45 protein-coding genes and 1 pseudogene (2 of these 46 running past the window's edge) are annotated in these 57671 nt (G+C 48.3%); 29 read left to right on the plus strand and 17 right to left on the minus strand.

The genetic code is table 11. From position 1 onward, the window contains the following. The 9 genes from EZMO1_RS05765 to glgX (EZMO1_RS05805) all read left to right on the plus strand — a co-directional run. On the plus strand, positions 1 to 2002 hold the 3' portion of the coding sequence (locus EZMO1_RS05765) for a hypothetical protein (protein ID WP_034874818.1). 314 nt of this gene lie to the left of the window's left edge; the window shows 2002 of its 2316 coding nt (coding positions 315–2316); the start codon falls outside the window, past its left edge; its stop codon occupies positions 2000 to 2002. Positions 2003 to 2376: 374 nt separating this feature from the next. Further along, positions 2377 to 4845, plus strand: coding sequence for a glycogen/starch/alpha-glucan phosphorylase (locus EZMO1_RS05770; RefSeq protein ID WP_034874815.1), 2469 nt, complete (start codon positions 2377 to 2379; stop codon positions 4843 to 4845). A gap of 94 nt (positions 4846 to 4939) precedes the next feature. Then, complete coding sequence (gene glgB / locus EZMO1_RS05775; RefSeq protein ID WP_034874813.1) at positions 4940 to 7180, plus strand: 1,4-alpha-glucan branching protein GlgB; 2241 nt, start codon at positions 4940 to 4942, stop codon at positions 7178 to 7180. Positions 7181 to 7241: 61 nt separating this feature from the next. Further along, positions 7242 to 9449, plus strand: coding sequence for a glycogen debranching protein GlgX (glgX, locus tag EZMO1_RS05780; protein WP_082211916.1), 2208 nt, complete (start codon positions 7242 to 7244; stop codon positions 9447 to 9449). A gap of 333 nt (positions 9450 to 9782) precedes the next feature. Continuing rightward, on the plus strand, positions 9783 to 11420 hold the full coding sequence (pgm, locus tag EZMO1_RS05785; protein ID WP_034874811.1) for a phosphoglucomutase (alpha-D-glucose-1,6-bisphosphate-dependent): 1638 nt from the start codon (positions 9783 to 9785) through the stop codon (positions 11418 to 11420). 313 nt (positions 11421 to 11733) lie between these two features. After that, positions 11734 to 12957, plus strand: a complete 1224-nt coding sequence (gene glgC / locus EZMO1_RS05790; RefSeq protein ID WP_034874809.1) for a glucose-1-phosphate adenylyltransferase — start codon at positions 11734 to 11736, stop codon at positions 12955 to 12957. Continuing rightward, positions 12923 to 14419, plus strand: coding sequence for a glycogen synthase GlgA (gene glgA, locus EZMO1_RS05795; RefSeq protein WP_222842198.1), 1497 nt, complete (start codon positions 12923 to 12925; stop codon positions 14417 to 14419). The genes glgC and glgA overlap by 35 nt, the downstream gene beginning before the upstream one ends. 94 nt (positions 14420 to 14513) lie before the next feature. After that, positions 14514 to 16712, plus strand: coding sequence for a 1,4-alpha-glucan branching protein GlgB (gene glgB, locus EZMO1_RS05800; RefSeq protein ID WP_051789784.1), 2199 nt, complete (start codon positions 14514 to 14516; stop codon positions 16710 to 16712). 218 nt (positions 16713 to 16930) lie between these two features. Next, positions 16931 to 19114 (plus strand): glycogen debranching protein GlgX, encoded by a 2184-nt coding sequence (gene glgX / locus EZMO1_RS05805; protein WP_051789782.1) that lies wholly within the window; start codon positions 16931 to 16933, stop codon positions 19112 to 19114. A 44-nt stretch (positions 19115 to 19158) separates the two neighbouring features. Here glgX (EZMO1_RS05805) and EZMO1_RS05810 read toward each other — a convergent pair whose 3' ends face one another. From EZMO1_RS05810 to EZMO1_RS05825, 4 genes are all read right to left on the minus strand, one after another. Next, complete coding sequence (locus tag EZMO1_RS05810; protein WP_034874806.1) at positions 19159 to 19806, minus strand: DUF2726 domain-containing protein; 648 nt, start codon at positions 19804 to 19806, stop codon at positions 19159 to 19161. A 301-nt stretch (positions 19807 to 20107) separates the two neighbouring features. After that, on the minus strand, positions 20108 to 20416 hold the full coding sequence (locus EZMO1_RS27750; protein ID WP_275934929.1) for a cold shock domain-containing protein: 309 nt from the start codon (positions 20414 to 20416) through the stop codon (positions 20108 to 20110). Between the two features lie 370 nt (positions 20417 to 20786). Beyond that, entirely contained in the window at positions 20787 to 21785 is a 999-nt protein-coding gene (locus EZMO1_RS05820) for a sulfurtransferase (protein WP_082211910.1), read from the minus strand. After that, positions 21707 to 22840, minus strand: a complete 1134-nt coding sequence (locus tag EZMO1_RS05825) for an FAD-dependent oxidoreductase (protein ID WP_034875601.1) — start codon at positions 22838 to 22840, stop codon at positions 21707 to 21709. Before EZMO1_RS05825 ends, EZMO1_RS05820 begins: the two co-directional genes overlap by 79 nt. Positions 22841 to 22936: 96 nt before the next feature. On the opposite strand from EZMO1_RS05825, the gene EZMO1_RS05830 reads away from it, so the two are divergent. The 3 genes and pseudogenes from EZMO1_RS05830 to EZMO1_RS27240 form a co-directional block, all read left to right on the plus strand. Then, positions 22937 to 24241: an amino acid permease gene (locus EZMO1_RS05830; RefSeq protein WP_160174039.1), complete on the plus strand. Its 1305-nt coding sequence runs from the start codon at positions 22937 to 22939 to the stop codon at positions 24239 to 24241. Between the two features lie 215 nt (positions 24242 to 24456). Then, a complete protein-coding gene (locus tag EZMO1_RS27235) occupies positions 24457 to 24990 on the plus strand; it encodes an IS1/IS1595 family N-terminal zinc-binding domain-containing protein (RefSeq protein ID WP_236632012.1) in 534 nt (177 codons plus the stop codon). Then, positions 24929 to 25345: pseudogene (locus EZMO1_RS27240) on the plus strand (IS1595 family transposase); the annotation flags it as partial. The gene EZMO1_RS27235 and the pseudogene EZMO1_RS27240, both read left to right, overlap by 62 nt. Positions 25346 to 25393: 48 nt before the next feature. Here EZMO1_RS27240 and EZMO1_RS05845 read toward each other — a convergent pair. The 4 genes from EZMO1_RS05845 to EZMO1_RS05860 form a co-directional block, all read right to left on the minus strand. After that, on the minus strand, positions 25394 to 26965 hold the full coding sequence (locus EZMO1_RS05845) for a SpoVR family protein (RefSeq protein ID WP_051789776.1): 1572 nt from the start codon (positions 26963 to 26965) through the stop codon (positions 25394 to 25396). Then, a complete protein-coding gene (locus tag EZMO1_RS05850; RefSeq protein ID WP_034874805.1) occupies positions 26958 to 28241 on the minus strand; it encodes a YeaH/YhbH family protein in 1284 nt (427 codons plus the stop codon). Before EZMO1_RS05850 ends, EZMO1_RS05845 begins: the two co-directional genes overlap by 8 nt. Before the next feature lie 174 nt (positions 28242 to 28415). Next, on the minus strand, positions 28416 to 30338 hold the full coding sequence (locus EZMO1_RS05855) for a PrkA family serine protein kinase (protein WP_034874803.1): 1923 nt from the start codon (positions 30336 to 30338) through the stop codon (positions 28416 to 28418). A gap of 272 nt (positions 30339 to 30610) precedes the next feature. Continuing rightward, on the minus strand, positions 30611 to 31456 hold the full coding sequence (locus tag EZMO1_RS05860; RefSeq protein WP_034874801.1) for a lysophospholipid acyltransferase family protein: 846 nt from the start codon (positions 31454 to 31456) through the stop codon (positions 30611 to 30613). Positions 31457 to 31760: 304 nt separating this feature from the next. On the opposite strand from EZMO1_RS05860, the gene EZMO1_RS05865 reads away from it, so the two are divergent. The 4 genes from EZMO1_RS05865 to tnpA all read left to right on the plus strand — a co-directional run bounded on the left by EZMO1_RS05865 (position 31761) and on the right by tnpA (position 35110). Beyond that, entirely contained in the window at positions 31761 to 32546 is a 786-nt protein-coding gene (locus EZMO1_RS05865; protein ID WP_034874799.1) for a sulfite exporter TauE/SafE family protein, read from the plus strand. A 98-nt stretch (positions 32547 to 32644) separates the two neighbouring features. Next, positions 32645 to 33505 carry a prolipoprotein diacylglyceryl transferase gene (lgt, locus tag EZMO1_RS05870; RefSeq protein WP_051789775.1) on the plus strand — a complete coding sequence of 287 codons (861 nt, stop codon included), beginning with the start codon at positions 32645 to 32647 and terminating at the stop codon, positions 33503 to 33505. After that, positions 33502 to 34335 carry a thymidylate synthase gene (locus EZMO1_RS05875; protein WP_034874797.1) on the plus strand — a complete coding sequence of 278 codons (834 nt, stop codon included), beginning with the start codon at positions 33502 to 33504 and terminating at the stop codon, positions 34333 to 34335. The genes lgt and EZMO1_RS05875 overlap by 4 nt, the downstream gene beginning before the upstream one ends. Positions 34336 to 34681: 346 nt before the next feature. Continuing rightward, entirely contained in the window at positions 34682 to 35110 is a 429-nt protein-coding gene (gene tnpA / locus EZMO1_RS05880) for an IS200/IS605 family transposase (RefSeq protein WP_034875589.1), read from the plus strand. Positions 35111 to 35195: 85 nt separating this feature from the next. Here tnpA and EZMO1_RS05885 read toward each other — a convergent pair whose 3' ends face one another. After that, positions 35196 to 36170: a transposase gene (locus EZMO1_RS05885; RefSeq protein WP_082211904.1), complete on the minus strand. Its 975-nt coding sequence runs from the start codon at positions 36168 to 36170 to the stop codon at positions 35196 to 35198. A gap of 72 nt (positions 36171 to 36242) precedes the next feature. On the opposite strand from EZMO1_RS05885, the gene istA reads away from it, so the two are divergent. Next, positions 36243 to 37775 (plus strand): IS21 family transposase, encoded by a 1533-nt coding sequence (istA, locus tag EZMO1_RS05890; RefSeq protein WP_145912490.1) that lies wholly within the window; start codon positions 36243 to 36245, stop codon positions 37773 to 37775. Positions 37776 to 37785: 10 nt separating this feature from the next. Further along, positions 37786 to 38541 carry an IS21-like element helper ATPase IstB gene (istB, locus tag EZMO1_RS05895; protein ID WP_034875356.1) on the plus strand — a complete coding sequence of 252 codons (756 nt, stop codon included), beginning with the start codon at positions 37786 to 37788 and terminating at the stop codon, positions 38539 to 38541. Positions 38542 to 38544: 3 nt separating this feature from the next. On the opposite strand, the gene EZMO1_RS05900 is transcribed toward istB, so the two are convergent. Next, on the minus strand, positions 38545 to 39489 hold the full coding sequence (locus EZMO1_RS05900; RefSeq protein WP_051789772.1) for a transposase: 945 nt from the start codon (positions 39487 to 39489) through the stop codon (positions 38545 to 38547). A gap of 450 nt (positions 39490 to 39939) precedes the next feature. Between EZMO1_RS05900 and EZMO1_RS05905 the strand changes: the two genes are divergently transcribed. Beyond that, the gene (locus EZMO1_RS05905) at positions 39940 to 40299 is read left to right on the plus strand and encodes a hypothetical protein (RefSeq protein WP_034874795.1); all 360 of its coding nucleotides are present in this window, start codon (positions 39940 to 39942) and stop codon (positions 40297 to 40299) included. A gap of 685 nt (positions 40300 to 40984) precedes the next feature. Here EZMO1_RS05905 and EZMO1_RS05910 read toward each other — a convergent pair. Beyond that, a complete protein-coding gene (locus tag EZMO1_RS05910) occupies positions 40985 to 42124 on the minus strand; it encodes a M20 family metallopeptidase (RefSeq protein ID WP_034874793.1) in 1140 nt (379 codons plus the stop codon). Between the two features lie 285 nt (positions 42125 to 42409). Continuing rightward, entirely contained in the window at positions 42410 to 43255 is an 846-nt protein-coding gene (locus EZMO1_RS05915; RefSeq protein ID WP_051789770.1) for a formylglycine-generating enzyme family protein, read from the minus strand. A 365-nt stretch (positions 43256 to 43620) separates the two neighbouring features. Between EZMO1_RS05915 and EZMO1_RS05920 the strand changes: the two genes are divergently transcribed. Continuing rightward, a complete protein-coding gene (locus EZMO1_RS05920; RefSeq protein ID WP_034874791.1) occupies positions 43621 to 44388 on the plus strand; it encodes an alpha/beta fold hydrolase in 768 nt (255 codons plus the stop codon). Positions 44389 to 44465: 77 nt separating this feature from the next. On the opposite strand, the gene EZMO1_RS05925 is transcribed toward EZMO1_RS05920, so the two are convergent. The 3 genes from EZMO1_RS05925 to EZMO1_RS05935 all read right to left on the minus strand — a co-directional run bounded on the left by EZMO1_RS05925 (position 44466) and on the right by EZMO1_RS05935 (position 46145). Continuing rightward, on the minus strand, positions 44466 to 44681 hold the full coding sequence (locus EZMO1_RS05925) for a hypothetical protein (RefSeq protein WP_034874789.1): 216 nt from the start codon (positions 44679 to 44681) through the stop codon (positions 44466 to 44468). A 147-nt stretch (positions 44682 to 44828) separates the two neighbouring features. Further along, the gene (gene cpdA / locus EZMO1_RS05930) at positions 44829 to 45611 is read right to left on the minus strand and encodes a 3',5'-cyclic-AMP phosphodiesterase (protein WP_034874787.1); all 783 of its coding nucleotides are present in this window, start codon (positions 45609 to 45611) and stop codon (positions 44829 to 44831) included. Positions 45612 to 45695: 84 nt separating this feature from the next. Continuing rightward, on the minus strand, positions 45696 to 46145 hold the full coding sequence (locus EZMO1_RS05935; protein ID WP_034874785.1) for a DUF1249 domain-containing protein: 450 nt from the start codon (positions 46143 to 46145) through the stop codon (positions 45696 to 45698). 334 nt (positions 46146 to 46479) lie between these two features. Between EZMO1_RS05935 and EZMO1_RS25335 the strand changes: the two genes are divergently transcribed. The 9 genes from EZMO1_RS25335 to EZMO1_RS05980 all read left to right on the plus strand — a co-directional run bounded on the left by EZMO1_RS25335 (position 46480) and on the right by EZMO1_RS05980 (position 56451). Further along, entirely contained in the window at positions 46480 to 47271 is a 792-nt protein-coding gene (locus EZMO1_RS25335) for an IS5 family transposase (RefSeq protein ID WP_082211901.1), read from the plus strand. A gap of 338 nt (positions 47272 to 47609) precedes the next feature. Beyond that, positions 47610 to 49022, plus strand: coding sequence for a TolC family outer membrane protein (locus EZMO1_RS05945; protein ID WP_051789768.1), 1413 nt, complete (start codon positions 47610 to 47612; stop codon positions 49020 to 49022). A 228-nt stretch (positions 49023 to 49250) separates the two neighbouring features. Continuing rightward, positions 49251 to 50453, plus strand: coding sequence for an enoyl-ACP reductase FabV (gene fabV / locus EZMO1_RS05950; RefSeq protein WP_034874783.1), 1203 nt, complete (start codon positions 49251 to 49253; stop codon positions 50451 to 50453). 217 nt (positions 50454 to 50670) lie between these two features. Beyond that, positions 50671 to 50823, plus strand: coding sequence for a hypothetical protein (locus EZMO1_RS26560; RefSeq protein ID WP_187300050.1), 153 nt, complete (start codon positions 50671 to 50673; stop codon positions 50821 to 50823). Positions 50824 to 50881: 58 nt separating this feature from the next. Further along, positions 50882 to 51639, plus strand: a protein-coding gene (locus EZMO1_RS28005; protein WP_420809906.1) for an IS1 family transposase whose coding sequence is annotated in 2 segments (ribosomal slippage) — positions 50882 to 51149 and positions 51149 to 51639 — 759 coding nt in all. Because the reading frame shifts where the segments join, the coding sequence is not laid out codon by codon here. Between the two features lie 134 nt (positions 51640 to 51773). Further along, on the plus strand, positions 51774 to 52115 hold the full coding sequence (locus EZMO1_RS05965) for a hypothetical protein (protein WP_145912491.1): 342 nt from the start codon (positions 51774 to 51776) through the stop codon (positions 52113 to 52115). After that, the gene (locus tag EZMO1_RS05970; protein WP_061509288.1) at positions 52112 to 52969 is read left to right on the plus strand and encodes a hypothetical protein; all 858 of its coding nucleotides are present in this window, start codon (positions 52112 to 52114) and stop codon (positions 52967 to 52969) included. Before EZMO1_RS05965 ends, EZMO1_RS05970 begins: the two co-directional genes overlap by 4 nt. Positions 52970 to 53156: 187 nt before the next feature. Then, a complete protein-coding gene (locus EZMO1_RS05975; protein WP_051789767.1) occupies positions 53157 to 55430 on the plus strand; it encodes a hypothetical protein in 2274 nt (757 codons plus the stop codon). A 136-nt stretch (positions 55431 to 55566) separates the two neighbouring features. Continuing rightward, a complete protein-coding gene (locus tag EZMO1_RS05980) occupies positions 55567 to 56451 on the plus strand; it encodes a hypothetical protein (protein ID WP_034874776.1) in 885 nt (294 codons plus the stop codon). A 77-nt stretch (positions 56452 to 56528) separates the two neighbouring features. Here the strand turns inward: EZMO1_RS05980 and EZMO1_RS05985 are convergent, their stop codons facing one another. Next, positions 56529 to 57242: an electron transport complex subunit E gene (locus tag EZMO1_RS05985; protein WP_034874774.1), complete on the minus strand. Its 714-nt coding sequence runs from the start codon at positions 57240 to 57242 to the stop codon at positions 56529 to 56531. Then, positions 57232 to 57671, minus strand: the 3' portion of a protein-coding gene (gene rsxG, locus EZMO1_RS05990; RefSeq protein ID WP_082212019.1) for an electron transport complex subunit RsxG. Its footprint extends 307 nt past the window's final position; 440 of the gene's 747 nt are visible here — the last part of the coding sequence; its start codon lies beyond the right edge, outside the window — the gene reads right to left on this strand; the stop codon is at positions 57232 to 57234. Before rsxG ends, EZMO1_RS05985 begins: the two co-directional genes overlap by 11 nt.

Below are 57671 nucleotides of genomic sequence, written 5' to 3' on the forward strand. Positions count from 1 at the left end.
TTTTATTACCACGGCGATCAGGCTTAAAAATCAGGCATTAATGGCAGATCTGGTGAATATTGATACAAAGGAAGAATGGAAAAACACACACCCGTCATATAGTCAGCTGGTGGAACAGGCAGATTTTAGCCGATCATTTATGGTTTCGTTGTCTCATGAAACACCGGGTCATGTTATTGCAGGCTCCTGGTATTTGCAAACAGAAACCCAAAAAGGGAAAGTCATACTGGTGCCTGTTGTTTATCCAGGTAAACGCCAGAATGCCTGGATTTATTTAAACAACAATAGCCATATGTCGGATGTTATTCTAGTTAACAATGCCAGTACATTTGATTTTACAGGTATTGTTTCTGATTATTCATACAATACAATAGGAGAAACGGGTTTTTTTAATAGCCATAAGAATGTTCTTGATTCGATTGTGCATTTTTCAGGTGGTGGGGAAAAAGGAAATAAACGGGAAAGTCATTCTGGCAGTAATCGGCCAGTTAATCAGCCACTAACTCTGCGGGGTTCATTCAGGGGGTGTATTGGAATTGGGGGCGCAGGTGGAAACGGGCAAGATGATGATGAGAAAAACTGGAAACCTCACGGTCATTTAAGTCCTCTGTTTGGAGTGATTCCAGTAACCGTTCCCGGACTGGATCATCTGGGAATAATATTAAAAGCCTTGCTGGCTTATCTTTTTATACCGGATGAAACTCCAGTGGAGTTCATTGATCGTCTATTAAGCATTTTTTATTACTTGCAACAGTCGGTTGCCCCAGAAGATCGGGACCTGTTTTTCAATAATTTTCTGTTGCAACTGGGTTCTGGTATTAACCAGGATTTGTCAGGCTACCTGAATCCCGAGAGTTTGAGGTCTTTTTTATATGAACATGATCATTTAGTACGAGTTGGCTTTCTTCAGCAAGATGTTTATCAACTAAAAAAAAAGTTGGAAGTTTTTTTAGGAAGGCTCGTCTGGCCAGAAAATGAGGCTGAAAGCCAGCGGCTACTTGTGGACACACAAATGCTTGTAGAGACATCACAAGCATCTTCGATTGAGGCGCTCGGTAAAATTAAGAAGACAATTGTTGATAATCAGGAGCTCAAGCTTAAGCATGCGGAGCTTGAACGAAAAAAGACCATAAATAATAAGCTTGAAGCAATGGGGCTGAAAATAACAATGACAGATAACGAAATCATAATGTTAAAGCTGATAAGACATTCTTTTTTAAAGACGCCGGATGTTAAATTTTTTACAGGAATTAACAAGACTATTGTAGAAATTCTTGCAAATGCTCTTGGCAATGAAAAAATTGATGAGCTTGCAGGTCAACTAGGTTCGGGATTTAGTTATCAATCGGAAAGCCTGTACAGAAGGCTGGAACTTTTAATTATTATTTTTTTTAGAGATGGCGGAACAAGACAGGCGTTAGTACAGGCTTTGGTTCGTGTTCTGGGCGGACTTTCGAATGACATCATTGAACGGTTAAAAGAGGCCGTTGTTGAGGAGCCGGCGGTCGATGTCGACAAAGTACTCGGCACCATGGTTTTTTCTTTATCAGTCAACCCCGGTCAGCCAGTTGCTAACGTTCATTCGGAACTTCAGGCAGACCGTCAGGATCACCATCAGGTTCAACCTTGCCGAAGAGAGTTGATTGCTGGGATTGAGTCGTTTCTCCGTGAGAATCAAGCTGAAGGTGATCAGGGCTCATTGAATCGCAAGGCTATTGATCAGTTAACACAATTATTAACTGCCACGCAGATTCAGGAATTGTACACAGGACTGAGATCCCAAGTTCCCTGTTTACCAGACATCCAATCCGGTCAGGTAAATCTGCACGATGTCATTCAATGGTTTTTTGAGTCGTTTCTGGAAAGTGAAGTCTATGCAATGCTGGCAAAAACGCTGTATCAGATTTTTGAGCAAACAATGAGTCCTGAAAAGATTGCAGACCTGCTTGAACGGCGCTTAAGCGGCTTTTCCTACGCTTCCGGCAGTGGTAGTCATCACTGAAGTGACTTCTTTTTCAGTACGGTAGAAATTTCTGCAATCGTTTACAAGTGTGAATTTGGGGGATTGTCTGACAATTGTTCTGTTTGCCGGAGTAGTTGCATTTAGCTTGATCCCGATCACTGTCATGGAGGGTAGGGCTATCAATATACCGGTTTTGATAGTTATACTCTGTCGTATAGTTGCAATGAAGCCCATATGAAGCCCATATGAAGCCCATATAGAGTGTAGATGGAATCGTTTACAACCAATAAAAACTTTAAACACAGGCTTACACAAAGAATAATTTGTAACAAATGCGGAATGACCGGAAATCAGAAGTATACTAAATCTCAGGTCATGCCATCACGTTTTTGATTAACAGAGAGTGGGATAACATGAGCGCAAACAAGACTGAGCAGTATGCAGCTACAACACTTGATGCCGATCGACTGGCACAGAGCATCAAGCGCCACTTGCAGCAGTCTCTGGGTGTTGATCTGGAGGAGGCGGGACCGGCCGAATACTGGGAGGCATTAAGCCTGGTGGTTCGTGAGCTGGGTCTGGACTTAATTCGTAAAACTCGACACAAAGAGCGTGATGAAAAAGCACGTCGGGTTTATTACCTGTCTTTGGAGTTCCTCGTAGGCCGTTTGCTGGGGAACAACCTACACAACCTGGGTATTTATAAACAGGCTGAAGAAGCCATGGCTAACCTGGGTGTCAATCTGACTGATGTCCTGGAGCACGAAACCGATCCGGCTCTGGGTAATGGTGGTCTAGGTCGTCTGGCCGCCTGTTTTATGGATTCGCTGGCGACACTGGACCTGCCTGCCTTCGGTTACGGCATCAATTACCGTTTCGGACTATTCAAGCAGGACTTCGCCGGTGGCAAGCAGGTGGAAAGCCCGGATGGCTGGAGAGAAGAGTCCTGCCCATGGGGTATTGAACGTCCCAAGCGCAAACAGCTGATCAAACTGTATGGACGTGTTTCCGAAAGAGCAGGCAAGGCTGTCTGGGAAGACACTCAGGAAATTCTGGGTATGCCATGGGACGTACCGGTGACCGGATATGGTACCGATACAGTCAATACCCTTCGTCTGTGGGAGAGTCGGGCTGCGGAAGGTTTTGACCTGTCCAGTTTTGACGAAGGCCGTTATCAGGAGTCCCGTTCCGGCGAGATTCAGGCTGAAAACGTTAGTCAGGTGTTGTATCCGAACGACAATCACCCTGCGGGTAAAGAGTTACGACTGATTCAGCAGTACTTCTTTGTCGCCTGTTCCATTGCCGACCTGATTGCCCGTTACAAGCGTGAAAACGGCGACAACTGGGATGATTTTGCTGAAAAGGTAGCCATTCAGCTGAACGACACCCATCCTGCGATTGCAGTGCCGGAACTGATGCGAATTCTGATGGACGAGGAAGACATTGTATTCAGCAAAGCATTGTCTATCTGTCGAGAAGTTTTCTCCTATACCAACCACACATTGCTGCCGGAAGCGCTGGAAAAATGGCCTCAGAACCTGATTACCAAGGTGCTGCCACGCCATATGCAGATCATCCACATGATCAACTACCACTTCCTGCACACTGAAGTGGAAGCTCAATGGCCGGGTGACAATAATATGAAACGTCGTCTGTCCATTATTGAAGAGCCTGAGCGTCCTGGTGGTCAGCAGATGGTTCGCATGGCGTATCTGTCTGTTGTAGGAAGCCATAAGGTGAATGGTGTTGCAGCCCTGCACTCCGGTTTGGTTAAAACCACACTGTTCCCCGAGTTTAATGAAATGTGGCCGGACAAACTGGTGAATGTCACCAATGGTGTGACGCCTCGCCGCTGGCTGGACTACTGTAACCCGGAACTGGCCAAGCTGATTGACGATACCATTGGCAACGATGGCAAGGTGGACTGGCGCAGAAACCTGTCTCAGCTGGACGCCATCAACGCTTATGCTGATGATCCTGCATTCCAGAAAAAGTTTGCAGCCATCAAGCACGACAACAAGATCCGTTTTGCGGCAGTGGTCAAAGAGCTGTGCAACATCGACATCAGCCCGGATGCCATCTTCGATGTGCAAATCAAGCGTCTGCACGAGTACAAGCGTCAGCAGCTGAACCTGTTGCATATTATGGCGCTGTATCGTCGCCTGCTGGATAACCCGGATCTGGATGTACCGCAGCGTGTGTTTATTTTCGGTGCTAAAGCGGCTCCCGGCTATAAAGTGGCGAAAACCATCATTCATGCCATCAATCGTGTTGCCGAGCGTGTAAACAACGATCGTCGTATTAAAGACAAGTTGAAAGTGGTCTTCCTGCCTAACTACCGTATCACTCTGGCTGAGAAAATCATTCCGGCTGCCGATGTGTCCGAGCAGATTTCCACCGCCGGTTTTGAGGCTTCCGGCACCGGTAACATGAAGTTTGCCCTGAACGGCGCGCTGACAGTGGGTACTCTGGATGGTGCTAACGTTGAAATTGCCGAAGAGGTAGGCGACGACAACATCTTTATTTACGGTCTTACTGTTGATGAAGTGGCTGAGCTGCGTCATCGTGGTTACAACCCGAAAGATGTTTACAACAGCAATGCCGAGCTGAAAGCGGTCATTGACTGGCTGGCTTCCGGTGACCTGTGTCCTGAAGAGCCTGATGCGTTCCGTCCTCTGGTGGATTCACTGCTCGGAGGTGATTACTTCCTGACGCTGGTGGATTATCAGGCCTACAGCGACGCGCACGACAAGATTGTTGCGACCTGGAAGAAACCAGAGCTGTGGTGGAAGAAGGCGATTATCAATACCGCTTCCATGGGTAAATTCTCTTCTGACCGTTCCATCATGGATTACGCTAAAACCATCTGGAACATGGCGTAAGAACGGCGATTGATTTAAGTTCCTTTCCAAGGTTTGTATGGTTTAACGACCATGCAAACCTTTTCCTTATCTCTTGTTCTCTTCTGCTTCTGTCATGACAAATTCTATCGAGTCTCTTCTGGACGACCTCAGGGATGGATGTTGTGCCCGACCTTTTGATGTTCTGGGTGTTCATGATGTTGATTACGCTCCTTCCGGAGTTGACCCGTCACGCAAAGAAAAAATTGTCAGGGTTTGGCGTCCGGATGCCCTGTCGGTTCATCTGGTTGACCTTGAAACGGGTCAGATGCCGGGTGAAATGGTGCAGGTGACCAGTGGTGTGTTTGAGCGGGTACTGGATGCCGGCAGTTCATTACACGTATATCGTCTGGAAATTCAAACTAAAGATCACCAGTCGTTTACTTACGTTGATCCCTGGCAGTTTGGTGCGCATGTATTCAGTCAGGTGTTTGTGGAGCCCTATCGTTCTTACCGCTATATGGGTGCCAGACTGGTCAGCATTACTGCAGTTGCCGGTCAGGATGTGCAGGGCGCTATGTTCCGGGTTTATGCTCCTCATGCCCGCAGCGTTGCCCTGGTAGGCAGTTTTAATGGTTGGGATGCCCGGTTACATCCGATGCAGGCATCGGATGATGGCATCTGGAGATTGTTTATTCCCCATGTCTGTGCTGGAGACCTGTATAAATTCGAGTTAAGGGATTTGGAGGGTACTTTGCTGCCCCATAAGTCCGATCCCTATGGATTCTATGCAGAGCAGCCACCGGGAAATGCGTCCATCGTCTACGATCAGGATCGCTATCGCTGGCAGGACAGTAACTGGCTGCATCAGGGGCAGCTGCAACAACCTGTTAGTGTTTATGAAGTCCATTTGGGCTCATGGCGAAGAGAGGGGCGAAGAGAGAAACAGCTCAACGGTGAAGATCGCTGGCTGACTTATCAGGAGTTGGCGAATGAACTGATTCCTTATGTTGTGGAGCAGGGATTCACACATATAGAGCTTCTTCCGCCTATGGAACACCCGTTCAGTGGCTCCTGGGGCTACCAGCCAGTGGGTTTGTATGCGCCAACCAGCCGTTTCGGTTCGCCCGATGATTTCAAGGCGTTTGTTGATCGCTGTCACCAGAACGGGCTAGGTGTGATTCTCGACTGGGTGCCTGCCCATTTTCCTTCTGATCCACACGGCCTTGGTCGTTTTGATGGAACGCCATTGTATGAATACGCTGATCCGAAGCGTGGTTGGCATCCTGACTGGCAGACTCATATATATGACTATGGAAAGCCAGCGGTGCGCGACTTCCTGATCAGTAATGCCCTTTTCTGGCTGGATTGTTTTCATATCGATGGTCTTCGGGTTGATGCCGTGGCATCCATGTTGTACCTGGACTATTCCCGGGCTGAAGGGGAGTGGGAACCCAATATTCATGGTGGCAATGAACACCTCGAAGCCGTTGATTTTCTTAAACGACTCAATGAAACCGTTTATGGTCATTACCCTGATGCCATCACCATTGCTGAAGAATCGACCAGCTGGCCGGGCGTTTCAAAGCCGACGTACGAGAACGGTCTGGGGTTTGGTTATAAGTGGAATATGGGATGGATGCATGATTCGCTGGAGTATATGAAGCATGAGCCCCAGTATCGGCGCTACCATCATGGTGAGTTGATGTTCAGCATGGAGTACCACTATTCCGAGCATTTTATTCTGGCGCTTTCGCACGATGAAGTCGTACACGGTAAGGGCACTCTGTTGGGAAAAATGCCGGGTGACGACTGGCGTCGTTTTGCTAACCTGCGGGCCTACTATGGCTTTATGTTTGCCCATCCCGGAAAAAAACTGCTGTTTATGGGGGCAGAAATTGGCAGCCTGACAGAGTGGAATCATGATGATCAGCTGGACTGGACGCTGTTGGACGACGACAGCGAGCGTGGAATCTTCAGTCGGGGGGTGCATAAACTGGTCAGGGATCTGAATCAGCTGTATCGCAGTCATCCTGCCCTGTATCAGTCGGATTATGACAGCTGGGGTTTTAGCTGGGTGGTTGGTGATGATACCGAACAGAGTGTTTATGCTTTTCTCCGGCGAGGAGGCAGTCAGCCACCGGTTCTGGTGGTCTGTAACTTTACCCCCGAGGTTCGCTATGGCTACCGTGTAGGAGTACCGACTGTTGGCAAATGGTATGAATTGCTTAATACCGATGCGGCTGCTTATGGTGGTAGTGGCGTGATAAATGCCGACTGTTTAAACACAGAATTTGTCGAGGCTCATGGTTATGAGCAGTCGCTGGTGTTAACGTTGCCCCCTCTGGGGACGGTTTTCCTGATTCCTGATGATTGACTGGCAGACTATTTTCGGACAGTCGTCCTGACGACGGTCTGCACATGCTTTTTTGTAAATAATGACTGAACAAACCAAATTTCTACCAAGTGCAGCCGCCGATGAATCGGCGGTATGTTATGAGACAGGTCCCGGGCGTCCTGAGTTGCAGGGAGCGACTTTGATGTTACAGGGTGAGCATAGTCTGATGCCTGCTTCAGCCGGGCGGGCGGATGGTGCGAACTTTTCTGTTTATGCCCCGCAGGCGCAACGGTTGGAACTGTGCCTGTTTGACGGGAACGATAAAGAAACCCGGTTGCCAATGGAGCCTTCGGCCATGGGCGTATGGCATTTGTTTGTCAGCGGTGTCAGAGCCGGGCAGTGTTATGGTTTCAGGGCTGACGGGCAGTGGCATCCGGACCTTAGCCCTCGCTTTAACAATCGTAAACTGCTGCTTGATCCATATAGCCGTGAAGTGAAGGGAGAGGTCAGCTGGCATCCTGCGCTGTTCGATTATTCGATTTCCAAATCAACCGGCGCCTGGAACATCAGTGAAATTGACAGTGCCGGTGTTATGCCGCGCAGTGTGGTCAGGGAACGGGAGTTTGACTGGCAGGAGGTCAGGAAACCGGGTACCTCCCGAACCGACAGCATTATTTATGAGCTGCATGTCAAAGGCTTTTCCATCCAGAATGAAGCGGTTCCCGAGGAGCTGCGGGGCACGTATCTGGGTCTGAGTCATCCGGCGTCTATTGCTTATCTGAAACAGCTGGGCGTTACTGCTGTTGAGTTACTGCCGGTGACCTCCCGTGTCAGTGAAGAGCGCCTGGATAATATGGGACTCAGCAATTACTGGGGCTATAACCCGTTATGCCTGATGGCTCCGGAACCATCGCTGGCGATTGATGATCCGGTGACCGAAATGAAAACCATGGTCAGGGAGCTGCACCGTGCTGGTATTGAAGTGATCATGGATGTGGTGTTTAACCATACCTGTGAAAGCGGACATGGTGGTCCTAGCCTGAGTTTGCGTGGTCTTAGTGAACGGGATTATTACCTGATTGATGAGACAATAGACGTTCGTGGTCATAAGAAAATTGACAGCACGAATTACACGGGCTGTGGCAATACCATGAACTTTGATAGCCCTCAGACCCTGAAACTGACCATGGATGCCCTGCGTTGTTGGGTTGAAGAATATCACATCGATGGTTTTCGGTTTGATCTGGCACCCACCATGGCGCGTCAGGGTCGTGTATTCCGTAAAGACAGTGCCTTCTTTCAGGCTATCTATCAGGATCCGCTACTGTCACAGTGCAAGATGATTGCCGAGCCCTGGGATATTGGCCCCGAAGGTTACCGGCTGGCAGGCTTTCCCCGGGAATGGCAGGAGTGGAATGACCGTTATCGTGATGGTATTCGCTCGTTCTGGCGTGGTGACAACCATCGTGTTGCAGACATTGGCTGGCGAATGGTGGGTTCGGTGGATATTTTCGGTAGTCACCGACCCATTGGCAGCATTAATTACATCTGTAGCCACGACGGGTTCACACTGAATGATCTGGTCTCGTATGAACACCGGCATAACCTTGCCAACGGTGAGCATAACCGGGATGGCGATGCCCACAATTATTCCTGTAATTACGGTGTTGAAGGGCAGACGACGCATACGCCTATTCTTGAAAGGCGACAGCGGGCAAAGCGCAATATGCTGGCAACATTGATGCTATCCAGAGGCACGCCCATGCTGATGGCTGGCGATGAATTTGGCAATACACAGGATGGAAACAACAATGCGTATTGTCAGGATTCGAAACTGTCCTGGCTGGACTGGTCCTGGCAGAACGATGAATCTGCCTGGCAGGAAAAAGAACTGCAAGCCTTCACCGCGAAATTGATCGAGTTGCGTAAAACGCATCCGTTGCTGCAGGGTGATGGTGGTCGCCAGCATGTCTGCTGGATGGATCGGCATGGTGCTCTTTTAAATGAACACCAGCTGGGACAGGTTAAGGGCGGCTGCCTTGGGCTGAAAATAACTGTCCCGGAAATGGATCATAAGACCAATGACTGTCCTGATCAGGAGGCACATAAGACAAAGGCTCTGTATATCCTGATGAATAACGAAAAAGTTAACCGTCGGTTTACATTCGCTGACAGATACAGCCAGAGCTTCTGGTTTACCCTTCTGGACACATCGGAGCCTGAACCCATCAAGCATGATGTTTTGATGACCAGAGGTTGGCACCTTGTTACTGAACACAGTTTGGTGATTGTTGAAGAAAAAAGTTAGATTCGGTAAGTCATTGAAATTGTTTCATATTAGCTGGTATTGCCTAGGTGAGTTCCCTTATAATTAAAGGTAATAACCGTTGGTGAATTCGATAGGTATTAAGAGTATTTTATACATCAACTGTCGTATATATGAAGTGGTTAATAACTGCTCAATGAATGCACCGCTGGCTGTACTTTTTATATAGACGATCAATCTGTCTGATGTGATGGCTTCCTTTCCAGGGTTTGGAAGCACTCACAGAAAACTGAGTACAAGGGCAATGCAGTTGTCACAAAAAGCTGATACTGTCATTCCCCAAGTAGATATAGCTGTTTAAATCAGGAACCTCTCATGCATCCGCTAGCAGGCAAAATTGCTACAGACGAACTACTGGCCAATATTCCACGACTGGTCAGTGACTATTACACCATTAGCCCTGATCCAGCTGATCCAGCCCAGCGTGTGCAGTTTGGTACTTCTGGTCATCGTGGCACATCGTCTCAGGCAACCTTTAATGAAGCCCATATTCTGGCAGTCAGCCAGGCAATTTGTGAATATCGTAAAGATCAGGGTATTACCGGCCCGATGTTTGTTGGTATGGACACCCATGCCCTGTCGGAGCCAGCTCTGATCAGTGCTGTTGAAGTGTTTGCGGCCAACGAAGTGGACGTACGCATCCATGAGGGTCGTGGTTACACACCTACCCCTGTGATTTCCCATGCCATTGTCAGCTTTAACCGCGACAATGACCTGCTGGCCGACGGCGTGGTGATCACCCCATCTCACAACCCGCCGGAAGATGGAGGTTTCAAATACAACCCTCCACACGGTGGCCCTGCCGGTACCGATGTTACAAACTGGGTTCAGGATCGAGCCAATGAGCTGATTGCGCAGGGTCTGAAAGGTGTGAAACGCCTGAACTTTGCCGATGCTCTGGCATCGGACTATGTGACAGAGTACGACTACATCACTCCCTATGTTGATGATCTGGAAAATGTGGTTGATATGGAAGCCATCCGCAAAGCCGGTCTGAAAATTGGCGTTGACCCGTTGGGTGGTTCCGGTCTGTATTTCTGGGAACCGATTGCTGAACGCTATGGCCTGAATATCGAGCTGGTCAGCCGCAAAGTCGATCCGACATTCTCTTTCATGCACGTTGATAAAGACGGCAAAATCCGTATGGATTGCTCCTCTGCCTGCTCCATGGCCGGCCTGATTAACATGAAAGACGACTTTGACATTGCATTTGGTAACGATCCGGACTTTGACCGTCATGGCATTGTGACCAAAACCCATGGTTTGCTGAACCCTAACCACTACCTTGCAGTGGCTATTGATTACCTGTATCGCCATCGTGAAGGTTGGCCGAAGTCTGCCCGAATTGGTAAAACACTGGTATCCAGCAGCATCATTGGGCGCGTTGCCGAAGGTCTGGAGCGCGAAATCTGCGAAGTGCCGGTTGGTTTTAAATGGTTTGTGGATGGCCTGACTTCCGGCGATCTGGCTTTTGGTGGTGAAGAAAGTGCCGGAGCCGCTTTCCTGCGTCGTGATGGTACCACCTGGTGCACTGATAAAGACGGCTTCATTCTGGCACTGCTGGCAGCTGAAATTACTGCAGTGACCGGTAAGAATCCGGGTGAACTGTACGACGAACTGACGGCTAAATACGGTTCGCCGGTTTACGAACGACTGCAGGCACCGGCAGATAATGAACAGAAGAAAGTCCTGTCTGGTATGAGTCCGGACATGGTCAGGGCTGAAACGCTGGCGGGTGACCCGATCACAGCCAAGATCACTCACGCACCAGGCAATGGTGCTGCGATTGGTGGCCTGAAAGTGGAAACTGCCAATGGCTGGTTTGCTGCACGTCCTTCCGGAACTGAAGCGGTGTATAAAATTTACACAGAGAGTTTCAAGGGTAAAGAACACCTGAAGCAGCTTCAGGAAGAAGCTCAGGCTATGGTCTCTGACGTTTTTAACAACGCCTGAATCATTAAGCTTATTGATAGCTGAGTTGTTTTTATACACAACCATAAAAACAACTCATTGTTTATAAAAATCGACCACCGAATACTTGAATGAATTGATGATTTGTTGGTCGATTTCATCAGAAGTTAATAACAAAATAACGATGCAGCCAAACAATTGATTGTTTTTGGCAGTGCTCCCGCTTTTTTTATTCGCGGGGGAAGTGGAGCTTTGTTCGAATTACGACACCTGAGCAATAACAGGTGATCGACAAAGGCGTTAGGGAAAACAGCAAGATTAATGAAGTATTTTTGCTAATAGGGAGTAGAGTTTAGTGTCTTCAATTCTATCTATGATTCTTGCCGGGGGTGAAGGGTCTCGTCTGTCACCACTGACCGGTTATCGTGCCAAGCCTGCGGTACCGTTTGGTGGACAGTATCGAATTATTGATTTTGTACTGAGTAACTTTGTGAACTCGGACCTGCACAAAATCTATGTACTGACCCAGTTCAAATCACACTCGCTGAACAAACATCTTCAGCGTTGCTGGAGAATTGCGGGTTTGTCCGACAAGTTCATTGATACACTGCCTGCCCAGATGTGGACTGGTCAGGACTGGTATCAGGGAACTGCGGACGCTATTTTCCAGAACCTGCATCTGGTTGAATCCCAGGACCCTGATCAGGTTGCGATTTTTGGTGGCGACCATATTTACACTATGGACGTTCGCAAGATGATCAACCTGCACGAAGAATCAGAAGCGGCTCTGACCGTTGCGGCCATTCCTGTTCCAGTGGAAGAAGCCTATCACTTTGGTGTGATCGAGATCGACGAAAGCGGTTGTATGATTGGTTTTGAAGAAAAGCCAAAGGAAAATCCAAAGACGATTCCGGGTAACCCGAACTATGTTCTGGCTTCCATGGGTAACTATATCTTCGAGCGCAAGTGTCTGGAACGTGTTCTTCGTGAAGATCACCTGAATGAAGAATCCAGCCACGACTTCGGCAAAGATATTATTCCAAAGCTGTTTCCGAAAGAAAAAGTAATGGTTTATAACTACGCCGAGAATGAAGTGCCGGGCAGTGACAAAACCGGTTACTGGCGTGATGTGGGTACTCTGGATGCTTACTGGGAGGCGAACATGGACTTGCTGTCTGACAATCCTCCAATTGACCTGCATAACCTGAAGTGGCCGATCAACACCTATGTTCCTCCATTCCCGCCAGCCCTGATTGCCTACAATCGTGAATCCCGTGAAGGCCATATCAATGATTCCATGATTGGCACCGGCTGTATTTTCAACGATGTATTTATGGATCACTCTGTTGTGGGTTACAACGTTGAAATTGGCAAGCAGGCGCGGGTGTCTGATTCTGTGATCCTGCCAAACGTTAAAATTGGTGAGGGCTGTGAAATCCGCAAGGCGATTATCGACAAGCGCGTAGAAATTGCGCCAGGCACCAAGATTGGTGTGAACCTTGAAGAAGATCGCAAACTGTTCAAAGTGACTGAAAGCGGCATTGTTGTCATTCCAAGAGGAACCAAGGTTGGCTTCTAACCTGAACTCTAACCTGAACTCTGGCCTGAACGTTGTTTTCGCGGTGTCCGAATTCGACGGCATTGTCAAAACCGGAGGACTGGCCGATGCGGCTGGCGCTCTGGCACCGGTCATGAAAGCAGCGGGTCACCAGGTTAAGGTGATTATGCCGGCATATCGTGCAGCACTGGCCAAGGTGCCCACCGATTCCATCGCCGGTGGCGGTGTACGGATGAATCATAATGAAACCCTGTGGTTCGGGATTCGTCATGGTCAGTTCCGCGGCACTGACGTGTATTTTATCGAGTACGACGAGTTCTTTGGTCGTGGCGGTATTTACGGGGAAGGTGGTCAGGGGTATCACGATAACAGCCGACGTTTTGCTTTCTTCAGCAAGGCTGTACTGGAAACCTGTCGTATTCTGGGTTTTAAGCCGGATGTTGTTCACTGCCACGATTGGCAGACGGCATTGCTGCCTTATTACCTGCGTATCGATGAATGCGGTAATCCTTTCTTTGCCGATACTAAATCCTTGCTGACGATTCACAATGCTGCCTATCAGCAGAAAACCGATGAATCGCAGATGGAGAGTCTCGGCATTGGCTGGCGCTACTACAATCCGGCCTGCTTTGAAGACTTCGGCATGATCAATATTCTCAAGGGCGGTATTGCCTTTGCGGACAAGATCAACACGGTAAGTCCTCAGTATGCCAGAGAGTTGCTGACGCCTCTGGGTTCCCACGGTTTGATGGAAAGCTTCAAACGCCGCGAAACGGATCTGTCGGGTATTTTGAACGGCTGCGATTACACCCAGTGGAATCCGGAAACCGATGCTCTGATTCCGGCGCATTTCTCCCGTGCCAATCGTTCCGGTAAAGCGGAGTGTAAAGCGGCATTGCAACAGCGCATAGGCTTGCCGGTTGATCACCATAAGCCGGTTTATGGTCTAGTGAGTCGTCTGGCGGAACAGAAAGGTTTTGACTATCTGATTCCGGCGCTCTGGCGTTTTCTGCACAGCGATGTGCAGGTGGTTTTGCTGGGTTCTGGCGAGCCTCATACGGCGGCAGCCCTGGAAGAACTGGCGCATGCATTCCCGGATAAGTGTCGTTTTTATAACGGTTTTGAAAATCAGCTGGCGCACTGGATTGAAGCCGGTTCTGACTTCTTCCTGATGCCTTCGCTGTTTGAACCCTGTGGTCTGAACCAGATTTACAGCCTGAAATACGGCACGCTGCCAATTGTCAGACGTGTTGGTGGTTTGAGCGATACCGTTGCCGGTTTTGGTGAACATCATGAGCAGGGAACAGGCTTTGTATTCAACAGCACAGACCCTAATGAGCTGTTCGATTGCCTGCAGACGTCTTTGCACGTTTATTACCAGCATGACCTGTTCGGCCAGATGCAGGATAACGCCATGAGCAAGAGCTTCACCTGGGAACAGGCAGCTGACGCTTATTGCTCGGTGTATCACTCGCTTCGATAGTATTTATATCTGTTTAACTAAAACATTCTAATTTTGGGGAGTTCGTGCTTCGGACTCCCCAAAAGTCAGTGGAGTGACGAGGATAATTGATCCAATGAATATTGCTGTTCATTCGACCATACCTGCCGCAGAGCAGGAACTGGGGCAAGTGCTTTGTGCTTGCCCTTTCTCTTATCTGGGCTTGCATAAAGCGGTTGATAACAAAGGCCTGATACTGCGCGTATGGCGCCCTGATGCCGATGAGATTTCTGTTATCGAGCAGCCATCCGGTAAAAAACTGGGGGATATGCAGCGTTTTGAATCCGGCTTGTTTGAGCTGCACCTGCCGCGCCGTCGTAAGCCATTCAATTATGAGCTGAGCATTGCCAAAGAAGGTGGTCACACGTTCCGGGTGTTTGATCCGTACCAGTTTGGTGAATACACCCTGCGCGAAGAGCATGTGGATTATGATGCCCTGCATCGTCATCAGGGGGCTCACCTGATCACCCATGCCCTGAATGCTAAACGTCAGGTTAAGGGTGTTCTGTTCCGTGTGTATGCGCCGAACGCGCGTTCTGTCAGTCTGGTGGGTAACTTTAATAACTGGGATGGCCGTTTGCACCCGATGGCAAGTGCTGATGACGGTGTGTGGCGACTGTTTGTTCCGGGTCTGACTCCGGGTGATCTGTACAAGTACGAGATTCATGACAAGTTTGGCAACAAACTGCCATTAAAAGCGGATCCGTTCGGTACCTATTCTGAACAGTGGCCCGGGCTTTCTTCCATTGTCCATGACGACAGCAGATACCAATGGAAAGACAGCCAGTGGATGAAACAGCGCGGCGAACTGTACGACAAGCCAATGTCTGTTTATGAATTGCATGCGGGTTCCTGGCGTCGTAAAGACGGCAATATCATCATGAATTATCGTGAGCTGGCTAAAGAGCTTGTGCCGTATGTCAAGAAAATGGGCTTCACCCACATCGAACTGATGCCGGTGAGTGAGCACCCGCTGTATGAGTCCTGGGGCTACCAGCCTGTTGGCATGTTTGCGGTGACCAGTCGCTATGGCAGCCCCGATGACTTCAAGTTCTTCATTGACCAGTTCCACAAGGCTGGCATTGGTGTCATTCTGGACTGGGTGCCTGCGCACTTCCCGAATGACGACCATGGTCTGGTGCAGTTTGACGGTTCTGCCGTCTATGAACATCCGGACTCGCGCCGTGGCTGGCATCCTGACTGGCAGACCTGCATTTATGATTTTGGTAAGCCGTTTGTTCAGGATTTCCTGATCAGTAGTGCATTGTACTGGCTGGAGGAATACCATATCGATGGTCTGCGGGTCGATGCGGTAGCTTCGATGCTGTATCTGGACTACTCCCGTGAAGACGGAGAGTGGGAGCCCAACCGTAATGGCGGCAACGAAAACCTGGAAGCGATTCACTTCCTGAAGCGTTTCAATAAAACGGTGTATGAACGCTTCCCAACGGCTATGACCATTGCGGAAGAGTCCACCAGTTATCCGGGTGTATCCAAACCATTGTACGACGATGGGTTAGGATTTGGCTTCAAATGGAACATGGGCTGGATGCATGATTCTCTGGAATACATGAAGAAAGAGCCGGTGCACCGCCCGTATCACCATGACCAGATGACCTTCAGTACCGTGTATGCCTGGAGTGAAAACTTTGTTCTGTCACTGTCTCACGATGAGGTAGTGTATGGCAAGGGTACGTTGCTGACCCGGATGCCGGGTGACGACTGGCAGAAGTTTGCCAACCTTCGTACCTACCTGTCGTTTATGTGGACACACCCGGGCAAGAAGCTGTTGTTCATGGGCTGTGAGTTTGGTAGCTGGAATGAATGGAATCATCATCAGTCACTGGACTGGCATCTGGTAGAAGACAAGAACAGCCCGCACTGCGGTGTGCAAAAGCTGGTTCAGACGCTGAACAAATTGTACAAGTCCGAAGCTTCTCTGCACGAAAGGGATCTTTGCTACAAAGGTTTCCAGTGGCTGGTAAACGATGACTATCAACAGAGTGTACTGGCGTATGTCCGCTTCTGTAATGATGGACATCCGATTATTGTGATCAACAACCTCACACCGGTTGTTCGCCACGATTACTGTGTGGGTGTTCCGGCTAAAGGTGAATACAAGTTGCTGTTGAACTCTGATGATCAGGGCTTTGGTGGTAGCGGTGTATCAGCGGGTAACAAATTTGTGACCGAAACCGTTGAACAGCATGGTCAGGAGCAGAGCCTGAAGTTGACACTGCCTCCTCTGTCAACGGTGATGTTGAAGCTTAAATGATAAGCTATTAAATACACCATCAGTGAATCTGATACGTCGGTTTGGGTCAATACGTTTGTCCTGACCGGCGTTTCAAGCATTTTTCCATAATGTACTGGGAACCCAAACAACACTGGATTACACTATCACCGTAGTCTATAAAGCGCCTGTTCACAGATAAGCAGGCTAAAAGGGTTAAAAAAAATAATAACAATATAAATGTACAAGGAAATGGTTGTATGAGCAGTGTCAACCTACATCCCGCCGCCAGCTACGAGCTGGGTGCACGGTTCTATTCTCAATATCCCTTGAACAAAAACCTTTCGGGTGTGCAGTTTGCACTGTCGGCACCGGAAGCGCATAGCGTTGAGCTTTGCCTGTTTGATGATAAAAACAGGGAAGTCAGAATTACCATACCTGACCGGTACCCTTACTTGAGAAACGATGTCTGGCGCCTGTTTGTACCCGGCATAAAACCGGGACAGTTATACGGTTACCGGATTCATGGTGAATGGAACCCTCAGGCCGGACAACGGCATAATCCGGCGAAGCTGCTGATTGATCCTTATGCTCAGAAACTCAGTGGTGAAATGCAGTGGAATGAGACTCTGTTTGATTACACGCTGGGCGAAAATGAAGAGTGGCGTATCAATGATCTGGACAGTGCTGAATTCATGCCCAAATCGGTAGTGGTTGAACATGAGTTTGACTGGGAGAATACACCGGCACCTGCCCACCAGATGGCTAACTCGATTATCTATGAGCTCAATGTCCGTGGATTTACCATGCAGCACCCTCAGGTTCCAGAGAAGCTCAGAGGGACTTATCTGGGGTTGTGTGAGCCCGTTATTATTGATTATCTGAAAAAGCTGGGTGTGACGGCTGTAGAGCTTTTGCCAGTCACCAGCTTTGGTTCGGAGCATCGGCTTGATAACCAGGGGCTGCAAAATTACTGGGGTTATAACCCGTTAGCGTTAATGGCACCTGAAGCTTCGCTGGCAGTGGATGACCCGGTGACTGAATTAAAGACAATGGTCAAGTGCCTGCATCAGGCCGGTATTGAAGTGATTCTTGACGTTGTTTTCAACCATACAACGGAAGGTGGTAATGACGGCCCCTGCCTGAGTTTTCGGGGAATTGATAACGGGGGTTACTATTTACTGAATGAACGGGACCCTGAAATCAGCATTAACCATTCTGGCTGTGGCAATACGTTGAAAGTTGAAAACCCCATGGTCATGAAGCTGGTCACGGATACGCTGAGAATGTGGGTTCAGGAATACCACATAGATGGTTTCCGGTTTGATCTGGCCCCGGGTCTGGGACGTAAAGGCTGGCTCTACGACAGTAACAGCCCATTTTTCCAGACGATTTATCAGGACCCGGTATTAAGCTGTGTGAAATTGATTGCCGAACCCTGGGATCTTGCACCTGATGGCTATCAGCTGGGTAATTTTCCAAGGCCGTGGTCGGAGTGGAATGACCGCTATCGGGACTGTGTTCGATCCTTCTGGCGGGGAGATCAGGGATTGCTGGGACAGATGGCCGAGCGGCTGTGTGGTTCTTCCGATATTTATCGTTGGAAGGGCAGGGCGCCCTCTGCGAGTATCAATTATGTCTGCAGTCATGATGGTTTTACCTTGCATGACCTTGTGTCGTACAGCCATAAACACAATGAAGCTAATGGTGAGCATAATCGCGATGGCGATGAGCATAACTTCTCCTGGAACTGTGGCAGGGAAGGCGAGAGCCGTGATTCAAAGATTATTGCCCTGAGAGAGCGCTATAAGCGCAGCTTACTGGCGACACTTTTTTTGTCCAACGGTGTATCCATGCTGCAGGCAGGTGATGAATTTGGAAATTCGCAGGGGGGGAATAATAATGCTTACTGCCAGAATAACCCCACCGGCTGGCTGGACTGGAGCTGGCTTGATAATAAAACCGATGAACAGCAGAGGAACTACCAGCTGATGCGGTTTGTCCGCCTGCTGATCAGGGCTCGAAAAGAGAACCGTGTACTGACCCGTGATCGTTTTCTTTGTGGAATTGAAGAAGATCCGGAAAATTATGAAGTGTTGTGGCGTTCTATGGACAGTAAGCTGATGCGTTCGGGGGACTGGCAGAATCCCAGAAACCAGTGTTTGTTTATGCACCTGCTGGGGGATCAGTCTGAACCTTGTGAATGTAATTTTCTGGTGTTGTTTAACGCGGGTGTTTGCGAGCAGATCTTTAAGTTACCGGTGGTTGAGGATCTTAAAAAGCGTGAATGCCTGTTAGATACATCTCAGGATCAGGTGTTTTCCGAGCTTCCGGATTTTACCGGGCAAACGACCGTTAAGGTTTTACCCCACAGCGTGATGATTCTGAAAGATGAGTGCATGCCGGATTGTCCGGCGACTCCGGATCTCATTGCACATTATTAGCAGACCCTTGATCCGGGTGCCCGTTCGGTGCCCGGATAGATAAACTATTTTTTTAGCCTCGCGCCTTTGCAGTCGGGGTATTGAGAGCAGACCCAGCAGTCTTCGCCAGCATGAGAGCCTTTGTTGATGGTTTTCAGTACCATGGATGACTGACACTTAGGGCAGTCCGGAGACGAATCGGCGTCTGGCTCTTGCTCTGGTTCCTGGGGCTGAACTTCCGGAAGTTCAAACTCATCGATACCACAGGCTCCCAGAACTTCTTTGCGCAGACTGGGTACATCTCTGTAAGGCTTGATGTCATATTCAAGCAGTGTCAGTCCTGCAGACTGGCAGAGTTTGCGGTATTTCTCATTGCTGGTACTGCTACCGCCCAGTTTTATAACGCAGAGCACATCCATATCGCGGCGATGACAGACGACGAAGTCAAAGCTTTCGTTCTTGAATTTTCTTAATAAAGCTTTGCCACCGCCTTTACCCAGAATCACACTTTTGACAGGCATGGCAGGAAAAATAATCAGGTGGCTGCGAACCGCTATATCGAGTTGTCCGAGAAATGCCCGAAACTCTGGATTGAAAAGGGGCTCTTTACACTCAAGTTGAGTGGGCCTGAACCGGAGCCAGAGAAAAATGATCAGTGCCAGCGCGATTGTACCTATAGCGGCTGGCAACATCAGTGAATGATCCAGAGTCACTGCATTACCTGTACGAACAGTTGAAGATGCGGCTATTGTGACACAGTTGTGACAAGCTGACAGCAAGTCAGGGGCAGATATTGATCAGATCTGATTTGAGAGTATAAGATGCATCTACAGCCAGTCATTTCATTCGAGCTGAAATGATACTGCTGTATGAGTGAGTACACATACATGTTCACTGTAACAACCGGTTTCAAACGACAAGGTTGTTAAAGTAAAGATACAGTATCCGGCTTACACGTGATGGCAAGCCGTATCAGGATACTGCCTGTATGTGATCAATGAGTGTTGCAGTGCCTCAGGCAGGAAGACTTTCTTCCCGGGACGCAGGTGTGTCACCCTGTTTGTCGCCGCTCTGCTCACCACTGTTACCAGGGATAACCTTGGTTGCAATCAGCCCTTTCGGACCCTGGCCAATTTCAAACTGAACACTCTGACCTGCTTTCAAGGTTTTAAAGCCTTCCATCTCAATGACAGAGTAATGTATCAGTACATCCTGATTTTCGGTGGCTTCCTGAGCTTGAATAAACCCATATCCTTTAGGGTTGTTGAACCACTTTACTGTTCCTTCCAGCATAGCTTCCATTTCCTTCTCGGTCGCTTCCATACAGCGCGATGCTTACAACTTTACATTGAACGAACCGCCGGGAAACTGCAACCTTTATTGTTTTATTTTTAGTCACATTGTTTTTCTGTATCATCCATGATGCAGTGCTCATACTACGGTGATGCCTATCCTGACCTGATTATTTTTTGAATAACAGGGTCGAGTCACGATCATTCTCATCGTTTGGATGCGAATGTTGTGCTCCCACAATTAGAAGGTACAGCCGACATTTCCCTATAGAGCATAAGTTATTATAAGACCATCTTGAGAAATGTTAATAGCCCTAAAGCAAACGATTACGGGTGTTTAATTGTATTAATCACACAGTATTGGGTGTTTATTGGTTCCGGTGATGCAAACAGAGTCTGAATTATGACCCTTCACCGGGTGTTTTCAGACCGGTTTCAACCGCTAACTGCCGGTACCAGGACCATTCTACCCAGGAACCGTCGTAGTTTTTGACGTTGGGGTATTTCAGCAACTCAGTCAGAACAAAGTGAGTATGCGCAGAACGAACGCCGGACTGACAATAAACGATAATTTCTTTCTCCGGAGTAATGCCATGGTCTGAAAACAGTTGTTGCAGTTCGTTGACAGCCACAAAACCACTGGCGTTAATACTGTTGCTGTATTCCAGCCAGACACTGTCGGGTATGCGCCCTTTACCAAAGGCACCCTGAAGGCGGGTGATGCCATTAAACTCGTCAGCACTTCGTACATCCAGCAGAACGGTGTTTTGTTGGGGCAGTTGCCTGATTTGTTTCAGCTCGGCGAGGTATTCCGGATGTCTGGTGCCTTTAAATTCAAACTGTGCTTTAGAAGGCATGAAAGCCGGTTTAATGCTGGTGGAAAAACGAGCCTGCTTCCAGGCCCTGAGCCCTCCATTCAGCAGGTATACCTGATCATGGCCGTACAGTTTCAGAATCCACCAGACTCTGGCTGCATCCAGACCGTTGCTGTCGTCATACAATACAATTTTGCTGGAGGAAGTGGCTCCCAGTTTACCCAGCAAAGACGCCATTTTCTGCTGACTGGCGCGCATACCTTTATAGGGGTACTCGGAAGCATCGGCTTCATAATCCGGTCGCCAGATATTCCGTGCGCCGGGTATGTGGCCAAGAAAGTAAAACAGGCTCTTGCGAACATCCAGTACCAGCACATCCTGATCAGACTGCAACCATTGGTTTAGTTCGGCAGCCGATATAAGGGTGCCCATCCCGGCTACAACCGGCGGAGCGAACAGGCTGCTGACGAGGAGACCCGAAAGAATAAGCCGGTTTACACAGTGGTTCAGGAGTCCATCGAACCTGGCTGTGGCAGAGGAAACTGAGCCATAAAGCGTTTGTCGATCCGGTTTTTCCAGAGCCATAGCAGACTCCCCTTTGCTCTGAAGACACCTTTAGAGGCGATAGCGCGACCATCCGCACAGCTTAGCAGAGATAAAAATTGTTGCTGGGGCTGGTAAGGTTTGAGGGAAGAGCCTGAAAGTACAGCAGTAAGGTTGTGATGCAGAACGGGTGCCTGACGGACGGCATAGACGCCGCACTTTGCCAGAGATGTTTCTGTAAAAGCAGCAATATCACCGCAGGCAAACACATTGCTGTGGCTGCAGGACTGTAAAAAGGCGTTCACGCGAACAAAACCTGCCTGATCAATGCTCAATCCACTCTGCCCCGGCCAGCTGGCCGGTTTGGCGGGTGTGGCAAGAATGACCTGATCATAAGTCAGCTGTTGTCCATTTTGTCCTGTAATGCAATGGTCCAGCACGGACAATACCCTGAAGTCGGAATGCACCTGAATGCCTTTTTGAATGAGTTCTTTGCTCACCAGTCGTCTGACCCCCGGAGAATGCCCGGCAACCACACCGTTTGCAGTAAGAATGTGAAGGGTTAGCACAGGACAGGCGCTGAAGCGTGCTTTGAGAGCCATGGCGACCTCAACACCCGCTGCACCTCCACCCACGATGACCATATTGAAAGGCCTTGATTGCTGTTCGTATCGCTTTAACCGCTCTGGAAGTGTTGAAGACAACCATGGAAGAAAGCGATTAACCGGTTTTATGCTGACGCAGTCTGGTCCTTCTATCACTCTGTTCTGGGTAGAACCTGTATTGATCGAGAGCGTATCGTACTGAATAACCTGCCCTGTACGGGTGATGATTTCGCTGCGGTCTGCTGTTAATCCGGTTATGTCGTCTTCAATAAATTCACAACCGCAACGTTCCGCCAGTACCTTCAGGTCGATATGAGCCTCTTCGGGCTGATAGGCACCGGATATTACACCCGGAAGCATTCCGGAGTAGGGGGTGTAGCGAGTGCTTGACAGCAATACAAGGTGACAGGGCAGAGGGCGTTTCTGCAATGCGCTCAGCAGCAAGGCATGAGTATGCCCTCCGCCTGCCAGCACGATCGTGTGTTTTTTCATTGCCTGAGAATGTCCCCTGCGAAGCATGGTTTATTTTTCCATAGTCTAAACTGTCTACTCCGTTCTGTAAGAGACATTCTTCAAGAGGTAATCTGCTTGGAATCAGGAAAGTTGTCGTTACTGCCACTGACCATGCTGGTGACCGGCAATATGATGGGGGCAGGTATCTTTTTATTGCCTTCTTCACTGGCCGGATACGGGTCCATTGCGCTACTGGGCTGGATCGTCACCGTGGTGGGGGCGGTGATGTTGTCGCTGGTGTTTGTACGGCTCGATGCGGTGTGTCAGGGAGGTAGCGGACTGTATGCCTTTACCCGTGAAGGTCTGGGACGATATGTGGGTTCTCAGGTTGTCTATGGCTATTGGGTAGCCATCTGGATCGGAAATACCGCCGTGGCTATTTCCGGTGTGGGCTATCTGAGCTATTTCTTCCCGGCACTGACCGATCAGTGGACCGCTACGTTATCGGCCGTTGGAGTGATCTGGGTACTGAGTTGTTTGAATATGCGCAATATCCGCATGATCGGTAACTTTCAGATGGTCACGGCTTCCTGCATGATGATTCCAGTGTTGATTGTCGGCGTTCTCGGCTGGTTTAGTTTTGATAAACACCTGCTGGTGGACTCTTTCAATGTCACCGGTCAGCCTGTGCGCAATGTGATTTCGGATTCTCTGACCATTACATTATGGTCCTTCATTGGTTTGGAGTCTGCCTGCAATCTGGCCGGTCATGCCCGCAACCCGAAACGGGATGTCCCCTTTGCCACGTTCTTTGGTACCACACTGGCAGCCATATTATATATTCTCAGTACCACGGCCATGATGGGCGTTGTTCCGAACGACGTTTTGCAGTCTTCAGCAGCACCGTTTTCTGTAGCAGCTCGTTACATACTCGGTGACTGGGCTGGCGAGCTGGTCAGTGCGATGGCCATCGTCGCCTGTTTTGGCAGTCTGAATGGATGGATTCTGATGCACGGTCAGGTGGCAAGGGCTGCCTGTGCCGATGGGTTGTTACCCAAAGTATTTGGAAAACTGAACCGGCACGGTTCTCCCAGCTACGGTTTATTGATCACTGCGATTTTAATGTCCATTCTCTTGCTGCTGACGGTTGAACCGACGGTTCAGAAGCACTTTGAATTTATCATTCTGATTGCTGTTTACATCATGCTGCTGGCTTACTGTTGTGCCTGCATTGCCTGTATCAATATTCAGAGACGGGCAACCCATGTTGAACAGTCAGTGTGGTGGAATCTGGTGATTGTTATTGCTCTGGGTTACTGCCTCTGGAGCCTGTCAGGAGCAGGTTATCGTATTCTGCTGGACGGAACGTTACTGATCGGTTGCGGTAGTCTGATTTATTGGCAGCTGGAAAGAAAATCGGCAGCTCGTGTTCCGGGCTGATGGATTGGGCTGAATTGGGGCGTATCAATCCACCGTAACAAGGAAAAGGCCGGAATACAGAGTATTCCGGCCAGCACTAGCAGCAATAATAATTCAAGGCTCTTATCGGATTCCAGACTGCTGAGCTACACTTCATCAAAATCTTGCGAATGGCTGATCACGCAGTGAATATTTGTAAAATTTCAGAACTCATCAGCAATGTAACTTGCTTTGAAATGATCCGTGAAAACCGCTGGCCTGACGGGGTGGTTCATTGCCCCCATTGTGATTCAGGCCATGTAAAAAAGAACGGGCATGACACGGTACAAACTGAATGCCAACACTATCAATGCAAACATTGTGACCGCTACTTTGATGACCTGACTAATACTGTCTTTGCTGGGCATCATCAGCCTCTTAAGGTGTGGGTTTCCTGTCTGTACCTGATGGGACTCAATGTTTCCAACAGCCAGATTTCTAAAGAACTTGACCTTTCACTGAGTGATGTACATGAAATGACAACCTTGTTGCGAACCTCTGTCGTTAAACGCAAGCCTGACATTACTCTTGAGGGAGAGGTAGAGTTCGACGAGGTGTACATCGTCGCAGGTCACAAAGGACATCCTGAAGCTTTAAAAAAATCTATCGCGCCCTCCCCGAAAAAGAAGATTAAAAGGAGCTCCGGGCAGAGGAACTCTCGAAAAAGACAAGCCTCCCGTTCTGGGAATGATTCAGCGAGGAGGTCAGGTCATTATCAACATGCTGGATAATGTTCGAAAAGCCACCATAAAGCCTTTCATTACGAAGCATGTAGCCAAGGGAACCCAAACTTACACTGATGAATACAGCATTTACAACTCCCTTGAAGAGTGGGGTTACAAGCATAAATCTGTCTGTCATGGTAAAAGCGAGTACGCCCGGGATGATGACAAGGATGGTATTTATGAAGTACACGTAAACACCATGGAAGGCTTCTGGTCATTGCTCCGTTCATGGCTCAGACCTCACAGGGGGATTTCTCAGGAAAGCTTACCTTTGTACCTCGGCTTCTTTGAGTTCGTTCATAACGCCGGAATCCGGGGTAAAGGGTTACTTCAACCATTAATCAGCTTGCTGGTTACGTAGCAGTCTGGAATCCGATAAGAGCCTAATTCAATAATAATGTGTTGATTGCTATACGCCCTCCTCCTCTGGATAGAGTTCTTCTGACGGGAGCTCATAATGGTTAATGACTTTATCCTGCTGATCAACAGACTCCATTCTGACGTCAAAACCCCAGAGTCTGCGCAGGTGTTTGATGATTTCCAGCGCGCTGTTATCTTCCACTGGTCGTCCCTGATGCATGTAATGTCTCAGGGTCAGTGAACGATCGCCTCTTACGTCGGCGCTGTAGACCTGTATATTGGGTTCCCGGTTGCCAAGGTTATACTGGGCTGCGAGTGATTCGCGCAGATTGCGATAGCCGGTTTCATCGTGAATGGCGCTGACTTCCAGATACGCTTCACGATCATCGTCGTTAATACAGAACAGACGCAGGTCGCGCATCACCTTTGGTGAAAGGTACTGAAGAATAAAGCTTTCGTCCTTGAAGTTACGCATGGCAAAGTGAACGGCGTCCAGCCAGTCCGAACCGGCCAGGTCGGGGAACCAGTAGCGGTCTTCTTCCGTTGGATGCTCGCACATACGACGGATATCCTGGAAGATGGCAAAGCCCAGAGCATAAGGGTTGATGCCGCTATAGCGCTGATCATCAAAGGCAGGCTGGAAAACCACATTGGAATGGGAGTGCAGGAACTCCATAATAAAGCCTTCGGTGATCAGGCCTTCATTATACATTTCGTGCATCAGGTGATAGTGCCAGAAGGTTGCCCAGCCTTCATTCATGACCTGAGTCTGCCGCTGAGGATAGAAATACTGGGCAACCTTGCGAACAATGCGGATAATTTCACGCTGCCAGGTTTCCAGCAATGGCGCATTCTTTTCAATAAAGTACAGAATGTTCTCTTCCGGATGCTGTGGGAAACGGAACTCTTTCGCCTGCTGTTCTGTTTCTTTGACAGGAATCGTACGCCACAGATCATTCAGGTTACGTTGAATGTACTCCTCGCGTTCTTTGGCCAGCTGCTTTTCCTGTTCAGGTGAAATAGGGCGAGGTCGTTCATATCGGTTTACTCCCTGGTTCATCAAGGCATGACAGGCGTCCAGCACTTCTTCAACCGCATCCATACCGTGTTTTTCTTCGCACTGTGCGATGTAGTTTTTGGCAAACAGCAGATAATCAATAATCGAGTCGGCATCGGTCCATTGGCGGAACAGATAGTTACCTTTGAAGAATGAGTTGTGGCCGTAGCTGGCATGGGCAATCACCAATGCCTGCATGGGCATGGTGTTCTCTTCCATCAGATAGGCGATACAGGGATTGGAGTTGATAACGATTTCATAAGCCAGCCCCATCTGCCCGCGCTGATAGCTTTGCTGATTACTGAGAAACTGTTTGCCAAAACTCCAGTGGTTGTACATCAGCGGCATACCCACCGACGCATACGCATCAATCATCTGTTCGGAACTGATGACTTCAATCTGGTTTGGATAGGTATCCAGCCGGAATTTATCGGCCAGTCGGGCAAACTCGCGGTCGTATTGTTCCAGCAGCTCAAAAGTCCACTCGGAACCGGTGGAGATAAAATTCTGTTTAACCGGCTTGGGTTGAGTTAACTCCCGTTCGAGGGTTTCATTATCAGGCATTCTCAGCCTCCTTTTTCTCGAAGAGCTTACGGAATATTGGATAAATATCGCCGTGTCCGCGGATTTGCTGCATGGCAAAATGCCCCGGATTCTCTTTTTCAATCATCTTGTATTCATGCCAGAGGTTCTGGTGATGACGGTCGGTGATTTCCACGTAGGAGTAATACTGGGTTTTGGGTAGCAGTTTCTCTTCAATAAGCTTGCGGCATTTGCTGGAATCGGCTTCCCAGTTGTCGCCATCGGACGCCTGGGCAATGTAAATGTTCCATTCACTGGGCGAATAGCGATCCTGCAAAATTTCGTCGGTCAGACGCAGGGCAGACGACACCACCGTACCGCCGGTTTCCCGGGCATAGAAAAAGTCGTGTTCATTGCATTCGCGGGCTTCGGAATGGTGACGAATAAAGACCACTTCAATCTTTTCGTAGTTTCTTTCCAGAAACATGTAGAGCAACAGGAAAAAGCGTTTGGCGATGTCCTTAATTTCCCGGGTCATGGAACCGGAGACGTCCATTACACAGAACATCACAGCTTTGCTGGACGGCTGTGGGACTTTGGTCATGTTGTTGTATTTCAGGTCAAAGTCATCAATAAACGGCAGTCGTTTAAGTTTGGCATTTAGCTCGGTGATACGTTGCCTGATTTCTTTAGCCCGGAACTGATCCGTGTCGGAAGGACTGACTTCCATTTCCCGCAGTTCACGCTTCAACTGACGTATTTCCCTGCGCTCGCTGCCTGACAGGGCAATGCGGCGTGCATGGGCTGCCCTCAAGGAACGGACAACGTTCAAGCGGTCGGGAGAACCTGCAGAGGTAAAGCCTGCCCGTTTGAGTTTGTATTCGGTGATGTCCTTCAGTTCTTTACGAACAAGATTAGGCAGTGCGAGGTCTTCAAACAGGTACTCCAGAAACTCGTCGCGATTGATCTGGAAGACAAATTCATCCGTGCCTGATCCGCTGTCGCTGGCTTCACCGTCTCCGGAACCTCGACCACCGCCGCCTTCCGGACGCTGGAAGCGATCGCCGGTGTTGAATTCTTTGTTACCGGGGTGAACCTGTTCATGCTGGCCGCCCTGACCATGATGAAACACGGGTTCGCTCAGGTCTTTTCTGGGAATGCTGATGTCGCTGCCACTTTGGACATCGGTGATTGAGCGTTGGTCAACGGCGTCTTGCACCGCTTCTTTGACCAGATTTCTGTAGCGCCTGAGGAAGCGCTGGCGATTGACCGTACTCTTCTTTTTCGCGTTGAGGCGCCGGTCGATGATGATGCTCATAGACGCTCTCCTTAGGTACTTTATTATGTTACTCCCCTTCTGACAGGTCAGAGAGAGAGTTTGTTGTTATCGTGCGTACTGCAAGGGGAACCTGCGTCTTCAAAAGAAGACACAGGTCGTTTTTATGAAATCTCAATACCCGTTCATGACTGTCTATAACAGACTCATGGCTGCTTACTGAGACTTACGCACTCGAATGTACCATTCGGACAGCAGGCGTACTTGCTTCTCGGTGTATCCGTAATCGACCATCCGGCTCACGAAGTCGGCGTGTTTACGCTGATCGTCCTGGGAGCCTTTGGCATTAAAGGAAATGACCGGCAGCAAATCTTCAGTGTTAGAGAACATCTTCTTCTCAATCACTGTACGCATCTTTTCATAACTTAACCAGCTTGGGTTCTTGCCATCGTGATTGGCTCGTGCACGAAGCACAAAGTTAACGACTTCGTTACGGAAGTCTTTCGGATTGGCAATACCGGCAGGCTTTTCAATTTTCTCCAGTTCGTCGTTCAATGAAGCGCGATCCAGAATATGACCAGTATCCGGGTCACGGAATTCCTGATCCTGAATCCAGAAGTCGGCATAGGTAATGTACCGGTCAAAAATGTTCTGACCGTATTCGGAGTAAGACTCCAGATAAGCTGTCTGAATTTCCTTGCCGAGGAACTCTACATACTTCGGTGTGAGATACTCCTTGATATAACGCATGTAGCGGTCTTGTACTTCTTCTGTGTATTGCTGCTGTTCAATCTGTTGCTCCAGGACATACAGCAGATGTACGGGGTTAGCGGCGACTTCGGTGGAGTCAAAGTTAAACACCTTGGAGAGAATCTTAAAGGCGAAACGTGTAGATAGACCTTCCATTCCTTCATCGACACCGGCCGCATCTTTATACTCCTGCAATGGCTTGGCGTTAGGGTCTGTGTCCTTCAGATTCTCACCGTCGTAGACACGCATCTTGGAATAAATGGATGAATTTTCCGGTTCCTTGATACGCGACAGTGTGGTGAACTGAGCCAGCATTTTCAGAGTATCGGGTGCGCAGGGCGCGTCTTTCAGTGAGCTGTGTTCCAGCAGTTTGTCGTATATACGAATTTCTTCACTGACACGTGTGCAGTAAGGCACCTTGACGATGTTGACACGGTCAATAAAGGCTTCATTGGTCTTGTTGTTACGGAAGGACTGCCATTCGGATTCATTGGAGTGGGCAAGAATGATGCCTTCGTATGGAATGGCGCCCATACCTTCGGTGCTGTTGTAATTACCTTCCTGGGTAGCAGTCAGCAGTGGGTGGAGCACTTTGACCGGAGCCTTGAACATCTCCACAAACTCCATGATGCCTTGGTTGGCATTACACAGTGCACCGGAGAAGCTATAAGCATCCGGATCGTCCTGGGAGTATTCTTCCAGCTGACGAATATCGACCTTACCGACCAGACTGGAAATATCCTGGTTGTTTTCATCGCCGGGCTCGGTTTTGGCCACAGCGATCTGGTTCAGACGACTGGGGTAGAGTTTTACGACACGGAATTTGGAAATATCACCACCGTACTCATGGAGTCGTTTAACGGCCCATGGGGACATGATGTATTTCAGGTAACGACCGGGAATACCGTATTCTTCGGTCAGAATCTTGCCGTCTTCATCCGGATTGAACAGCCCCAGAGGGGATTCAAACACCGGGGAACCTTTGATGGCGTAAAACGGCACATGCTCAATCAGTTGCTTGAGCTTTTCTGCCAGTGAAGATTTACCGCCACCAACGGGGCCCAGCAAGTAGAGAATCTGTTTCTTCTCTTCCAGCCCCTGGGCAGCGTGTTTAAAGTAGGAAACGATCTGCTCTATGGCTTCTTCCATGCCATAGAATTCCTGGAACGTAGGATAGCGTTTAATGAGTTTGTTGGAAAAGATCCGGCTGAGTCTCGGGTCACGGGCAGTGTCGATGACCTCTGGCTCTCCGATGGCATTAAGCATTCGCTCGGCAGCATTGGCGTAGGCTCCGGGGTCTACCTTACAGAGGTCGAGATATTCCTGGAGGCTCATCTCTTCCTGTTGAGTAGATTCGAACCTTTGCTGGTAGTGCTTGAATATAGACATTTTTTATTGGCTCCCCCGCCTGGCCTCTAGCGAGCCTTTCGGCGTACTACTTATAGTTATTTGTGCTAGTTATTTTTTTTAATCATCAGGGCGCATTTGTTATCTCAGGAACCTGACGACAGTGGGTACGTATCAGGTCTCTGTATCTCACTTTATAGAGGCTGTAGGTACAAATGTCTATAGATTTTATGGAGTGAAATCAGATGGTTTGCTGCGGATCAAGGTGAAGAAAACAGGCTGAATACGTTTTCAGCCACTGTTTTAATTGCCTTTTATTTTTGGACTTCTTTTTTCAGTTTGAACCGGTCGTAATGCCATATCCATAACTCGGGGTTGTCCCTGATAACAGCTTCCATTTTGTGTATCAGCTGCTGGAGATTATATTGAACACTGTCATTTCGGGTGTCTTTGTGTACCGGCTCATAACGCTCGAACCAGAGTTGCCATTCGCCATCGTCAGACAGGGTGCAGTAATGAAAAAGGATGGGTGACTTGTTCAGCAGGGCAGTGTAGATACCACTCGCAGGCGCCGATGTTTCCTGACCGAAAAAGGTCACAGGCATTTCTTTAGAGCGCATGTCGCTGTAGAGAAACACAGCAGTTTTCTTTTTAACAGCCTGCAATACAGCGGTAGGGTTGCCACGCTGGATGAACTGAACACCAGCTCGCTGCAGGGCAAAGCGACCGAACCTGTTGAGCCATGGACTCTGTTTGCCTGCACCTATCACCGTTTTGGTGTCTATACCTGCCTGAGTAAGCGCCATAGTGCCCAGATCAGGTGCGCCGGTATGGAGTGAAATGATAATAATGCCCCGGTTCTCGGCATTGGCCTCCTGAACCGTCGCCAGATTATGTAGCCGATAGGGGATATGTTTTAAGCGCGGAAGTGCCAGCGCATAATTCACGCTGTGCCATGCGGCTGCGCGGGCGATCTGGTCTCGACGGCAGGGATTGATATCGGGTAGTGCCCGTTGGATGGCGGCCCTTGCAATATGCCCTTTGCTCCGATCCAGCAGTCGGGCACCGAATTGGCAAAAACCACCCCAGAAGGCATCTGGCAGGTATGAAAGTGCCGTAATCGTTCGCTCTGCTGTGACTTCCTTCCAGCTTGTAAACATATATTTATATTAATTAGTACTTATTGCACAGACTAAAAAGTGTAAGATATTCTGACCAGAAGTCATAATTCGATCGATAAAAAATGGCTGAAAAAATCGGTTCCGGTGTCACCAGAGTGGTTATAAAAGCCGGAATCTAGCCGATAATAGACTGATTAATTTAAATTTTTTGAACTTTCCGGCTTATCTTGAGTTCTCCACTGTGTCCGTAGCGGGTTAACGGTTTCAGGTTTCAGGTACTTTGGTAAAGGACTCTTCAGGACTTTTTCACTGCTGTTGTGGATAGGCCAGTCAGGATGGTTGCATGATATTTCTGTCTTATTTGATATTGGGAGCACTGGCAGGCACGCTGGCAGGACTGTTTGGTATTGGTGGCGGCCTTATCATTGTACCCGTGTTGGTTTACAGCTTTGAAATTCAGGGGCTTTCACCGGATATTCTGACTCACCTCGCAGTGGGTACCTCTCTGGCTACTATCGTTGTCACATCGCTTAGTTCCATCCGTGCCCATCATGCCAAAGGGGCTGTGCGATGGTCGATTTTTGTTCTGATGTCGGCCGGAGTCTTGTTCGGTGCATGGTTCGGCGTTTACACCGCTATCCACATGACAGGGGAAGTGCTGCAAAAAGCGATTGGTGTTTTTGCCATCCTGATTGCAATGAAAATGTGGATAGGTTTCAAAGCCAGAGACAGTAGCCTTATTCCATCCCGACCCACTTTTGTCAGTGCGGGTATTTTTATTGGCTGGGCTTCCAGTATTTTCGGGATTGGTGGTGGCACGTTGTCGGTACCCTTTTTGCGCCGAAGCAATCTGGAGATGCATAATGCGGTGGGCACTTCAGCCGCCTGTGGATTGCCTATTGCCCTGATGGGCGCACTGGCGAATATGTATATGGGGCAGGGCAATGACCTGTTGCCTGCGATGACAACCGGTTATGTTTACTGGCCGGCGTTTCTTGGTATTGTGCTGACCAGCATGCTATTTGCCCGTTTCGGTGCTCAGCTGGCGCATCATTTATCCACCGATGTACTGCAGAAGCTGTTTGCCGTTTTTCTGCTGCTGGTGGGTGCCGAGTTTCTTATTCCTTAACCTTCAAAGACTCCGTAAGGCAGATATACTTGGCATCCGGTATTCTGTAAGCTTTTGCTTTTTCTATCTAATCATCTAACCGAGAACTGGAATCACCCGTGATCCCTTACCCTGATATTGACCCCGTTCTATTCAGCCTTGGACCATTAAGCATTCGCTGGTATGGATTGATGTACCTGGTTGGCTTTGCCGCAGCCTGGTGGCTGGGAGTGTGCCGCGCCAGAAAATCCAACGGATTGTGGAGCGAAGAACAGATTGGTGATCTGGTGTTTTATGCTGCCATTGGCGTTATTCTCGGCGGGCGCTTTGGTTATGTAGTGTTTTATAATTTTGACCACTTCCTGAGAGACCCTCTCTGGCTGTTCCGGGTCTGGGAAGGCGGTATGGCGTTTCACGGTGGTTTGCTGGGTGTGCTGGTGGCCATGTACCTGTTTGGTAAAAAACAGGGCAAAAGCTTTTTCCAGATGACCGACTTTATTGCCCCCATGGTGCCTCTGGGCCTTGGTGCCGGTCGTATTGGCAACTTTATTGGTGGTGAACTCTGGGGGCGCGTGAGTGATGCCCCCTGGGCAATGGTCTTTCCCACCGACCCGTCCCAATTACCAAGACACCCTTCCCAGCTTTATCAGTTTTTTATCGAAGGCGTTGTGCTGTTTTCAGTGCTCTGGTGGTTCTCATCCAAACCACGCCCGAGAATGGCCGTGTCAGGACTGTTTCTGATTATCTACGGTCTGGGGCGCTTTATCGTTGAATTTGTACGCCAGCCTGACGAACAGCTGGGCTTTATTGCCTTTGACTGGCTGACCATGGGGCAGTTGCTATCTACCCCTATGATTATTCTGGGTGTAGCATTTATGGTTATTGGTTACTCAAAATACCCTCTGGTGAATGGTCAGAATCAAGACGATCTGGCCTGGCTGAAACAGCACCCAGCGGCTAAAAACGGACTGAAGAAATGAAACAGTATCTGGATCTTCTGCGTCATGTGAAAGAACATGGCACGTTTAAAACCGATCGTACCGGCACCGGCACGTACAGTGTGTTTGGTTACCAGATGCGTTTTAATCTGGCGGAGGGGTTTCCGCTGGTCACCACCAAGAAGTGCCACCTGCGTTCCATCATCCATGAATTGCTGTGGTTTTTGAAAGGTGATACCAACATTGGTTACCTGAAAGAGAATGGCGTTCGTATCTGGGACGAATGGGCAACAGAAACCGGCGACCTGGGGCCGGTGTATGGCAAACAGTGGCGCAGCTGGGAAGGACCAAAGGGTGAAGTAGTCGATCAGATTCAGTGGTTGCTGGATGAGATCAGAACTAACCCTGACTCCCGTCGTCTGGTGATCAGCGCCTGGAACCCGACGGTGCTTCCGGACGTGAAGCATTCACCCAAAGAGAATGCCGCCATAGGCAAACAGGCACTGCCACCCTGTCATTGTCTGTTCCAGTTCTATGTGCTGGATGGCAAACTGTCTTGCCAGCTGTATCAGCGCAGTGCGGATATCTTTCTGGGAGTGCCTTTCAACATTGCATCTTATGCATTGCTAACCATGATGATTGCCCAGGTCTGCAATCTGGAGCTGGGCGATTTTGTGCATACCTTTGGCGATGCGCACATTTATTCGAATCATCTGGAACAGGTGGATGAACAGTTGTCCCGTGAACCTCTGCCACTGCCGACCATGAAGCTGAACCCGATGATTAAGGATCTGTTCGAGTTCACCATGGATGATATTGAGCTGGTGGATTATCAGGCGCATCCGCATATTAAGGCGGCTGTGTCGGTTTAATGCTGAGAGATTCATGCAAGGTTCAACAATTGTGTTGAACCTTGCATTGCATGGCGAGTTTTAACGGGCGGCCTTTAGCTTATCCAACTTCTCTCTCAGTTCTGAGACTAATTCTTTGGGAGCCTCTTTAAGACAGCTTTCCTGCCACAAAAAGCCAGAAAGTAACCCCTCAATCAAGTCTTGAATACCTTGAACTGACAGCGATTTGTCAGTACTTTCTGATTGATTGAGGTACTGATCAAAATACCCTTTTATTAGTCACCTAAAAGGTTAAAACCACCGGCTTTAGCCGGTCAGCTTTAGCTGTGATAGTTTGTTGGCTCACACTCGGAGTGGAAGTAAGGCAGTGGACTACAGATACTGCAGTCATACAGTATTCAAAATTCAGTATCATTTTGTGTTTGTCACCAAGTACCGTTACCAAGTTCTTGGTGGTGACATTGGCTACAGGGCAAGGGAGCTGATTAGGGAAACTTGCAAAGCTTTTGAACTTGATATTCTCAAAGGCGTAATCAGTAAAGACCATGTACATCTTTTGCTCTCTGCCCCACCAAATATGGCACCAAGTGAAATCATGAGGCGGATAAAGGGGCGAACTTCGATCAAGCTTTTTGAGAGCTTTCCTGATCTCAGAAAAAGGTATTGGGGACGACATTTCTGGGCAAGAGGGTATTTTTGCGTCACTTCCGGAGAAGTGACAGAGAATATGATCAAAGAGTATCTGGAGCATCATTTTGAGCCAAGAGCAGATGATAACTTCAGGACTGAGGATTAGCTTCAACGCGTCTTTGACGCGTATCCGGACTTTCAGTCCGTAATACTAACCCTCCGGCTTTAGAGGGTGTCTTAAAAGCCAAAATTTAAACCCAGTGAAGCACTTTTCTCTGCAAAGAATGACGCTTCACTGGACCTCTTTCCCAGCTGCCCCATTTTCTGTCAAATGGCTGATACCGCTCAAAGTACAACCAGAGAATCCTGTTGTACCTGAAAATAGCTTGAAAACTGGCTTTTACAGCCCGGCTCAGGTTATAGGCCAGCAGGTGTAAGCCAAACTCCAGTTTAACTTTCTCCAACCCCTTGCGACGAAAACGGTTTAACCCCTGTATATCCCGTAAATAGGCAAAGACAGGCTCAACCATCGCCTTTCTTTTGCTGAAAGACTTTTTAGCTTTCGGGTGCTGCATAACCTGCCTCAGTGCATCCTTGGCATCATCCATCGCATAGCGTTTTATGCGGCGCCCTTTCTTATTGGTCGTACACTGATCTTTGAGAGGACAACCTTCACACGGTCCATTGCCATATATCTTTTGCTCTTTTGTGCGAATGCTTCCCTTTATCTGCCCGATGAGAACCAGCTCTTTTCCTGCAGGGCAACGATAAACGTCATTAGTCTCATCATAATAAAAATGTCCCTTCTGGAACTTTTTGGATTCTTTGGGCTTGCCTGGCTCTTTACCCTCAGGGCATAGCAGGCTGATGTCGCGTTCCAGACTGGTTGAAATGACTTCATCATTGAAGTAACCAGCATCCAGAAGCATTTCATCTACTGGTTTGCCCGTGATCTGCATTGACTGATCAAGCATTGGACTTACGACAGTTGTTTCATTGGTGGGATCAACAGCCTGAGCCAGTTGCATATTCCGGCCTCCCGTGAACACCCACTCCGGTTTATCGTGAACGCTCTTTCCGCAAAACCGTGAACACCCATTCCGCTTTATCGTGAACACTTTTTGCGAATTTCCGGAATCACCGTTCACGAAGCCGGAATAAGTGTTCACGACACCGGAATCATCCCCGGAAAGAACCAAAATCCTCTCCTTAAGCATTGATTTCATTCAACTTGTGCCGCTTTTCCTTATTCCACAACAACAGGGAAAACGGCCATGCCAAAGGAAAAGAGGCTATCAATGCGAAAAATTCGGGAAATCCTTCGACTCCGCCACGAGTGCAACCTGTCTACCCGGCAAATATCCGCCAGCGCCAGAGTCAGTACCGGGGCGGTCAGCAAGTATCTGAAGTTATTTGAAAAGTCCGGGCTGTCCTGGCCTTTGCCAGACGATATGGACGACTCTGCCCTGATAAACCGGTTGTCGCCTGAGACATCAAACCGCAAACACCAGGGCTTTATCGAACCCGACTGGACGGAGGTTCACAGCAGCCTTAAGCGTAAGGGCATGACCAAACAGCTGCTCTGGGAAGAGTACTGCGAAGTTTACCCCCACAATGCCTACAGCCACAGTCAGTTCTGCCACCGCTACAACGAGTGGTGCAAGAAGCAGAAACGCTCTATGCGCCAACAGCATAAGGGCGGCGAGAAGCTGTTTGTGGATTACGCCGGGCTGACTGTTCCCATTGCCAGCAAGGAAACGGGCGAGACATCACCTGCCCAGATCTTTGTGGCGGTGTTGGGAGCGTCCAATTATACCTACGCAGAAGCCACCTGGACCCAGGGTTCGGTAGACTTTATTGGTTCTCAGGTCCGGGCGTTCCAGTTCTTTGGCGGAGTTCCCGAAATGCTGGTACCGGACAACCTGCGCAGTGCTGTGACCAAGGCCTGCCGTTATGATCCGGAGATTAACCGCAGTTACCAGCACATGGCTGAACACTTCGGCTGCTCCATTCTGCCTGCACGCCCTTACAAGCCAAAAGACAAGGCCAAGGTAGAAGCCGGTGTACAACTGGTGGAACGCTGGATTTTAATGCGTCTGCGTCATACAACGTTCTTCTCCCTGTCAGAACTGAACTGGGAAATACGACGCCTGCTGGAAGACCTGAACCACCGGCCATTCAAACAGCTGCCCGGTTGCCGGCGCAGCCAGTTTGAGTTGCTAGACAGGCCTGCGTTGTCTCCCTTGCCCAGGCAGCCTTATGAGTACCTTGAGTTCAAGATGGCCAGGGTCAACATTGACTATCACGTGCAGTTCAGCAGCCATTACTACTCCGTGCCACACCAGCTGGTCAGGGAGCAGGTGGCAATCCGTGGCAGCCATAATACTGTCCAGATCCTCTACAAAGGCAAGCCGGTCACCAGCCATGTCCGGCAATACGCAGCCGGAGGTTTCACCACCAAGCCGGAGCATATGCCGAAACGCCACCAGAAACAGCAACAGTGGACACCGGGGCGGCTGTTGCGCTGGGCGCAAAAGCTGGGGCCGGATGTTCTGAGGTTTACCCGACAGTTACTGGACGGCAAGCAGCACCAGGAGCAGGCTTACCGGGCTTGCCTTGGACTGTTAAACCTTGAGCGTGAATACGGACAACAGCGGCTGAACGCCGCCTGCGACCGGGCTATCAAAACCGGAGGCCGTCGGGTAGGCAATGTACGCTCCATCCTGAAATCCGGGCTGGACAAGGTACCCATTGAGTTGCCACAGGAAAGCGACAATGAACGGGTTACACGCAGCCATGAAAACATCCGTGGCGCAGGCTTCTTCCAGTGAGGTGCAGGATATGATCAATCAAACGATGACCCGGTTACGTAGCCTGCGACTGAGCGGCATGGCCGAAGCCCTTGCCCTGCAACAGGAGCAACCCGGCACTTACGAAGGACTCAGCTTCGAAGAACGACTGGCCCTGCTGGTCGACCAGGAAGACGCTGACCGCAGCAACAAACGGCTGGCCAGACTGCTCAGGGCAGCCCGGTTCAAACTGTCTGCCACGCTGGAAGACATTGACTATGAGCAGCCACGGGGCATTACCAAATCACAGATGGCGACACTGGTCACCTGTGACTGGCTCAGACGAAAACAGAACCTCCTGATTACCGGCCCTTGCGGCACAGGGAAAAGCTGGTTGAGCTGTGCCTTCGGACATGGTGCCTGTCTGCGAGGCCTGAGTACTCGCTATTTCCGTACGTCAAGATTACTGGAGGCAATGACCATTGCCCATGGTGATGGCAGTTACAGTAAACAACTCAAACAGTTAGCCAGGGTTGACCTTCTGATCCTTGATGACTGGGGATTGGAGCCACTCAGCCAGAACCAGCGTAATGACCTGCTAGAAATTATGGATGACCGTCATAACCACAGTTCTACCATCGTAACCAGTCAACTACCGGTCTCAAAGTGGCATGACAGTATTGGTGATGCCACCCTGGCCGACGCCATTCTGGATCGACTGGCCCACAACGCCCACCGGATAAAACTCAAAGGAGAGTCCATGAGAAAAACAAGGGCAAAACTGGATGATCGTGAACACCCAAGCTAAAAATTAAGAGAGGCAATGCTTAGGGAAGCGGAGGTGTTCACGCTTTCCGGAATAGGTGTTCATTTTGACCGGAATATGCACCAGTACCACCCGCTTGTTATTGGCTAACACGGATGGTTTGTAACCCGTTGTATAACCTCGCCCCCGTTTCATCTTTTGAACAACGGCTTCAGGCTCTGTAGGGCTAACGACAGCACTTCCTGATTTACCATTCTTTTTTCGCTTCTCGTTGCGTTCAATAACTGCTTCGAGAGTACTGCTGGCCATCTCCAGTTTCTTTTTGTTTTCAGGACAGTCTGGATGGTTGTCAGCTTGCTTTTGTGCTGTTTCATGAGCCTGTTGTGCAGCCTCCTGCTTCATCAGGTTGTAGCTTGAGCAGGCGGCTTCTATGACCGTTCCATCACCAGCCAGACAGCTACCATCAGAGTTCGTCTTTTTGAGGACGGCTCGTGTCAGGCTTTCAAAAAATGCACCGCCCATGGACTTGCTATGCATATTGATGAAGCGACCAATAATGGCGTGGTCTGGAAAAATCCCACCGGTAACCCACATACAGCCAAGATCAACACGAGCTAGTCGCTCCAGAGTTCTCAGCGAGGTAATGCCCTGCATAATGCCATAGAGAATCAAACCCATCATGTTACGGGGTGAATAAGGAGGGCGACCTTCTGAGGCATATCTTTGCTCAAAATCTGACCAGTCTTGCTCATCAAGAAGGGATGCAACAGTAAAAGGTGTTTTTTGACCAGTTAGCTCAAGGTGTTCTTTCAGGTTAGTGTTGCCAAGGGTGATGCCGTTGGGGTCGGGAGCAACAAAACGTCGTTTGTCTGTTTTGTTGCCTGATCCTTTGGGCTTATCGTGTTTTTTGTGATCCGGACTACTGGCTGCACCTGAAAAAATATCGAGCTGTGGAGCTGTATTAATCTTGATTTGCGGTCTTGCTGTCATACTGAAGCCGGTAAAGCTACTTTATATTCAGATTACTGGCTTGTGGTGGGTTTTGCGACACCCTCTTTAGCCGGTGGTTGTTGAGTTCAGCTCATAGGGACGACATTAAGCAGCACCGCCTGAGACCAACTCTAATACAGAACGCCCGGTTTGCCTCATAGGGACGACATTAAGAGCAATCCTTTGGTAATCAAGGCCTACAGCTATGACTGGGATAAACATGAACTTTGCTGTTGAGCCATATAATGCGACCTGAGCGAAAGCCCTTGCAAGACTTGTCACCTGTGAGCCTATCAGGCCTTATTTGCCAAGGCCTTTCGCTTAATGTCGTCCCTATAAGCCCTGCCTACCATGATGGAAGGGCTTTTCACAGTATTCAGGGTTTGCTTATCATTGCTATGTTTGTGGCATAGTCTAATGTCAACCTGACGCTAACGCACAGGAGTAAAAATGATTCGATGTATTGCGGTGCTGGGGGTAGCTATTTTCATTGCGGGATGCAGCAATCATGGCACTATGGCTCAACCTCTGACCCAGCAAATTGCCAGCTGCGCAGGAAAACTGCCTGCGAATCAGACATACACTCTGGATTACAGTACAACCATTGATACTCAGGAAACCCCGGCCAAAATAGGCGGTACATTCAATGTTTCGTGGGAATCCAAAATCATGACAGAAGCAGAGCAGCGACAGAGCTTTGAAGCCCTCAGCCCTTTCATTGAATGCGTCTCGCCAGCAATCAGCAACGACAACACACCTCCCCGAGTACCTTTGAAGACTGAAAATGGTCAGGTCGGCAAGAACCACTAAGGAAAGCAGCAAACTAATGACACTGATTCTTTCAGGCGCAGAAAAGCTTCTGTCTGTTGTATCAGGATGTCTGACGAATTCAAAACCTAAGTCTTCGTATGATCTGGAGCGAAAATCATTGGAATATACCCATTGGATTTCAAGATGCTACTAGTAGGCGACAAGTGAGTGAAGCCCCGTGAGCCTAAGAGTAGTAGGTGATCGGGGTGAGCGAACGCTGACAGCAACGTAGCATCTTGAAAGGCGATGGGTATAGTCCATTTTTTTGTTACCTTACGCGAAGACCGACTTTTACTGTAAATGCCAAAATTCGGACTTTTCAGAATTCCCAAGGCTTAGATAAGAAAATAGCACCATGTTACAACATTAATTTGCCGCATTTCGAAAGACATGTGTCGTCCAAATGCGTCGATTTTGCTGTATTTTTGATGTACTGATGTGCAATATATTTTCCTCTAGACCTTGGAAATCAACGGGTGGCCGACTTTGTTGTAAATCAGAAAAAGTCGGCCTTCGCGTTACCTTAATATCCTTATTTAATAGTTAGCCACCGTGCATGCATCTCTGCTTTCAACAGGGCTTGCATCTAGACCCAAGCCATTTAGAGCGTGAAATTCTGAAATAGTTCCAACAGGTATAAAAAAACCCGCTGTGCAGCGGGCTTTTTGACAATCAGCGCTTGGTATTAACCACGCTCAGCAATGTTGATGATGACATTGCGCAGCAGTTCCAGACGCTTGGCAATGGAATCCAGCACCATGAATTCATTGCGGCTGTGCATGGCACCACCAATCGGGCCCAGACCGTCAACGGTAGGAATACCCAGAGAACCGGTCAGGTTGGCGTCAGAACCACCACCGACCGCTTGCCAGGTGATCGGCAGATCAATTTCCTTACCGGTTTCTTCGATCAGAGCCATCAGCTTTTCAGAATCTGCGTTTGGTGTGAAGGCAGGCTTGTAAGCTTTGCGGGTCAGGTTGATGCTGATGCCTTCCAGAGACGGGTTTGCCACCATTTCGGCAATTTTCTCTTCCAGAGCAGCGTATGCATCGTTGTCCCAGAAACGGATGTCCAGATCGGTCGCTGCAAAATCAGGTACAACGTTGCTACCTGTGCCACCTCTAACAGTACCGAAGTTCAGTGTGGTACCGGTTTCGAAGTTGGTTTCCTGGTTCAGGGTGCTGATCCAGTGCGCCAGTTCAGTAATGGCAGATACACCGTTTTCCGGTTCATTACCGGCGTGTGCGGCCTTACCGTTGAATTCGACAACGTAATGAGCCATACCCTTACGAGCTTTAACCAGAGAACCGTCGGCACGGGCAGCTTCAGCGACCAGTACGCATTTGCTCTTTTGAGCAATGGCCATAAGCCACTTGTCGGAGAAGGTAGAACCGGTTTCTTCATCCGGATTCATCACGACGGCAATGTTCAGACGATCCAGAACATCAGCTGGCAGAGAGCTAACCGCCAGAAAAATATTCAGCAGGCCGGATTTCATGTCGGCACAGCCAGGACCATAGGCTTTTTCGCCGTCGTTGGTCAGAGACCACTCTGCGACAGTGCCTTCAGGGAAAACGGTGTCCATGTGACCGATCAGCATGATGTCAAACTGATCAGTGTCTGGGTTATTGGTCACCAGAAGACCCGGACCCACTTGCTCGCCGAAGTCTTCACGAGCCACCTGCCAGCCGATGCTTTCATACTTTTCAGTCATCATGTCAGCAATTTTGGCAACACCTGCCGGTGTGCTGGTACCGCAGTCAATGTTAACCAGTGGCTTCAGTGCTTCGAGGTAGGTCTCAAGATTGAATTCTTTAGCAGTCATTCGGGATATAGCCCTTTTGGAATGAGTAACATGTGAAGGGTAATGAATTGCCAACTGTACGCTTTTTGATCTGGGTCAAAAAGTAGTGAGTAGTGCTTTTATTTACACGTTTTTGACTCGCTAATGAATGCTTAGGTAGGTGAAATCCCTATGTTTTTGAGGTTGCTTCAGCTGATTAGATTGCTGTTTTCTGCTAGCGGTTATTTGTATGCCCGCAGCTGGCATTTAGAAGAAGTGTGAGTGCAGTGAATGTTCGATTGCACTCACACGGCGGGTGTTTAAATGCTACCCCTCTATATCTCTGGCCAGCCGGATGCCTATGTGGTTGCCGCGGTCGGCAGGCATGGTATACATGCGACTGGCGGAATGGCACATGTCGGGAGAGTTATCCCACGAGCCACCACGTAAAATCCGTTGTTGATGGTTAAGACGAGAGCAGCCAGTTTCAATATGTTCGTGACCGTTATAATCACTTCTGTAAATGGAAGAGCACGATTCCCAGACATTGCCATGCATGTCATAGAGCCCCCAGGAATTAGCACCAAGACTGCCAACTTCAATGGTGCTGCTGGCTCCCCTGAAGTGCTTGTCGCAGCAATGCATCAGACGCCTGTCGGGTTTTTTACCATAGTTGAAGTAATGGTTACTGCCTGCACGACAGGCGTATTCCCATTCAGCACCGGTGGGCAGCCGGTGAAGCTCCCCGGTTTCTTCGGTCAGCCAGTCGCATAAATCCAGACTGTCCCAGAAGCTGACATTGATCACCGGGCGCTGGTCGCCTTCCCAGCCTTCATTGGGAGGAACACGCTTTCCGGTGATTCGGCAATATTCATTGTACTGGGCAAAGGTAACCGGTTTTTTCATCAGTTCAAAAGAGGAAACAGAGACACGGTAAAGTCTGTAGCCTTCACCCATGGTATAAATACCGGACGGGATTGTGACAAAGTCGTCATCAGTAATGAATAAAGAGCCTGCGGCTCTGGCCTGGCTTTCTATCCGGGTTCCACAGTTTGAGCAAAACCGGATTCCGGTCTCCAGTTTTTTTCCGCAATGACTGCAAATGTCCGGGTCATAATAGTTTTGGAAATACGTACCATGATCGTTATTCTTGTTAGCTTGATGAGTATCCATTTGTAACAACTCCGTTTCCAGCGTAAACAGTTACTTGCTCAAAACTCTTTATTTGGTCGCTATGTATGCTGGCTGAAGTTGTGCACCTTTAGTTTGGTGTAGGCTGTATGGGTTTTGTGTAGGGTCGGTGAAAATAAACTGGCTTGATCATCTGTCCAATGCCTCGCTATTTTTCTCTGATGGATAAAGTGCTTTTTCGGCACAAAATTTTTGATTTGTTATTATCTGATGGATTGATTGATATAACCTGAGGCAATTATTATCCAATATAAACCTTGCCTTTATATTGAAGCAGGTCATGTTATTCGCAAGTTTGTTCTCGTGGCAGGCTGCTTTTAAACAGATATCCTTACAGGAATGGCAGTATGAAACTCTATTCACGCTCTCAAGGGCAAGGGAGCAACCTGATCAGTATTCATGGACTGTTTGGTTCTCTGGAAAACCTTGGCGGTATCAATCGCAGACTGGCAGAGAGTTACTGCGTGCACGGCATTGATGTTCGCAATCATGGACGTTCGCAACACACTTCTTCCATGTCCTATTCTGAAATGGCTGCTGACCTGATTGAATATATGGATGACCAGAGTATCGGTCAGGCTCATTTACTTGGACATTCTATGGGCGGCAAGATCGTTATGGAAGCGGTACTGCATTACCCTGAACGGGTTCGCAAAGTGGCCGTGCTGGATATTGCACCTGTGACGTATAATGTTCGTCGGCATGACGATGTATTTGCTGGGTTGAAAGCCATTAATCTTCAGGCTTTGACCAAACGCAATGATGCTGATGCTTTACTTGCACAGTACATTCCAGAGGTCGATATCCGGCAGTTTCTGTTAAAGAACCTGTACAGAAAACAAGACGGAATGTTTGACTGGCGAATGAACCTGGCAGTGATTGAGCAGTCTTACGAAGCGATTCTTTCAGGACAGCAGACTGAAACACCTTTTTCCGGTGACATTTTGTTTCTCAAGGGCAGTGACTCCGATTACATTTTGCCAGAGCATCGCGATGAGGTGGTCAGGTTATTTCCGAAAGCCCGCTTAAGAAGCATCCATGGCACAGGGCACTGGCTTCATGCTGAAAAACCGGATCTGGTGACAAATGCATTGATTCGCTTTTTTGAAGAATGACCTACGATGATTATTTTCAGACCAAAAACAGTAAAGCCACCGTTTAGGTGGCCTTACTGTTTTTGGCTTAGCTGGGTTCAATGTAAGGTTTCGTCATTAAATTCATCAAAATCATCATAGTTTTCATAGCTGTCGGCTAGATTTTGACGTAGCTGGTGTTTTTCCCAGTACTCCTCGATACCACGGTTGATAGACTTTGATTTTCTTTTCTTGCAGCGATCTTTTGCAGACTGGGCTTTACGGACTTCCTGGCCGCCGTCCCAATAGATTTGATCCTGGTCGTCGTACTGCATTGACCTCACCCTGGACATAAAGACTCCTTTCTTTACAGCTTCAGGAACAACGCAACAGGAATGAAGGCCAACCCCATTGCTCCTATTAATAAATCTAGGCAAGCAGGGGATCTTGCTAATAAGAAAAGCTTATATAGATGTGTGCCTTCAATAGCCTGACGAGGTAAGATCTATGGATTGGGTGTATTCCTGTAAACGAATAACTTCTGTATTCAGGCTGCCATCGGCTTGCAAGTCGATTACGCGGTAGCCTGGCGACTCGTTGTCGAGGCAGAAATCGTCAGACTTCGGTTTGAACTGAACCGAGGTGGAGGGCGCTGACAATACCTGAATTTTGCCTTTTTTCCATTGCTGTACCTGATGAATATGGCCGTTGATCACCACTTTGACATTCGGGTACCGGCTCACTCGTTTCCAGAATGCTTCGCTGTTATGCAGATTAATATTGTCCAGCCACGGACTGTTGATGGTATAGGCCGGGTGGTGGAAGGCAATCAGGGCATGGTAATCAGGGTGTTTGAGCAGTTGCTGTTCCAGATAATCGAGTTCTGAGTCAGGCAGAAAACCGTGTATGTCATCGTCCAGATGGGAGTCGAGCAGTAGCAGTTGCCAGTTGCCATGAATAACCGATTTTTCCATGGCTTTCGGGCAGACGGATTGCATTAGCCCGGTTATATCGTGGTTGCCAGCCAGCCAGTAATAAGGAATGTTCATGGTATCAAGTTGCTGCTTTAACCATTCATAGGATGTCTGACTGTCATCCTGGCTCAGATCGCCCGTTACCGTGATGATGTCAATGTTGCTCAGTTGCTGGCGAATATCTTCAAGAATATCAAGCAGACTGCCACGGGTATCGACTCCCATCAGGCGACCATCGGGGTGACCGAATACATGACAATCAGAAATCTGTACAACTCGGATTTGATTCATTCTTTGCTCTGGGCAACGGGTTCAATGTGACTGTCCGGAAGTGTATCAGGTTTATGGGCAGGCGAGCGTGAAGCAGCCCACGAATCAAATAATTTTCTGATGGACATGACCGCTGCTGAAGCAGAAGTTCAGCCATTCTGACAGAAAGCGATTCAGCTGCTCTTTTTCATCGGGTAGCAGCATTTTGTCATTGGGGTAGGTGTAGACCGGTTCAAAGTAACGCAGTTTCTGTACGCTGATCACTTCAGCCATAGAGGCATCATGATAGAGGCGAACCTGCATGGTTGGCAGTGCCAGCCATTGACTCCAGTCTGCTTCAAAGGTAATGCGAAGCGTTGTCGTATAGCGTGCACGGTTCTGTACCTGGAAATGCATTCGCCCCTGATGCATGCAGTGGCTGACCAGCAGTGTGTATTCATCCTGCTGGCTCAGGTCTGGCAGAAGCTTCTGCAGCTTGTGATAATTGCTTTCACAGATGCAGTGTTGCCGAATCAGATTGACCTTATAGGAAGGTTTTTTCAGGGATTGATTCATAAAGCCAAGAATAGTCGAACTTGGGTTCTGGCTCTATGACGCAGAAATCCTGCCAACTTTTGGTGAGCGATATCAGACGTATTAACAGACCGTTGGTTTGACAAGTTATACGACGAAATATCAATGTCTTAATGCTGTCTTGTTGTAGCATCAGGGGATTTCTTGACAGGGTAATAAAGTGATCTAGAATCACTTTTATGTTTCAAAGCAGTTGTTTAATGCTTTTGAAAACATCCTGTTGATTCATGGGTTGTCATGATTCAACAACTTCTCTCTTATGGCTAAAGGTCTTAGAAGCTGTTCATGATCTTTTGTCTCCGTCATAATTTGACCAATGAGACAAACGTACCCCAGTGATATCAGCCGCAAGCAGTTTGAGCCTATTCTTCCTATTCTTGAAAGCGCTCGTAAAACAACCAAACCCCGTACTATCGATCTTTACGACGTATTCTGTGCAGTGCTCTACCTACTTAAAAGTGGTTGCCAGTGGCGTATGATTCCAAAGGATTTTCCCAAATGGCGAACGGTTTACTCTTATTTTCAGCAATGGAGTGAACTTCGTTATGGCGAAGAACCAAGCTTACTCGAGCAGGCTTTAAAAAATCAGGTTGCCGAAGAACGGGCTAAGCAAGGACGACAGAAGAGAACGAGCTTCGCTATCGTCGATGCTCAAAGCGTTAAAAACACAGCGTATGCGTTGAATAAAGGCTATGATGCGGGCAAAAAAGTATCTGGAATTAAACGACACATCGTTGTAGACACGCAGGGATTACCTCACGCAATTACTATTACTACAGCAGATGTAAACGATAGAACTGGTGCACTGAAAGCTTTTGAAGACAATAGGCCATACTTGTCGAAGGTCGAGTCTGTATTGGTCGATGGTGGCTATACAGGCCAGCCTTTTGCCAATGCTAATGATGAAATATTGGGTGCCACCGTGCAGGTTGCAAAAAGGAGTGAACTTCATACATTTGCAGTCATCCCGAAGCGCTGGGTAGTCGAGCGCTCATTTGCCTGGATAGAAAACTGCCGCCGTTTATGGAAGAATACCGAGCGTAAGCTAAACACTAGCCTTCAATTTGCGAATTTAGCCTTTTTGGTACTCTTGTTGAGAAGATCGTGAACAGCTTCTAAGTACCGGAACAGGTTGTCGGTGTGTGTCACAGGCCCATTTAAAGCCATTAAACGACATGCCTTGTATTCTGAAATAGTTTAAATGATTTGAATGAACGACAATTGCAGTTTTGATGGTTGAAACAGAAAACTTATTCAAAAGCATAAAAAGAATGGTATTGGCCGCTTGTATGAAAAAAAACTCCTCCGGTATCAATTTCTTGTAAACTGTGTTTTCACAGCGAGGTAAAAATCTGTAAATTGCCAAGATTTAACTTGAGCATCAGAAGCACACCATCCATTATATGCCTGCTCTCGGCCCCACATTTATTCAAGGAATTGGAGACAATGCCCAAATTTTCCCCTAATGGTTTTCTGCTGGCGGCCCTGGCTGGCGCCATTTTGAATGTTCAGGCCGCAGAAACCGAATACAACCTGCTGGAAGTGTATAATCTGGCACAAAAGAACGATGCCCAACTGGCAGCTGCTCACTATGACATGCAGGCTGTTCAGGAGAAGAAAACCCAGAGTCGTGCGACTCTGCTGCCTAGTCTTACGCTGTCGGCTAACACCCAGTACGCAAAGACCAATTCCGAAGTCAGTGGTGGTAAAGACCTGGAAAACAATGGTAACAGTCATGGCTGGGGAGCAACCCTGAATCAGCCATTGTTCCGTATGGCGAACTGGTACGGTTATGATCAGGCGAAAAGCATCAGTGCCCAGGCTGAGCTGCGTTACTCTGGAGAAGAACAGTCACTGATTTTACGCACGTCCGAAGCTTACTTTAATGTGCTGCGGGCAGAAGACAGCCTGATTTCAGCCATTGCCGAAGAAAAAGCGGTTAAACAGCAACTGGATCAGGCACGTGAACGCTACAATGTGGGCCTGATCGCAGAAACTGATGTACTGGAAGCTCAGGCCGGTTACGATGCTGCCCGGGTTGCACGGATTTTGGGAGAGAACCAGGTCAGTGTCAGCTATGAATCCCTGCGCACGATTACCAATCATGATATCACTCAGATTGGTGCATTGCAGAAGACAATGCCGGTTAACCACCCTGTACCAGCCAACACAAGCGACTGGGTAAACAGTGCAGTGTCCGGTAATCTGGCCCTGCAGGTGGCTCGTGAAGGATTGGAAGCCTCTCACAAGAACATCAAGGTTCAGAAGTCGGGCCATGCTCCTACTGTCGATGCGTTTGCCCGTTACAATTACAACTCCGATCATACATCGAAAGGCACACGACCAGGTGCAGATGGTAACGGTTTGAATACGGGTAAAGGTGACTCTACGGTTGTTGGCATTCAGTTCAACATGGAACTGTTCGGTGGCGGTGCAACGTCTTCCCGCGTTCGTGAAGCCACGTACCAGATGGAATCGGCCCAGCAGAACTTCGACAAGAGTCTCCGTGAAACCAGCTCCAATACCCGCAACCTGTTCCGTACAGTGAACTCCGATGTCGATCGTGTGGATGCTCGCTGCAAGGGCATTGTATCGTCTGAAAGCGCGTTGAATGCAGTGCAAAGCGGTTATGAGGTGGGTACCCGCAACATTACCGATGTCTTGGATGCCCAGAAGAAACTGTTCAGCGCCGAGCGTGATTATCTGAATGCCCGTTACGACTACATTGTTAACACCATGAAACTGAAGCAGGTGGCAGGTACTCTCAGCCCGACTGATCTGCAGGATCTGAACCAGTGGATCGTGAGTGGTGGAGAGACTGAAGATATGTCCATTCCTGTTCAGTGTCGAGCCAAGTAATAAAGCGGAATGAAACGTATGACTGATAAGCCCTCTTAGTGAGGGCTTATTCTTTTTAATAATTAGAATAAATATATTTAGACCAATAAGGCTTAAATAAGCTCCTCCATTTACAGGGTGTTACTGTGCTTCACGCTCTCAGGCTTTCTGCGACCTGAGCTTTAGGGTACTCTTGCCAGCACTATTTTCTATTACGGCGAACGTCGGACTGTTTATCAGGGAAAACGTATGATTATCAAACCAAAGACCCGCGGCTTTATTTGTACAACCACCCATCCGACAGGTTGTGAGAAAAACGTACGTGATCAGATTGATTTCGTTAAGTCCCAGCCAGCCATTGAACAGGGGCCAAAGCGTGTACTGGTGGTCGGTTCTTCCAGTGGTTATGGTCTGGCTTCCCGTATCTCTGCAGCCTTTGGCAGTCAGGCTGCGACCATTGGTGTGTTTTTTGAAAAGCCTGGTACTGAACGTAAGCCTGGCACTGCTGGCTGGTATAACTCTGCCGCGTTTGAAAAGGCAGCTCACGAAGCAGGTTTGTACGCCAAGAGCATTAATGGCGATGCGTTCTCCCATGCCGCCAAGCAAACAGTGGTAGATCTGATCAAAGAAGATCTGGGGCAAATTGATTTGGTCGTTTATTCACTGGCATCTCCGGTGCGTAAACTGCCGGATACCGGCGAAGTCATCCGCTCGTCCCTGAAACCAATGGGTCAAACTTACACTGCAACAGCGGTTGATACGAACAAAGACGTTTTGTTTGAAGCCAGTGTTGAGCCTGCCACCGAGCAGGAAGTAAAAGACACAGTAACAGTAATGGGTGGAGAAGACTGGGAGCTGTGGATGAGCGCTTTGTCTGAAGCAGGTGTATTGGCTGAAGGTTGCCGAACCGTTGCTTACAGCTACATTGGCACCGAGATCACCTGGCCTATCTATTGGCACGGGGCACTGGGACAGGCAAAAATGGATCTGGACCGTGCTGCTAACGCTTTGAACGACAAGCTGGCAGCCATTAATGGCGGAGCCAATGTAGCGGTGTTGAAGAGTGTTGTCACCCAGGCATCTTCTGCCATTCCGGTGATGCCACTTTACATTGCCATGGTGTTCAAGAAGATGCGCGAAGAGGGTGTGCACGAAGGCTGTATCGAACAGGTATGGCGTATGATGTCTGACCGCCTGTATCGCACCGATGGCAATGTACCCACTGACGACGAAAACCGTCTGCGTCTGGATGACTGGGAACTGCGTGACAATATCCAGCAGCACTGTAAAGATCTGTGGCCGCAGCTGACCAATGAAAACCTGTCAGAACTGACGGATTACCGTGAGTACAAGGAAGAGTTTCTGAGCCTGTTTGGTTTTGGTCTGGATGGCATCGATTATGAAGCTGATGTGAATCCGGCGGTTGAGTTTGATGTAATCACCCTTGACTAACAAGTCTTTTGCAGACTCTAAATTGAAGCTCCTGATGGAGCTTCTTTTGTATTTTGTATTTTGTATGGGTGAAAGTCTCATACTGACCATTTTTTCTGGGCTTGCCGTCCGTGGTTTATACAGCAGCTACAAATTTTCTCTGGACTTACATAGGAACGGCCAAACACCGCTATGATGGTTACTGTAAAAGATACCGCAACAGTGAAAGGCCGCCCCGATGCAAGTATGTCAGCCACTAGCTGAAGCCGCCAATTTTTCTTGTCATGCTATCCAACAGCTTGAGCAAAAACTGGCCGTTCTTCGTCAGGAACACAGCCCAATCAAGCACTTTGAAGACTATGAAGGTGAGGGTAGTGGCACAGTTCTGTGATTCTAGCCCTGTCTGCTAAAATACGACATTCGGCAACTTTGAAAAATGCGGTTTAAAAATGTGCCTTACGCAAGTCCTCTGTACAACATGTGGCAGTAACCAAGTTCGGCCTTTCGGATACAGCACTCATGATGTTCCACGATACTATTGCTGTAATGACAAATGTGAAATCAAAACCTTCATGCTTGAATATCGCTACAAGGCCTGTGAGCCTGGCGTTAAAGAAAAAATCATCGATATGGCAATAAATGGCAGCGGAATCAGGGATACAAGTAAAGTACTCGGAATAAGCAAGACAACAGTAATAAAGACTCTAAAAAAAAAGAAAGCGGTCTGGTAAAGGTCAACCCAAATATTCAAACTATTGATCTCAAGTCAGATGCAATTATTCATGTAGGGCTTGTCTGCCAAGAGGCTGAGCTAGATGAGCAGTGGTCGTATGTTCATGATAAATCGAACCAACGCTGGCTTTGGTATGCTGTTGATCACGCTACAAATACCGTGCTTGCTTATGTTTTCGGAAAACGGAAAGATGAAGTTTTTAAAGAACTCAAAACACTTCTGAAGCCATTTGGTATTAATAAATTTTACACCGATGATTGGGGAGCCTATGAGCGACACCTTGATGAAAACATGCATATTATTGGTAAAGCAAACACTCAGAAGATAGAGCGTAAAAACCTTAATTTTCGGACTTGGATTAAACGGTTGGCCAGAAAGACAATTTGTTTTTCAAAGCTCGAAAAGATGCACGATATTGTTATTGGATTATTGATTAATAAAGTTGAGTTTGGGGTCAATATTCACGCGATATAACAGTTCTGGCCCACTACCAAGGTGAGATCCATAAACTCTTTATCGAAGCAGAGCAAAGCGTTCTGGCAGAAGACCTGACCGGGCTTGATATTGACGTTCCTGCGATTGAGGTAAGCGGTGTCTGTTACCATCGGGTGTTGCGATCTTCAGAAACTTATCAATCCGCTGTCGGCCCTGTCCGGGTTTTGCGTACGCTCTATCGTAACGGTAAGGATCACTCTATCATCCCTTTGGAGCTACAGGCAGGTATTGTAGAGGGGTATTGGACACCAAAAGCAGCTAAACAAGCTGTCTGGATGGTTGCGCAAATGCCTCCCGGAGAGGCTAAAAGCCTACTTGATCTGATAGGGAACATGACGCCCTCGGAAAGCTCTCTGGCCAGACTACCCAAAAGTTCAATGCGCAGTGGGAACCCAATAGGGAAGCCTTTGAAGACTTTCTCTGGGAAAGCGTCAAGGTTCCTGAAGAAGCTGTGACTGCGGCCGCTTCTCTTGATGGCGTCATGTTGCCGATGAAAGATGGTAAACGTCAGGAAAAGCGGGAACAGAATAGAGTCGATGGCAAGCGAACCCGTGGCCCTGCTGGCTGTCAGGAGGCCAGTTGTGGAACATTGTCGTTTTACGATGCACAGGGTGAACGCCTCTCAACGGTCAGGATGAGTCGAATGCCTGAAAGCAAGAAAGTGACTTTGAAACAATCACTCTCCGCACTCCTGAGCGAAGCTCTTCGACAGAGGCCAGATCTGACGCTTGTTAAAGTCGCTGATGGGGCAAAAGACAACTGGACCTACCTTGCCAATGAACTCCCTGAAGGTCACGAGGTTGTAGACTTCTATCATGCCGCAGAGCACCTGAAGAAAGCGTTTGACCTGTCCTATGGTGAAAACAGCAACAAATCCAGAGAAAAGTTCATCACCTATCGCCACATCCTCAAAGAGGAGCCCGAAGGTGTTGAAAAAGTCATCAAAGCTCTGGCTTACCAGCATAAACGACACCCTCGTCGATCGAAGTTGAAAACAGAGCTGGAGTACTTCAGAAGTAATCGAACCCGCATGAACTATGCTGAACACTTGTCGCACAACTTGCCAATAGGCTCAGGGGTTATTGAGGCTACTTGTAAAACCTTGGTAACGCAGCGAATGAAGTGTTCTGGAATGAGGTGGCGGCATCCCGGAGGCCAAGGTATTTTGACAGCAAGGTCATTAATTCAGAGTGGCATGTTCGACAATGGCTGGAAGTTACTGGCGGTGACCTACTGCGCCAAGGTCACGGAAGTGGGTATGGACAATGTCATCCCATTCCCCATGCAGAAAGGTGACTTGGAATTATAGTACCAGTCAATATGAGACTTTCACCCTTTTGTATTGGGGAGTAAATAGAAGTTTTGTAGGGTGTTAATTGTTGCCAATGTTTGCCGAATCCAATGAATCTATCCATTATGAGACATAAGTCGTACTTGAATAAAATAGTTGAGTAATAATTATACACTCCATCACAGGGACTTGAGGGAGAAATGGAATGTTGCGGATAATTACCGAGACGTTAAAAAGGAGCTCTGCTCTATTAGCGATTATTTTTGCCAGTCAGATTTATGCCCATGGCGGCGGAAAGCATAAAGCCAAAAGCATGCAACAACAGGCAATGGTACCTGCCTGTGACAAAGCAAGTGACAGTAGTTGCATTAATTCAAAGTTTGTTACGCCGACTAAGGATGAAATATTTGAGGATTATCCTAAGATTCTGAAAGAGTGCGTCAGCAGGGTAGAAGAGGAGGATATTAAGCAAATCAATTTGCTGTCTGGTCTTGGGGATGTCAGATATCCACTGGTTTCAAAAGTAGATGCCACACTGGATCAATATCCGGAATTATTACAGCTGTACGATGGCAGTCAGCCGGTAGAGGCGTATTACAGTCAGGGCATGATTTTGCAGTATGGGTTTAATTTTCCCAGAGCCATTAAATCCTTTTATAAAGCCACTCATTACGATAAACACGCTGCCATGGCTTTCTGGGGCATTGCCCTGTCTGCGAACTCCAATATAAACAGTAACGCTACGAACGGTTGTGATCGACTGGCTTACGCCTCGGCACACAGGGCATTGGCACTTGCCGAAGAGCAACTTGACAGTCCTAAATATCAGGAACTGTTTTTCAGGGAAGAATTGGAGCGTCAACACGCTTATGCTGACGCCTTTCGGCAGCTCTATCTGTCCGAAGGTAATAGAACATTTGTTACCGATGACACGAAAAAAATCTATGCGGAAAAAATGCGGGAGCTATCGCAGAAGTACAAACAGGATCTTGACGCCGCCACCTTGTATGCAGATGCATTGCTGAATATCAATCCATGGGAATGGTGGAACGGTGTTATAGAAACATCCGACGATGTTAAGCCAACCCCCGAAGCCGCTCTGGCTTTAGAAGTTTTGAATAAAGTACTGATTCAGGACCCTGAACACATTGGTGCCAATCACTTTTTTATACACGCCATAGAAGAGTCACCCTTCTCTGAAGCAGGGGTACCGATGGCTGACCGGTTGAAAACACTGGCGCCATCGTCCGGGCATCTGGTGCATATGACGTCTCATATTTATCAGCGAATTGGTGACAATGCGGCGTCAAGTGCAGCCAACTTTCGAGCGGTTCAGGTGGACCGGTCGTATATGTCGGAAGTGAAAGAAGATGACGCCTATCCATTGCATTATCTGGGTCACAACATCCACTTTCTCACCTGGACATTATCGATAGAAGGCAGGGAAAACGACTCGCTGACTATGGCGAAGCAGCTGGTGGAAAATACCATAAAGTACAGTACTGAAGCTTATCTGTGTAAAGTCTACGAGGGTGAGATAAAAACCAAGGTTGATTATTTTTTTGCCGCGGCACTTTATTATGCCGAACGCTTTCAAAACGCAGAATACCTCAAGCTGATTAACGACATGATATATGATGTTAATGGTGATTCCGGAGGCTGGGAAGCGATTAATAAAGCATGTGCAAAGGCAAACCCTGAGTGGAAAGAAATAGAAATTCCTTACACCAATATGATCCGTGATTATGCCAATGCCAGCCAGATGTTGTCTGTTCCTCTTATCCCTCCGTTTGTACCCATGGAAGAACAGTTGGATCAAGACTTTATCACTCTGTTTTGGGAGTCAGTCAGCAATAACCTCGCTGAAGATTTGAAGTATGGAAATAACAAGGCAGTAGAGCTGATCCGTATTGCCAATATCAACTTAATGACAAAATGGCTAACAACTCAAACCGGACAGAGCGAAGGCTTGAAGCACTGGGATATTATTCTAAAGCCTTTTTCAGAAGGTGTTACCCAACCCTTGTATGAGGATCTGTTTTGTAATTCGGCAGAGTGTCAATGGGAAACAGAGACCAGTGACCAGACGATAATCCGGTTATGGAATACGGCTGTCAGTATTCAGGATAACCTGAATTATAATGAGCCACCGGACTGGTATTACACCAGCCGTGAGTCATTAGGTTTTGCCTATCTGAAGCAGGCGTTGAAAAATGATGATATGAAGCAAGCAGCCATGGCTGAAGATGTTTTCCAGAACGATTTGTACAACAATCGCAAAAGTGGACGCTCGCTGTGCGGATTGATGCAAAGTCTGGATGTTCAGGGTAAACCGGTACCTGCCAGAATTAAGGAAGATTTTAATACTGCATGGATGAATGCCAATATAAGTGCCGATATGAATCTGTCCAGAGGCGAGCAGGCATTTTTAAAATTTGAAAAGCTCATGGGAGAGCCCTGTCGCTGGAAAAGAAAATAACCAGAGGCGTGTATTCAGCCCTTTGTGTAAGCAGGGGCTGAATAGAACTAAATTTTCAGGGTTGTATTTTTGAGTTATTGTTGAGTTATTGTTGGGTTATTGTTAAGTAAGAAATAACAGATCAAAAGGAATTGATGTGTTTATAAAGACTTTACTGCTTACACTTACCCTGATCTTTGTTGTCAGTAGCCATGCAACGATGAGCTGCAACATTGAATCAGGGGTTTATGTTTCCACCCGTGATGAATCGGAACCTGAAAACATGGATTTGCTGTTCAATCCGACTAACTACAGTGATGACTTGTTGTATCGATTGAAAGGCCATTTGATGCTTATTGTGGATGCAGATAAGCGCATATTGATGACTGGATTTATGCAAATAGAGTCGGCTGTCCTTTTTCATATTCCAGTCGTTGGAAGGTTTGTTGAGTATCCTAAAGTCAGGCCAGTCTCATTTCTAAAACTACAATACAACTGTTCTGGAGACCGCTTGGTGTTGAGCTGGCAGGCTAGTGATAAAGACTCTGAGTTCCATGCGGGAGGGGTTTTGGAAGGGCTATACAGCATCGAAGTCAGACAAATTTTAGTTGAACTGCCCCAGCTCTCACACTTTAGTTTTCGCTTTAGTTCCGGGGAAGACAAAAAGTACCTGAGGTTTAATAAAATGGAAGTGCTTTACGATCAGGAGCTGCAGAACTCTTCCAGTTGTTCAATTCCAGACGGTATTTACGAAGGGATCCAGAGAAGCGATTTAATGAAAGTAGAGTTTGATGACGAAGGTATAGAAATGACATTACAACGTCAGGGGGTTCTGTACAACGACTCGCCAATAGTGCCTGAGCCATTGTTGTATGATTGTCAGGATTCACGGTTGCTTCTTCTTTATACCAACAGCGAAGGCTCAAGGAGTGTGTTTGTAGGAGAATGGGACAAGAACAAAAAGGTAATAGAAAGCTTGCAGCGTTTTGAAGTGTTGAACGCAGCTGTGGAACAGCAAATAACGTTAGAACCTGTGGATTAACGACAGCAGCTTCTGACGAGTCATTATTGACCCAGCTCACCGGGACGAGGCCGGGTCAAGTTGGTAGCAGAAAGCAGTTAACTGATATTGCCTGTCACCCGTACACGACGACTTCCAGTTTCCTTTTGCGGCTCTTTCGCCTTGCGTGCGTCTTCCAGCTTCTTGTCGATCACATTCTTAAAGGCAATCAGCAAACCCATAAAAACAAAAGCACCCGGTGGCAGAATGGCAAACAGGAACTGTTTGTAGTTGGGGAATACGACCAGCGCCCAGTTTTCAGCCATTGGACCAAACAGAAGATCCATGCCCGAGAACAGAGTGCCCTGACCAATCAGCTCACGCATAGCGCCCAGCAATACCAGCACGGCTGCGAAGCCTGTACCCATCATTAACCCGTCAAAGGCAGCAGGTAACACCGGGTTTTTAGAGGCATAAGCATCGGCACGTCCAAGAATAATGCAGTTCGTCACGATCAATGGAATAAAAATACCCAGAATACGGTACAGCTCGTAGGTGTATGCCTGCATCAGCAATTCAATACAGGTCGTCAGCGAGGCAATGACCATCACGAATACTGGCAGTCGAATGGCATCTGTGACCTGATGACGAATCAGGGAAACCACAATGTTGGAACCCATCACCACCATCATGGTGGCAATTCCCAGTCCCAGTGCGTTGACGACACTGTTGGACACACCCAGCAGCGGACACAAGCCCAACAGTTGAACCAGTGCCGGGTTGTTTTTCCACAGACCATTCAGAGCAATTCTGGATGCGGAATCATTTGCCATTGTGTTGCTCCTTTAGTTCTCTGACACCTTGTAGCTCTTGTTCTACATCTTTTTGTAGCTCCCGGGCATTCGGATGGTTTTTCATTGCCTCAGCACCTTGTTTAAACAAAGCTTCCTTGTGCCCGGCGAAATAGTTAAGGGTTCGGTACACCGAGGCTACCACTGCCCTTGGCGTCACTGTGGCCCCGGCAAACTGGTCAAAGTCGCCACCGTCTTTACGGACTGCCCAGTGCCTTGGCTTCGGATTATTCAGCGATTTTCCGGTAAAGCTCAGTATCCAGTCCGTGACGTAGGTGTTGATTTTGTCACCCAGTCCCGGTGTTTCTTTGTGGTTAACCGCCCGGACACCGGCAAGGGTACCGTCGGCATAAATGCCAACCAGCAGTTCAATTCGGCCAGAGTACCCGTCGGGCGCTGTCGCCGGAAGAA

It is taken from the genome of Endozoicomonas montiporae CL-33 (genome assembly GCF_001583435.1).
Classification (GTDB): domain Bacteria; phylum Pseudomonadota; class Gammaproteobacteria; order Pseudomonadales; family Endozoicomonadaceae; genus Endozoicomonas_A; species Endozoicomonas_A montiporae.

What these genes read in the sequence shown, in the direction of transcription:
- EZMO1_RS05770 (WP_034874815.1), top strand. Translation starts at nt 2,377, where the DNA reads ATGAGCGCAAACAAGACTGAGCAGTATGCAGCTACAACACTTGATGCC.
- glgB (WP_034874813.1), top strand. Translation starts at nt 4,940, where the DNA reads ATGACAAATTCTATCGAGTCTCTTCTGGACGACCTCAGGGATGGATGT.
- glgX (WP_082211916.1), top strand. Translation starts at nt 7,242, where the DNA reads ATGACTGAACAAACCAAATTTCTACCAAGTGCAGCCGCCGATGAATCG.
- pgm (WP_034874811.1), top strand. Translation starts at nt 9,783, where the DNA reads ATGCATCCGCTAGCAGGCAAAATTGCTACAGACGAACTACTGGCCAAT.
- glgB (WP_051789784.1), top strand. Translation starts at nt 14,514, where the DNA reads ATGAATATTGCTGTTCATTCGACCATACCTGCCGCAGAGCAGGAACTG.
- glgX (WP_051789782.1), top strand. Translation starts at nt 16,931, where the DNA reads ATGAGCAGTGTCAACCTACATCCCGCCGCCAGCTACGAGCTGGGTGCA.
- EZMO1_RS27750 (WP_275934929.1), bottom strand. Translation starts at nt 20,416, where the DNA reads ATGGAAGCGACCGAGAAGGAAATGGAAGCTATGCTGGAAGGAACAGTA.
- EZMO1_RS05820 (WP_082211910.1), bottom strand. Translation starts at nt 21,785, where the DNA reads ATGGCTCTGGAAAAACCGGATCGACAAACGCTTTATGGCTCAGTTTCC.
- EZMO1_RS05825 (WP_034875601.1), bottom strand. Translation starts at nt 22,840, where the DNA reads ATGAAAAAACACACGATCGTGCTGGCAGGCGGAGGGCATACTCATGCC.
- EZMO1_RS27235 (WP_236632012.1), top strand. Translation starts at nt 24,457, where the DNA reads ATGATCCGTGAAAACCGCTGGCCTGACGGGGTGGTTCATTGCCCCCAT.
- EZMO1_RS05845 (WP_051789776.1), bottom strand. Translation starts at nt 26,965, where the DNA reads ATGCCTGATAATGAAACCCTCGAACGGGAGTTAACTCAACCCAAGCCG.
- EZMO1_RS05850 (WP_034874805.1), bottom strand. Translation starts at nt 28,241, where the DNA reads ATGAGCATCATCATCGACCGGCGCCTCAACGCGAAAAAGAAGAGTACG.
- EZMO1_RS05855 (WP_034874803.1), bottom strand. Translation starts at nt 30,338, where the DNA reads ATGTCTATATTCAAGCACTACCAGCAAAGGTTCGAATCTACTCAACAG.
- EZMO1_RS05860 (WP_034874801.1), bottom strand. Translation starts at nt 31,456, where the DNA reads ATGTTTACAAGCTGGAAGGAAGTCACAGCAGAGCGAACGATTACGGCA.
- EZMO1_RS05865 (WP_034874799.1), top strand. Translation starts at nt 31,761, where the DNA reads ATGATATTTCTGTCTTATTTGATATTGGGAGCACTGGCAGGCACGCTG.
- EZMO1_RS05875 (WP_034874797.1), top strand. Translation starts at nt 33,502, where the DNA reads ATGAAACAGTATCTGGATCTTCTGCGTCATGTGAAAGAACATGGCACG.
- EZMO1_RS05885 (WP_082211904.1), bottom strand. Translation starts at nt 36,170, where the DNA reads ATGAAATCAATGCTTAAGGAGAGGATTTTGGTTCTTTCCGGGGATGAT.
- istA (WP_145912490.1), top strand. Translation starts at nt 36,243, where the DNA reads ATGCGAAAAATTCGGGAAATCCTTCGACTCCGCCACGAGTGCAACCTG.
- istB (WP_034875356.1), top strand. Translation starts at nt 37,786, where the DNA reads ATGATCAATCAAACGATGACCCGGTTACGTAGCCTGCGACTGAGCGGC.
- EZMO1_RS05900 (WP_051789772.1), bottom strand. Translation starts at nt 39,489, where the DNA reads ATGACAGCAAGACCGCAAATCAAGATTAATACAGCTCCACAGCTCGAT.
- EZMO1_RS05905 (WP_034874795.1), top strand. Translation starts at nt 39,940, where the DNA reads ATGATTCGATGTATTGCGGTGCTGGGGGTAGCTATTTTCATTGCGGGA.
- EZMO1_RS05910 (WP_034874793.1), bottom strand. Translation starts at nt 42,124, where the DNA reads ATGACTGCTAAAGAATTCAATCTTGAGACCTACCTCGAAGCACTGAAG.
- EZMO1_RS05915 (WP_051789770.1), bottom strand. Translation starts at nt 43,255, where the DNA reads ATGGATACTCATCAAGCTAACAAGAATAACGATCATGGTACGTATTTC.
- EZMO1_RS05920 (WP_034874791.1), top strand. Translation starts at nt 43,621, where the DNA reads ATGAAACTCTATTCACGCTCTCAAGGGCAAGGGAGCAACCTGATCAGT.
- EZMO1_RS05925 (WP_034874789.1), bottom strand. Translation starts at nt 44,681, where the DNA reads ATGCAGTACGACGACCAGGATCAAATCTATTGGGACGGCGGCCAGGAA.
- cpdA (WP_034874787.1), bottom strand. Translation starts at nt 45,611, where the DNA reads ATGAATCAAATCCGAGTTGTACAGATTTCTGATTGTCATGTATTCGGT.
- EZMO1_RS05935 (WP_034874785.1), bottom strand. Translation starts at nt 46,145, where the DNA reads ATGAATCAATCCCTGAAAAAACCTTCCTATAAGGTCAATCTGATTCGG.
- EZMO1_RS25335 (WP_082211901.1), top strand. Translation starts at nt 46,480, where the DNA reads ATGAGACAAACGTACCCCAGTGATATCAGCCGCAAGCAGTTTGAGCCT.
- EZMO1_RS05945 (WP_051789768.1), top strand. Translation starts at nt 47,610, where the DNA reads ATGCCCAAATTTTCCCCTAATGGTTTTCTGCTGGCGGCCCTGGCTGGC.
- fabV (WP_034874783.1), top strand. Translation starts at nt 49,251, where the DNA reads ATGATTATCAAACCAAAGACCCGCGGCTTTATTTGTACAACCACCCAT.
- EZMO1_RS26560 (WP_187300050.1), top strand. Translation starts at nt 50,671, where the DNA reads ATGCAAGTATGTCAGCCACTAGCTGAAGCCGCCAATTTTTCTTGTCAT.
- EZMO1_RS05975 (WP_051789767.1), top strand. Translation starts at nt 53,157, where the DNA reads ATGTTGCGGATAATTACCGAGACGTTAAAAAGGAGCTCTGCTCTATTA.
- EZMO1_RS05985 (WP_034874774.1), bottom strand. Translation starts at nt 57,242, where the DNA reads ATGGCAAATGATTCCGCATCCAGAATTGCTCTGAATGGTCTGTGGAAA.